This is a genomic window from Microbacterium sp. (assembly GCF_052099035.1).
Lineage (GTDB): Bacteria > Actinomycetota > Actinomycetes > Actinomycetales > Microbacteriaceae > Microbacterium.
In genome coordinates this window covers 57,304-114,065 of the sequence record NZ_JBQDSX010000002.1, presented here as the reverse complement: position 1 = coordinate 114,065, position 56,762 = coordinate 57,304, and the positions used below count along the sequence as shown (strand labels likewise).

The following is a 56,762-nucleotide window of genomic DNA, read 5'->3' as shown; positions in this document are numbered from 1 at the left end:
CCGCGAGGGGATGCCGGGCGAGGGAACAGCGGAAAAACCCTACGAGCTGCGCAGCTGGGCCGATATCGAGAAGATCGTGCAGGCACCGGACGCCCACTACGCACTGATGAACGACCTCGCGCTCGATGGCTCGGAGCGCACGCAGATCGGTTCGGGCGCAACGCCGTTCACCGGTGTGTTCGATGGGCGTGGGCATACGGTCAGCGGGTTCGCGGCCGAGCCCTCGAGCGGATCAGGGCTGTTCCAATCGAACGACGGCACGATTCGCGATCTCGCCGTCGTGGATGCCGATATCACCGCTCTGATCGGAACCGCCGGCATTCTCGCCGACGTCAACAGCGGCACGATCGAACGCAGCTGGACCAGCGGTTCGATCTCTGCACCGTCCCGCGCCGGCGGGCTGGTCGGAGACTCGACCGGAACTGTTCGCGACAGCTATTCGACCGCACGCGTTCAGGTCTCGGGGACCGAATCCGGCGGGCTCATCGGTGTGGCCCTGGCCGGTTCTGTGACCGAGAACGTCTACGCGGCGGGGACGGTCGGCGCAGACACCCGCAACACCGGGGGTGTCGTCGGCTACGGCTACAACGAGACCGTCATCCGCAACGCCATGTCGCTGAACGTCGCCGTCACCGCGCCGAGCTACGCCCACGCGGTGCTCGGGCGCGTGCTCTCCGGTCAGATGGCGACGTTGGAGAACAACTACTCCTCGGAGGAGTCGGTTGTCTCGGCGGAGTCGCTGACAGACGCGCCGGCTGCCGACAATCTCAAGGGAGCACGACTGCCGGTATCGGTTGGCCGGACACCCGAGCACTTCGCCACGACCCTCGGATGGGACCTCGAGGGTATTTGGGACTGGAATGCGGATGCGCAGCGTCCGGTGCTGCGCTCCAATCCCGAGGCGTATGAGAAGCCGACGCCGGACCTGCCCACCAACGCGGACGGATTCTTCGAGATCGGAGCGGCCGAGCAGCTGCGCATGATCGATGATTTCCCCACGGAGCGCTTCGTGCTCACCGATGACATCTCGCTCGAGGGCACGGCGTTCACGCCGCTCGGTGCCCAGGTGCCGTTCTCCGGTGAACTCGCCGGGGCCGGCCACGTGATCTCGGGGCTGCAGTCGGAGTCCGGGGGACTGTTCAACCTCACCGGCGGCCACATCCACGACCTCGGCATCGAGGGCGCCCAGGTCAGCAGCACGGTGGCTCGCGCCGGGATCCTCGCGAACGTCAGCACAGGCATTGTCGAGCGGGTTTACACGACCGGCGAGATCACCGCGCCGAGCCGCGTCGGCGGCATCCTCGGCGACTCCAGCGGTGAACTGCGCGATGCGTACACGACCGCGACCGTCCACGGTACGGCGACGGAGGTCGGCGGAGCAGTCGGTGTGGCACTGGCCGGCTCGGTCAACGAACAGGTTTACGCAACAGGCTCTGTCACCGCTGATACGCGCAACACCGGTGGCGTCTTCGGCTACGCGTACACCGGCACTGTCATCCGGAACAGCGTCTCGCTGGCGCAGACCGTCACGGCCCCGTCGTGGGCGCACCGGTTCCTCGGCCGAGTGCTGGCGGGGAACTCCGCGACGCTCGAGAACAACTGGGCGGCGGAGACGACGACAGCGGCCACGCAGACTGATACCTCGGCTCCGTCGACGACGAACCTCCACGGAGGGACGGCGACGGCCGCTCAGCTCGCAGGGTCCGTCTTCTACCGGGACACCCTGGGCTTCGACTTCGGCGTCTGGCAGTGGAGCAACGCGAACGCCCGTCCGCTGCTCAGCGCAGTCGGCGAGTCCCGCGGGCTCGACGAAAGCGATCAGGAGGGCCCGGAAGACGATGGGCCCGGATTGCCGAGCGGTGACGACGGCGAGTTCCTCGTGGATGACGCGGCGGACTTCGCGGAGATCGGCGCTTATCCGGCGGAGAGCTATCGACTGGTCTCCGATGTCGACCTCTCGGACAGCGATGCGCGTATCAGTACGGCTTTCTCGGGGACGTTCGACGGCGACGGGCACTCGATCACCGGATATCGCTCGGAGACGGGCGGACTGTTCGCCGAGGTCACCGGTACGGTGCGAGCCATCGCGCTCGTCGATGCCGAGGTCGTAACCACGGCATCCGAAGTCGGTCTCCTAGTGGATCGCCTGGCGGTCAGCGGCGAGGTCACCGAGGTGGGCACCAGCGGATCGATCACGGGAGCCGCGACCGCGGGCGGTGTCGTCGGCTATCTCTATGGCACGATCAGCGATTCGTACTCGGATGCCGATGTCACCGTGAATGCGGGACGCCAGGCCGGCGGAGTCGTCGGCATCGCCGGGCGCGGCAGCACCACCGAGCGCGTATACGCGACCGGTGCCGTCGAGTCGGCCGGCAACCAGAACGCTGGCGGTATCGCCGGCTACACCTACGCCACGACGACGGTGGTGCAGTCGGTCGCTCTCAACAGCGCGGTCACCGCATCGTCGCATGCCGGTCGTGTCGCGGGGCGCGAGTACGGCACCGAGCACGCGACGCTCGAGGACAACCTCGCCGTGGATTCCCTCGTCATCACGGGACAGACCGTCACCGACCAGGGGCGCCAGACGCGCAACGGCGAGACGATCTCTGCGGATGCCGCGAGGCAGCAGAGCACGTACGAGGGGATCGGCTGGGACTTCGACAGCATCTGGACATGGGATGCGGACACCTCCCGCCCCGTGCTGATCACCGTCCGATAGCCGTCGCAGACGCAAGGAAAGCAGAAACATGAACACCCAGAAGAACCTGATCAGCACATGTGGTGCGATCCTGCTCGGCACCGCACTGGCCGTCGCCGCACCGGTGATGGCGGCTGCCGCAGAGCATGACGCCACGACCACCGAGGGCACGGCCGACGTGCGGATCGATTTCGGAACCGAGTTCGCCGACAAGACGGCCACCGTTCTCGTTCTGGACGCGGATGCCAACCCGGACGCGCCCACACAGGCGAGCATCGCCTATGTCACCGAAGTGCTCACCGACGCGGATGGGGTCGCCTCGTTCCATGCGGCGCTGCCGGAGGGACTCGACTACTGGCTTGCCAGCACGGTCGACGGCGGCGACCGCTACGTTGCGATGCTGGACGGCAGCGAGGGCGGCTCCGGAGGGGAGGATGGCGATCCCGGAGGCCCCGGAGGCGACGACGGCAACGGTGGGACTGGCGATGCGGGCACCGGCACCGACGGTGGGACGGGCGGGAACGGCTCCGCCTCCCCAGATGGCGGTCAGGGCGATGCCGACACCGACGGCGATCTGGCGACGACCGGTCTTGCTGCGTGGGTGATCCCCTCAGGCCTGCTGGTCGCGGGAAGTCTGATCGCGGCAGGTACGGCACTGGTGCGTCGCCGCCGCGCGCAGGCGTGAGGCCGCCCGGGAAAAGCGCCTCAGCGCCGCTTCGCGAGCCGCGCTTCGAGATTCGCCTTGACAGCCGGCCACTCCGGTTCGATCACCGAGTACTCCACGCTGTCGCGCAGTGCGCCGTTGCGATAGCGGGAAACGGCGCGCATGACGCCGTCCTGCTTGGCACCGAGTCGCTCGATCGCCGTGCGGGACTGGAAGTTCACCCACTGCGTGGTGAGCCCCACGCGGTAGACCCCGAGGGTCTCGAAGGCGTGCGACATCAGCAGCAGTTTCGATTCGGCATTCGTTCCGGTTTCGTGCGCGGACGGCCGGTTCCAGGTGTAGCCGATGTGCAGGCGGGGAACAGTCTCCTCGAGGTCGTAATACGACGTCATCCCGATCACGCGCCCCGTGGCATCGAATGCCGTGAACGGCACCATCTCGCCCGATTCACTCAGCGCGAGACGCCGATCGATCTCAGCCGCTACGCCGTCGGGTGCAGGCACTGACGTGTACCAGGCGGTCTGCCACAGCTTCCCTTCCTGCACGGCCTCGATGAGGCCGCCGCGATGCTCCCGTGCGAGCGGGCGCAGTTCGACGAGGTTGCCGGAGAGCTGGATGGGCGCAGGAGGTGTGAGAAAAGGCACCCGCTCATTCAACCAGCCTCGTCTACGCTGAAAGGATGCCGTTGCTCTCCATCTTCATCTTCGCGCTGACGATCGCCGCGCTGATCGACGTCATCATGCGCGCCGATTCCCAGGTCAAGCGCATGCCGAAGATGGTGTGGATCATTATCGTCATCCTGCTGCCGCTGATCGGCAGCCTGCTCTGGTTCGCCCTCGGGCGAGAGTATGGCGAGGGCGGCGTTTCTCTGCCCCGGATGCCGCGCCGCCAAGCGCGCTCCACGTCGACGGCTACGGTCGTCCCGCAGCGGTCCGCACCGATGGAAGCACGCACGACTGAGCAGCAGATCGCCGACCTTGACCGTGAGATCGAGGAGTGGCGTCTGCGCGAGGAGATCGCCAAGCGCAAGGATGACGACGCGGCCGGTTAGGCGCGGTCGAACGACTCCCGCAGTGCCGGCTCGAGCGTCAGATAGTGGAACTCGAACCCGGCGTTGGTGAGCTTCTCCGGCAGTACCCAACGACTCTTCAGGATCAGCTCGGTCTCGGTGCGGATGCCGATGGCACCGAGTTCCAGCATCCATCGGGGCATTGGCGGGCCGAAGCCGGCGCCCAGCACGCGTCGGACACATGCCATGAACGTCGTATTGTCGACGGGATGCGGGGAGGATGCGTTGACCGGACCGTCGACCTCTGGATGCTGCTCGACGAAGTCGACGATGCGCGCGATATCGTCCAGGTGCACCCAGCTGAACCGCTGTGCGCCCCGCTTCGCACCGGGGTAGTGCGCGGTGCCTGCAGCCTTCCGCGCGCGACTCACCGGCCACGGCCCGTCGTGCTGTGCGCCACCGAGGCCGATCCGTGCGAGGTTCTTGAGCGGTCCGAGGACGCCACCGTGACCGAGAACGATCGCACTGCGCAGTGCGACCCTGCGCGTGTGCGGGAGGTCGTCCTGGAACAGTGCCTTCTCCCACGCCTTGGCCACCTCGACCGAGAAGCCGGTACCGATCTCGCCGCCGGATTCGGTCATCGGGCGGTCTTCGGCGTGCCGGTAGATCGTCGCGGTCGATGAGTTGACCCAGAGGGCCGGCGGGTTCTGCGCTGCGGCGATCGCATGACTGAGGGATGCCGTGGTCTCCAGACGCGAGCGGAAGATCTCGGCGCGGTTCTCAGTGGTGTAGCGACAGTTCACGCTCTTTCCGGCCAAGCCGATGACCAGCTCAGCCCCGTCGACGGCCTGGTCGATGCCAGTCTGATCCGCCCAGGCGAGGTCGGCGCTCGAACGCGAGATCGTGACGACCTCTCGTCCTTCTCCGCGATACTTCTCCTGCAGATGCTTGCCCATGAACCCGGACGAGCCTCCGATGACGACCCTGCCGGTCATGACTGCTCCTTCTCGATGCAGTAGCTGAAGTCTCCGGCGTACTCGTAGATGCGGCCGAGCAGCGGCACATCGATCGTGACGGAGACGCGTTGGCGCTCGACCTCGTCGTCGAAGCGCTCGGTCAGTCGGACGACGGGGGAGAGTAGCCCCGGGATACGCAGGCGCAGGCGCCCCCAACGAATCCCGACCGCGTGACTTCTCATCGAGAGCATGCCATCACGCACCTCGACGTCGAAGCTCGCCGCGACGACGCCCGGTTCTCCCAGCTCGTCGACCAGGCGGTCGTGGGGTGTGACCGAAACCGCATCGCGCATCGTCCAGGGGGCGCCCGGCAGCAGCAACCCGCGTTCGCTCACCGCGCGTCCGGCGACCTGGCGGTTCGTGACCCGGAACGGCACGGCGAGCTGCCAGCCGGCGTAGATCACTCCGCGCTCGTGCAGCGGGCGAAGCAGCGGCCACAGCCAGCGTCGCGGCGTGCCGACCCTACTGAACGTACCCTCGCCGATGCCGATATGACCATCCGGGAGGGCTGAGAAGTACGCGCGCAGTCGCGGGTGGAGGTCGGCGATCCGATCGCCGAGCACCTGTGCGTACGGTGAGCCTAGGAAGTGCCGCACTTCACTGCTCGCGAAGCCTGACCAGCCGCTCATGCCCGGTCTCCTCGAGCTCGGCGATCTCATCCCGGGACTTGAGGAAGTCGGAGAATGACCGGTGGCCGAGCGCCTTCTCGCTGAAGGACGGGTCCATGCGGCGCATGTGCGTCTTCACGGCCGAGCTGTGCAGCCACTCGTCGGCGCCCGCCTTGTCGTGTCCGAGGCGGAGTGCACGCTCCAGCAGCATGGTCGCCTCCTCCTGCTCGGTCGTCGACGTCTCGGGCTCGACGACCTTCGCCGCCTTCTTGGCGCGCGTTTTCGGGGCGGCTTTCGCCTTCGCCGGAGCGTCGGTATCGGTATCCGCTGCCGGTGTCGCCTCTGCCTGCGCCGTCTCAGCCGGGGCAGCCGCAGGCGTCGACTTCTTCGGGGCGGGACGTGCCACACCGGGCAGCGAGTCGTATGCCTCGAACTCGTCGCAGGCCGCCGCGAGCGACTTCGCCGTGGAACCTGCGACGCCGACGCCGATCACATAGCGGCCGAGGCGCTTGCAGCGCTGAGCGAGCGGAACATAGTCGCTGTCACCGGCGACGATCACGACGTGGGTGAGATCGGGAAGGCGGAACATGTCTTCCACAGCATCCACGGCGAGTCGGATGTCTGCACCGTTCTTCGCGTATGCGGCAGCCGGGAACAGCTGCACCAGGTCGACGGCGCGCGCGACGAGCTGTGAACGGTACTCGGCGTTCACCGGCGAGGACCAGTCCGCGTATGCGCGCGTGAGCACGAGAGTGCCGAACGAGGCCGCGTAGTCGATGATCGCGCCGACCTCGATCATCGCGTCCTTCAGACGCTCGACGACACCGGGGTCATTCGGGTTGTCGGCGATGCGCTGACGGTCCTTGCCATAGGCGTTGCGACCGTGCACGCGGTCGTACCAAGAGATGACGATGTTGTCGAAGTCCAGATAGACGGCGACGCGGGTATCTGCGGTCTCAGCCATCGGCGCGCTCCTCACTCGGGTAGCGGACGCCGATCTGCGCCCGGATCTCATCCAGCGTCCCCATGATCGCGACGCTCTCGGCGAGCGGGAGGATGTCCCCCTCGAGGAGCCCCGCGCGTACGAGGCGTTCCGCGGCCAGCGCCTGATACTGCATGCCGCGGCCATCGACCTCGCTGACGTACTCTTCGCGGATGCTGCCATCGGGTGCGACGACGCGGAAGGATGTCGGCACGTACCAGACTCGATCGATCTCGATCCGGGCATCGGTGCCGATGATCGCCGCGACGTTGGGGCCTGCAGCTCGCGACGACGACAGGCTCGTCGAGAGAGCGCCGCCGGCGTGGGTCATGATCGTCGCGACCTCGGCGTCAGCCCCGGTCTCGCCCAGCCGGGCGGTTGCCTGAATCGTCTCCGGCGCACCCAGGATGTCCCAGATGAAGGAGACCGGATAGATGCCAAGGTCCAGCAGCGCACCGCCGCCGAGTTCAAGGGCGTTCAATCGGTGCGTCGGGTCGGAGGGGAGCAGCTGGGTGTGGTCTGCGGACACGGCACGGATCTCGCCGAGCGCGCCCGCTGCGATGATCTCGCGGATGCGCACCATGTGCGGCAGATAACGGGTCCACATGGCCTCCATCGCCAGCAACCCGCGCTCGCTCGCGATCCGTTGCAGGTCCTCAGCCTCGGACTGATTGAGAGTGAATGCCTTCTCGACGAGCACGTGCTTGCCGTTCTCGAGGGCGAGCTTCGCACCGGCATGATGCATCGGGTGCGGCGTGGAGACGTAGATGATGTCGACGTCGGGGTCGGCGACGAGCGCCTCGTACGACGCATGTGCGCGCGGGATGCTGAATTCTGCCGCGAATGCGTCGGCAGAAGCCTGCGAACGCGACCCGACAGCGACGAGATCGAGACCTGCGGTGCGCAGGTCGGAGGCGAAGGAGTGGGCGATCCCACCCGTGGCAAGGATTCCCCAGCGAAGACCAGTCATTCTCTCAGCGTAGAGCAGTTGGGTCAGGCCAGAGCGGACGTGAGGGCCTCCTGCGGCACGAGCGGGAAGACCTGCTCGGCGATTCGTTCCAGTTCCTCATCGAGCGGCGAGGCCTGGATCAGCAGGAGCGTGATCCCGGCATCCGCATATTCGTTGATCCGCTCGGCGACCTGTTCGGCGGTGCCGACGAGATTCGGGCGCAGCCCGCGCGTGCCGACCGAGTACTCGCGTCGGCTGACCTCGAGGGAGAGGTGCGAATTGCGCCGGAACTCCTCGAAGGACGCGTATCCGGGAGAATCCTCGTTCACCGTCGTGATCCGATCGAGCTCGCGCTGCGCCTCCGCTTCGGTGTCACGGACGATGACGTACGCCGGCATCCCGAACTCGGAGATCGGGCGGCCGTGCAGCCGCTCGGAGCGTGCATTCATGTCTGCGACATTGCCGCGGACCTCGTCAAGGGTGCCGCCGTGCATGACGTAGGCATCGGCGAAATCTGCGATGGCCTCGCGACCGGCCTCGCTCTCGCCGCCGGCGAAGACGACCGGGTGCACGGAGGGCTTCGGCTCGACGATCGTTCCTTCGAACTCGTAGTGGTCACCGGCGAAACTGAAGGGGGTCTGTGACCACAGTCCGTTCAACACGTCGACGAATTCCTTGGCCTGCGCGTAGCGGGCGTCGTGGGTGGGGAAGTTGCCACCGAACTGTCGTGCTTCCTCGGCCCACCAGGCCGCCACGACATTGAGCGCGATGCGGCCGGGGGCGACGCTATCGAGGGTGCTCACCGTCTTGGCGAGCACGGCGGGAAGGTGAAATCCCGGGCGGACTGCTGTCATCACGCGCAGCTGATCGGTCACAGCGAGGATCGCAGCCGACAGCGACCACGCCTCCAGGCTCGGTGCATCGGTGCCCTTGCGATCGTTCAGGTACAGCTCGGGAACGAGCGTGGTGTGAAAGCCCAATCGGTCGGCTTTTACGGACACCTCGCGGATGTACTCCCAGGTGGCCGCCATCCGTCCTTCATCGGTGACGTTGCGGAGGAACCCGCCATAGACGGGCGTCCAGTATCCGAGATTGATGGTCATGATGCTCCTGTCAGATGCGCGCGAGTGCGCGATCGAGGTCGGCGATGAGATCGGCGGGATCTTCGAGCCCGGCGCTGAGACGGATCGTGTTCAGCGAAATGCCCGCGGCGGTGCGCTGCGCGGCGTTCAGATGCGAATGGGTCATGGATGCCGGATGCGCCACAAGGCTGCGCGCATCGCCGATGTTCGCGACGAGGCGGAAGATGCTCTGCGATCGCCAGAGCCGTCGCGCTCTGGCGGGAGACCCGCAGATCGAGCGTCTCGATGCCCTGCAGGATCTGCCAGGCGTTGAACGGAGAGAGGGAGGGGCCGAGATCGTGGACGTATTTCGTCTTGACGAGAACGGCGAATGCCTGGCCGATGCCGAATCGCTCCCACAGCACGAGGTCGCCGATCCGCGGATACGGCTGGGTGAACTGCGGCCAGCGGTCAGGCTCTGCGCCGAAATCGAACGTTCCCTGGTCGACGACCACGCCGCCGAGCGAGGTGCCGTGGCCGGCGAGGAACTTCGTCGCCGAGTGCACGACGAAGTCGGCGCCGTGCTCTCCGGGGCGCACGAGATACGGCGTCCCGACCGTGTTGTCGATCACGAGCGGCACCCGCGCCGTGTGCGCGATGTCGGCGACGGTTTCGAAATCGAGCACCTGGGCGATCGGGTTCGCGATCGATTCGGCGAACAGAGCGCGTGTGGAGGGCCGGATGGCCGTGCGCCAGGCATCCGCGTCGTCCTGATCGACGAACGTCACCGTGATGCCGAAGTCGGCGAAGGTGTCCTGGAACAGGTCGACCGTGCCGCCGTAGAGCTGGTTGGCGGCGACGATGTGCCCACCGCGCCCCGCGAGGGCGAGCAGGGTGACGGCGACGGCCGCCTGCCCGGATGCGACGGCGACGGCCGATGTGCCGCCCTCGAGGGCGGCGACCCGCTGCTCGAGGATCAGCTGGGTGGGGCTGGAGCTGCGGCTGTAGAGGTTGCCGAGCTGACGCAGCGCGAAGATGTCTGCGGCATCGGCCAGGGACGCGAATTCGTATGCCGCGGTCTGGTGGATCGGCGGCACTGCGCTGTTCTGCGGAACATTCGCGACATAGCCGCTGTGCACCTGCTGGGTCGAGAACGCGGTCATGCGCGGATTTCCTGACGCACGCGCACGACCGACTCGTGCACGTCTTCGCCGCGCAACCGCTCGAGCCACAGCACGATCGTGGCGGCGACGCTGCGATGCGATGCGTCGTTGAGTGCATCGTGCAGGCCGTCGACCGTCTCGTTCAGGTCGAGGTCGGGCACGGCGTCCAGCAGAGCGGATACTTCGTCGATGGGCGAGACCGGATCTGCCGAGCCGTGGAATGCGAGAACAGGAACGGCGATCGCTGCGAGATCAGCGGCATCCGGCACCGGCTCTGTCGCGATGTCGACCGTGCGGGCCTGTGTCGAACCGAGCACTCCGAGGTGGAGCGGGCACGCCGTGCGCTCGGCGTCAGCCGGCTGCGGGGCGTCGACATCGACCGGAGTTCCGGCAAGGATCGCCGCATCCACCGCGGCTCCCTGCGAGAGCACGCGCAGAGCCGATGCGGCGCCGGTGTCCGAGCCGACCAGCACGCGGGGCGCGTCGGCGTTCTCGAGCCAGGATGCTGCGGTTTCGGCATCCGATTCGAAGACGGCGACGGTGTACCCGTCAGCGCTCAGCCGTCGGCCGAACCGCTCGTACACGGGTGCCAGCTCGCCGCGACCGGTGACGACAGCGAGGGTGCCGCGTGTTCGGGCGGCGGGCCAGACGGCGGCGGGGGAGTGATCTGTGCTCATGCGGTCCATCCTTGATGCTCGTCCGGCGTGGCGAGCGTGATGTGTCGAACTGTTGCAGTGTGTGTCTTCCTGCATCGCAGACCCTGGCACCGCTCTCGGAGACAGCCGTACTTTCACATCCATGACTTCACGACACCGACTCGAATCCCTCGCTGTGCTCGCCGTCGCATCCCTCGCCCTGTCCGCCTGCTCGACGGCGCAGGCATCGGGCGGTGCGGATGCTGGGGAGACCTCGCTCACCTGGGGCTGGCAGCTGCCGACGAGCTGGGATCCCGTCACCTCGACCGCCGGCTGGGACACCCACGCCCTCGCGCTCGTCTACGACGGGCTGACACAGCTGAACACCGAGGGAGAGCCGGTTCCGGGGCTCGCCGAGACATGGGAATACAGCGAAGACGGCGCCGCGATCACGTTCCATCTGCGAGCGGATGCCGTGTTCAGCGACGGCACGCCCGTCACCGCGGAGTCCGTGAAGCTCAATCTTGAACGCGGGCGCGATCAGGAGAACTCCACACTCGCCGGACAACTGCGCATCGTCACCGGCGTGGACGCGGTCGATGAGCACACCGTGACCGTGCACCTGGATCAGGCCGACTATCAAGTGCCCTATCTGTTCGCCGGGAAAACCGGTTTCATCGTGAATCCCGCGGCGTTCGACGACGTGGCGTCCCTCGCTACGCAGCCGGAGGGCGCCGGACCCTTCGCACTGACGGAGTACGTGCCCAATGCGCACGCGACGCTGGAGAAGAACGACGAATACTGGAATGCCGATCACATCTTCATCGACGACCTTTCGGTCGTGCCGGTCGCCGATGACGCGACCGCCGTCGCCGGGATCAGCTCGGGCCAGTGGGATGTCTCCATCGTCCCTGCATCTCAGGCCCAGGCTGCGGACAGTGCAGGGCTCGAGGTCGAGGAGATCAAGGCACTGACCGTGCGCGCTCTCGACGTGAACGGCACCGTTGCACCGTTCGATGACCAGCGCGTACTGCAAGCGATCAGCCATGCCACCGACCGTCAGGCCCTCGTCGATTCCACCTATTTCGGCCATGGCACCCCGAACTGGCAGCCGTTCCCGGACGGCTATGTGGCGCACAACGAAGACCTCGACGACCTGTACGTGTACGACGTGGCAGCTGCAAAGGCTCTGCTTGCCGAGGCAGGCTACCCGGACGGGGTAGACATCACGCTGACTCTCGGCGAAGACGACACGGCGCTCGCGGAGCTGCTGCAGGCGCAATGGGCGGAAGCCGGAATCGATGTGACGCTCAACGTGCAGGCTGTGGGATCTCTCTCGCAGAATTACGTGCAGCGCACATTCCCCTTCGTCCTCGACAGCTACTCAGGTCGTCAGTCGCCGCTTCAGGCGCTCGAGGTGCTCTACGGACCGGAAGGACTGATGAATCTCGGACGTCAGACGCCGGACGAGCTCACTGCAGCCATTGATACCGCGAGGGCGACACCGACTGACGACCCGGAGTACGCGCAGCGGCTGCAGGATGCCGTCGAGGTCGGAGTCCGGCTGCAGCCGAACACATTCCTGTTCAGCTGGCCGCGCATCCTCATCCACGAGGACCGCATCACCGGCATCCAGCACTGGCTCGATGTGCAGCGCTGGGAAGACGTGAAGGTCGAGGGCTGAGCCATGACGACGACCGTGACTGCTGAAGCGCTGACGGCGCCTTCCACACCCGGAACGGCTGTGCATCCGCGCGGCCTCCCGGCGATGGTGCGCACGGCGCTTGCGACCCTCGGCACCGCGGTCACGGTCTTCGTCCTGGCCACCTTCGCCACCTTCGCGCTGGGGACGGCCAGCGGGTCGAACCCGGCGGCGGTCGCGCTGGGAGAGGTCGCAACGCAAGCGGATGTCGACCGACTCAACCATGTGTTCGGCTTGGACCGGCCGCTTCTGGTGCGGTACGTGGACTGGATCTCGCACGCCGTCACCGGCGACCTCGGTACGAGCTGGTTCACGAGCATCCCCGTCTCCGACAGCGTCGCGCAGGCGTTCCCCGTGAGCCTGTCGATCGCATCGGGGGCCATTCTGCTCGCCCTGCTCTTCGGCTTCACCGGTGGAGTCCTTGCCGCAGTCAGCCGCGGTGGCATCATTGATCGCCTCGTGACACTGCTGAGCACGGTTTCGGCGACTATCCCCGCCTTCGTCGCGGCGATCGGGCTCATCCTGCTTTTCGCCTACGCGATCCCGATCTTCCCGGTCGCCGGATATGTGCCGCCGGAGAAGAGCTTCGGGGGGTGGATCCTATGCCTCGTACTTCCATCGATCGCACTCAGTCTCGACGCAGGAGCCGACATCGCCCGTCAGCTGCGCACGTCCTTGGTCGGTGTGCTCGGTGAGAACTACATCATCGGAGCGCGGGTGCATGGCCTCGCTCCTGCCCGGATCGTCTTCCGTCACGCGTTGCCGATCGCCTCGGGTCCAGCCCTCTCGGCCCTGGGCGTGCACGCGCCGCGATTGATCGGTGGAGCTGTGATCACCGAGGTGATCTTCGGGATGCCGGGACTCGGCCAGCTCGCGAACCGCGCGGCGCTCCAGGGTGACATCCCGGTCGTCCAAGGAGTGCTGCTGGTCACGATCCTGATGGTCGTGATCACCGGAATCGTCATCAATCTCATCATCGCCCGAACGGGCGGCACCGGACGGAGCGCCGCATGAATGTCATCGCACGCCTGTGGGCTGCGGGCTGGACCGCGCGTGCGGCTCTGCTCGTCATAGCCGGTGTGGTCGTCATCGCCGTCGCCGGCCCCGCCCTGGCTCCGTACGATCCTCTGGCGCAGGACACCGCGAATGCGCTGCAGGACGCAACGTTCGCGCATCTTCTCGGCACTGACTACCTCGGTCGCGATGTTCTCAGTCGGCTGCTGGCCGGCGCGCCGGCATCGTTGCTGAGCGCATTGGCGGCGGCCCTGATCGGGCTGGTCATCGGCGCGGTTCCGGGTGCGCTCAGCGCGTTCGCTCCGAGGATCGGCGAGTGGCTGTCGCTTCGCGTCGTCGACGCTCTGTTGTCTCTGCCATTCATCCTGTTCGCGATCGTGTTCGCAGCCCTGTTGGGCAACGGACTGGTCCAGGCGACTCTGGCGATCGGCATCCTCATCGCCCCGGGGTTCTTCCGCATCGCCAGAGCGGCGACGCTCCGTGTGCGCGACTCGCAGTATGTCGAGGCGGCATTGTTCCTCGGTGCATCCGCCGGGTGGGTGCTGCGACGGCATGTGTGGCGGCAGGTGGCACCGAACCTCGTCGTCGCATCCGTGTCCGCACTCGGCGGTGCGCTGCTCGCCGTGGCGTCCCTTACGTTCTTGGGGATCGGGGTGCAACCGCCCGCGCCGACGTGGGGTGGCATGCTCGCCAGCGACCTCGGATATCTCAGCCAGCGTCCGTTCGGACCCGTGGGGCCGGCGCTCGCGATCATCATCACCGTCGGTGCTTTGAACCTGATCGCCGATGCGGCGCACGATGCGCTCGGTGCGGATGCCGTTGTCGCACGCGCACCACGGAAGGAGAAAGCTCATGTCTGATGTGCAGACTTCGGTTGCATCCGCTTCTGCATCCGACCTGTCCCGATCAGCGGACTCGGTCCCGATCAGCGGACGGATTCCGGCGAAGGGTCAGCAAATCGGGACACGCTCAGCAGATCGGGGCACCGCGGCGGAGGTCCAGGCCGCGCTCGCGCCGTCATTCGACGAGGGATCACTGGCACGGCCAGCCGTCGCTGCCGCCGAGCAGCTCGTGATCACGGCGAACGACGGCACGGAACTCGTGCACGGAGTCTCTGTGGTGGTGCGCCCAGGCGAAGCCGTCGGCATCGTCGGCGAGTCCGGCAGCGGTAAGACCCTCACCTGCCGTGCGCTGCTCGGCATACTTCCCCCCGGGCTCGCCATCACCGGCGGCAGCGTGCATATCAACGAACACGACCTCACCCACGCGGGAGAGAAGCAATGGCGGTCAGTGCGCGGGACCGAGGTCGCCGCCGTGTTCCAGGACCCCGCGTCGTACCTGCACCCGGCCATCCCGGTCGGTGCGCAGCTCGAGGAGACTCTGCGCGTCACGGCCGCCCTGCCGCGACGAATCGCGAAGGAGCGCGCGCGTGAGCTTCTCGACGAACTCGGGATTCGACGCGTCGACCTCGTGCTGCGCCAACGCGTCGCACAGCTCTCCGGAGGGATGCTGCAGCGCGTCCTCATCGCGATGGCGCTCGCCGCAGACCCCGCTGCCCTCATCGCCGATGAGGCGACGACCGCGCTCGATGTCACCGTGCAGGCCGAACTGCTCGAGCTGCTCGGCCGACTCCGGGTCGAGCGCGATCTCGCGCTGATCCTCGTATCGCATGACCTCGCTGTCGTCGCGCAGGTGTGCGAGCGGGTTCAGGTATTCCGCGACGGCAGAGTCGTCGAGGCCGGAGCGACATCACGTGTGCTGCGCGCTCCGGGGCACCCGTACACGCGTGAACTGCTTTCCGCGCACTCCGCTTATGGACTCGAGAGGTTCCTCGCATGACCACTGAACGGACTCCGGAGTCCGGGTATCAGGGACCGGCACTCGAATTCGACGGGGTTTCGGTCGACTACGGGCAGGTGCGTGTGCTCGATCAGATTTCGCTGACAGTGCGTTCCGGCGAGGTGGTCGGGGTGGTCGGCGAGTCGGGTTCAGGGAAGACCACGCTTGCTCGAACGGTGCTGCGAGCGGTGGCGCCGTCAGCCGGTCACGTGCGCGTGGCAGGACGAGACGTCACTCGATTGCACGGACGTGCGCTGAGGGACTGGCGACGCTCCGGCGCTGCGCAGTACGTTTTCCAGGACCCCCTGCGTTCTCTCGATCCCGGTGTAACAGTGGGCGATTCGATCCGTGAGGGAATGCGGATTGCTCGTGTCCCGACCGCGGATGCCGGCCGGCGACTGGATACGGCCCTGCAGACGGTTGACCTCGACGACGAACTGATCCGGCGGCTCCCGTCGGGATTATCGGGCGGGCAGCGCCAGCGAGCCGCGATTGCGAGGGCGCTCGTGGTCGAGCCTCGTCTGCTCGTGCTCGATGAGCCGGTCAGCGCGCTGGACGCAGCCAGTCGTGACCGTGTGGTGCGCGCTCTCATCGCGCTGCGCGATCAGCGCGGGAGCAGCTTGGCCATGCTCGTGATCTCGCACGACGTCGGTTCGCTCGCTGCCATGAGCGATCGACTCATCGTGCTCAATCAGGGCCACATCGTCGAAGACGGACCAACCAGACGCGTGGTCGCCCAGCCGGAGCATCCATACACGCGTCGCCTCATCGATTCCGTACCTCTCATTCACACACGATCCGCCAACCGCGCCTGACCATTGGAGCTGCCGCTATGCCCATCGAACTTCTCGGAATGATTGCCACGACCGCAGGATCCGAATCCAGAGCCATCTCCGGGCCCCCGGTCGACCCCGTGTACGTGCGGGAGTTCTCGAAGGCTCACGAGGATGCCGGATTCGACCGGGTCCTGATCGGATACAGTGCGAGTTCGCCGGACGGCTTCGCCGTCGCGTCCGCCGCTCTCGAGGCCACCGAGCACCTGAAGGTGCTCATTGCGCACCGTCCGGGCTTCGTCCCGCCGACGATCGTCGGCCGAAAGCTGGCGACCCTTGACCACCTCAGCGGTGGAGGGCGCGTCGCGATTCACCACATCACCGGCGGCAGCGAAGCTGATCAGCGCCGGGACGGTGACTTCAGCGAGAAGGGCGATCGATACCGGCGCACGGGTGAGTTCATCGAGGTGCTGCGCAAGACCCTCACCTCTACGGAGCCCTTCGATCACGACGGGGAGTTCTATCGATTCGAGGGCGCGTATTCGGGTGTCAAGCCCGCCACGGATGCGGGTATCCCGATCTTCTTCGGCGGTCTCTCCGGCGGAGCGGTCGAAGTGGGTGCGAAGCGCGCTGACGTGTACATGCTGTTCGGCGAACCGCTCGCAGACGTCGCGGAGCACATCCGCACCATCCGAGCCGCCGCGGCAAAGGAGGGACGCACGATCGAGTTCAGTCTGTCGACGCGTCCGATCATCGCCGACACCGAAGAGGCAGCGTGGGCGAAGGCTGACGCGATCTACGCACGCACCGAAGAGCTTCTCAAGTCGCAGGAGACCGGCAACACCCTGGCGTTCGCAAGACCGCTGCATGCGGAGCGCACCGCCGTGTCCGCCGACCGTCTGCAAGAACATGCGAAGCGCGGTGATGTGCACGACGAGCGACTCTGGCTCGGCATCACCCGACTCACCGGGCCCTCGGGCAATTCCACTGCTCCTGTTGGCACTCCTGAGCAGGTCGCCGAGGCGCTGCTGAAGTACTACGACCTCGGAGTGACGCGGTTCCTCATCCGGGGCTTCGATCCGCTCGGTGACGTACGCGACTGGGGTAAGGAGCTGGTGCCGTTGCTGCGAGAGGGGGCGCGACGTCGCGATGATGAGCGCGACGTGCGCGTCGCCTGACGCGTCGCGGAGAAGCTCAGGAGCGGGGCAGTCGGAATCTTACGGCACGAGCGTGATCTTGCCCTGCGCCTGGTGCGCCTCGATCAGGCGGTGAGCCTGGGCTGCCTCGCTCAGCGGAAGCTCGGCGCCCAACTCGACCTGGAAGTCACCGCGCGCGATGAGATCGATCGCGACGGCGACGGCCTCTGCACGCCACGCGAGCTCCTGGTCGGTGAGTGGTTCGGGAGAACCACCGCTGAAGGCGCGGATGCCGAAGCTCGCGGCATCCGGTCCGCGCACGATGGTCGCGATGCGGTTGTGATCGGCGACGAGCTCGAGTGAAGTCTCGATCGCTTCATCCGTGCCCGCGCAGTCGAGAGCGACGGTGACTTCGCCGTCGACGGCCGCGCGCACACGATCGGCGAGACCCTCACCGTAGGCGACCGGGATCGCGCCGAGTTCGCGCAGCTGCTCATGACGCGCAGGGCTCCCGGTGGCGACGACCTTCGCGCCCTGTGCGATTGCGAATTGGATCGCGGCCTGCCCGACCGACCCCGATCCGGCATGCACGAGCAGGATGTCGTCCTCACCGACCTCGAGCGATCGCACGCATTGATACGCGGTGCCCACGGGGATCGGGAGGGCGGCGGCTTCAGCAGCGGTCACAGCATCCGGCAGCTCATTGAGGTCCTCGACCGCGACCGCGAGATGCGTCGCATAGGTGCCGACGGTATCGCCGACCGCGACCCGGTCGCCGACGGCGAAGCCGGTGACGCCCTGGCCGAGGGAATCGATCACGCCCGCACCGTCGAAACCGACGCGGCGGGGCTCTGTGATCGGAGCTGAGGGGCGCTTGCCGCTGCGCCGCTTGGCATCCAGCGGGTTGACTCCCGCCGCCTCGATCCGGACCACGACTTCGCCGGGGCCGGCGACCGGGTCGGGGATCTCCATGAGGTGGAGGACGTCGGGAGAGCCGAATTCTGTGTAGACGATCGCGCGAGCCATGCCGCCAGGCTACCCGTCCTTTAGTGCCTTCAGGATGCGCTGCGGCGAGACGGGCTGCGCAGTGCCGAGCCGTTGCGCGAACACGCTGACCCGGAACTCCTCCAGCAGCCAGCGCACCTCCACGAGCCTGGGCGCAGCATCCGCCGGCAGCGGGATCGTGCCGCCGGCATCCGCGAATACCTCGGCGACGCGCTCGTACTCGGTCATCCGGGTACGGTCCTTACCCGGCTCGCTGGCAAGTGTCTTCAGGCGATCGAGCATGCCATCCAAGTACCGAGGCAGGTGCGCAAGGCGTTGCGTACCAGCGGCCGAGATGAACCCCGGATGCAGCAGGGCGCCCAACTGCGTACGGATATCGTTCAACGGTCCGAGCAGCGCGAGCGAGTTCGCCGACTTGATGCCGCGTTCGACCTCGCGCGACTTCGTCAGGATGCGGGCGACCAGCGAGACGGTCTGGAACAGCTCCTCGACGAGCGTGGCATTCACGCCATCCCGCGCCCGCTCGTACTCGGCCCGGGTGCGGATGACGTGCGTGGGCAGCGATGCGCGGACCACAGCGGTGCGGGCATCCTCGATGAGGGCGGCGACCGATGGATACGGCGACGCCGCAAGGGCGAGCTTCTCCGGTGATGTCAAGTGCTGCTGCACGTAGGACGCGGGGGAGGGCACGTTCAGCAGCACCAGCCGCAGCACGCCGTCACGGGTCGCGCGCTCCGCAGCATCCGCGGTCGCTTCGAGGCGCACCGAGACCGTCTTGCCGCGATCGACGATCGCCGGGTAACCGCGCACGACTCCGCCGGCGACCTTCGTATCGAGTACTTCCGGAAGGTCGCCGAACGTCCAGTCCGTCAGATCGTCCTGTTCGAGAGAGGTGCGGACGGATGCCGCGGCCACCGCGTTCACGTCAGCACTCGTACGTGCCTTCACCGGCCGCGAGATCGACCGCGCGACGCTCGCCCGTGCGCGATCCGACAGCTCGCGCTGCAGTTCGGTGAGGTCGCGTGCAGACCCGGCCACGCGACCGCGCTCGTCGACGGCGCGGAAGTTCATGCGCAGGTGCCCGGGCACGCGCTCATCATCGAAATCCGCAGCGGAGACCGGCTGGTTCGCGAGGGGCTGGATGAGTCGCGCAAGTGCCTCCTTCAGCGAGCGCTCCGGTCGCCCGGCATGACCTTCCGGCCCTTGCTCGGCCAGGGCCTCGCCGAACTTGTCGGCCCAGTCGGCGGCAGGGACCACGTGCCGTCGGATCGCCTTCGGCAGAGCGCGCAGCAGCGCTGTGACGAGGTCGGCGCGCAGGCCTGGAACCTGCCAGTCGAATCCGGCATCCTCGATCTGCGCCAGCAGCGCAAGCGGCACGACGACACTCACGCCGTCATCGGGCGCGCCGGGCTCGAACCGGTAGGCGAGTCCGAGGACCTGATCACCCTGCGCCCACCGGGTCGGGAACTCGTTCTGGTCGGCGCGCTGGTCGTCGTCGATGAGGTCGCTCTCGCGCATGACGAGGAGTTTCGGCGTCTGCTGGAGCGCCTCGCGCCACCACTTCTCGAAGGAGCGCACGTCGAACACATCAGCGGGGATGCGCTCGTCGTAGAAGTGGAAGATCTCCTCGTCGCCGGCGAGGATGTCGCGGCGCCGTTCGCGTTCCTCGAGCTTCTCTAGACGCCGACGCAGCTCGCCGTTGCTGCGCCAGAACGCACTGACCCGCTTGTCGATGCACCCCGGATCCCACTCGCCTTCGACGAGCGCGTGCCGCACGAACAGTTCACGCGCGGCCGCACGGTCGATTCGGGCGAATTGGATGCGCCGACGGGGGATGATCTCCACCCCGAATAGCGTCACCTTCTCGTAGGCGACCGCCGCGCCGGCATCCTTCGACCAGTGCGGCTCGGTGACCTGACGCTTGGCGAGGTCGCCGGCGAGCGACTCCGCCCAGGCCGGGTCGATCGCGGCGACAGTGCGGGCGAACGTGCGGGAGGTCTCGACGATCTCGGCGGCCATCACCGCGCGCGGGCTCTGCTTGCGCAGGCCCGACCCGGGGAAGATCGAGAAGCGGATGCCGCGAGCCCCGCGGTACTCGGCGATACGGCGCTTCGGATCCTTCTGGGTCTTCGACTGGCCCTTCGGTGGCGTCTTCGTGTTCCGCTCGTCGAGGATGCCGATCTGGGAGAGGAGTCCGGAAAGGAGCGCGCGGTGGATGGCGTCGGCGTTCGCGTGGCCGTCGCGCGGGGTGTTAGCGGTTTCGTCTCGCTGCGCTCGCTCAACCCGTTTCGTCTCGCGGAGACCCGCACTGAGCGAGCGCGAGCGAGTCGAAGTGTCGCTCAACGTCCCGCGGGGGGAACTGCGTTCGGTCAACGTCCCGCGAGGTGAGCTGCGCTCGCTCAACGTCCCGCGGGGTGTTTTGGGGGTCTTCACGAGGGAGCGGAGCTGGCGATGCACGTCGAACCACTCGCGCACCCGCACGTAGTTCAGGTACTCGGACCGGCACAGGCGCCGGAACGCGCTGGAGCCGAGCTCGCGCTGCTGCTCGCGCAGATGGTTCCAGAGGTTCAGGATCGCGAGGAAGTCGCTGGTCGGGTCGGTGAAACGCGCATGCATGCGGTCGGCAGCATCCCGCACGCCCTGCGGCGCGTCCTGCGACGGGCGCTCACGGACATCCTGAATCGTCATTCCCGCGACGATCGCGAGGACCTCGTCGACCACGCCGGCGTGCTGCGATTCCACGAGCATCCGCGCAAATCGGGGGTCGATCGGCATCCGAGAGATGTCGCGCCCGATCTTCGTGAGTCGGGTGCCATCGACGGCCCCGAGCTCGGTGAGCAGGTCGAACGCAGCCTTGATGCCGCGCGAGTCGGGCGGGGTGAGGAACGGGAAGGCGGTGATGTCGCCGAATCCGAGCGACAGCATCTGCAGCACGACCGATGCGAGCGAGGTGCGCAGGATCTCGGGCTCGGTGAACTCCGCCCTCTTGTCGAAGTCCTCCTCCGAGTACAGGCGGATCGCTATGCCGTCGCTGGTGCGGCCGGCGCGCCCCGAACGCTGATTGGCGGAGGCCTGTGAGATCGCCTCGATCGGCAGCCGTTGCACCTTCGAGCGATTGCTGTAGCGCGAGATGCGTGCGGTGCCCGTGTCGATGACGTACTTGATGCCGGGGACCGTGAGGCTCGTCTCCGCGACGTTCGTGGCGAGCACGATGCGGCGATGGACGCCGGCGACCCGGCTCTTCTCGAACACACGGTGCTGCTCGGCGGCAGACAGACGGCCGTACAGCGGCAGCACCTCGACGGGGGCCTTGCTCGAGGCGTATGCCGCGCGGACGGCATCCGCGGCATCCCGGATCTCGGCCTCGCCGGGCATGAAGACGAGCACGTCTCCCGCGGCCTCGCGGTCGAGTTCGTGCAGCGCCGTGACGATCGCCGACACTTCGTCTTCGGCATCCGCCTCGTCGTCCTCGGCCGGGCCTCGATACCGGATCTCGACCGGGAATGTGCGCCCGGACACCTCGATGACCGGCGCGGGAGTCTCGTCCGCAGAAGCGAGGTGCTTCGCGAAGCTGACCGGGTCGATCGTCGCCGAGGTGATGATGACCTTGAGATCCGGGCGCTCGGGCAGGATGCGGGTGAGGTAGCCGAGCAGGAAGTCGACGTTCAGCGACCGCTCGTGCGCCTCGTCGATGATGATCGTGTCGTAGCGGCGCAGCAGCCGATCCCGATGGATCTCGTTGAGCAGGATGCCGTCGGTCATCAGCGCGATCTTCGTCTCGGCCGAGACCTGATCGGTGAAGCGCACCTTGTAGCCGACGAGTCCGCCGAGCTCGACGTCGAGCTCTTCCGCGATGCGTTCGGCGATGGTGCGCGCAGCGAGGCGCCGGGGCTGGGTGTGCGCGATGTTCGTGCGTCCGAGCTCGAGGCAGATCTTCGGCAGCTGCGTCGTCTTCCCCGAGCCGGTCGCGCCGGCGATCACGACGACCTGATTGTCGCGGATGGCGTCAGCGATCTCGTCCCGCGCGGCGCTGACGGGCAGTTCCGGAGGGTACGTGATGACGAGCTCGGCAGAAGACATAGCCCTCCATCGTATGACGAGCACCGGTCACCACCGGTCGTAAACTGGCCAGATGACGATTCCCCTCATCACTCTCAACGACGGTCACACGATTCCTCAGCTCGGCTGCGGCGTCTTCAAGGTCGACCCGGCCGACACGGAGCGCACGGTGAGCGACGCCCTCGAGGTCGGCTACCGCCACATCGACACGGCCGCGATCTACGGCAATGAAGCGGGCGTCGGAGCGGCGATCGCGAAGAGCGGCATCGCGCGCGACGAGCTCTTCATCACGACGAAGCTCTGGAACGACCGCCATGACGGCGATGAGCCGAATAAGGCGATCGCGGAGAGCCTGGAAAAGCTCGGTCTCGAACAGGTCGACCTCTACCTCGTGCACTGGCCGACGCCCGCGAAGGACAACTACGTCCACGCGTTCGCGAAGCTCGTCGAACTGCGCGAGCAGGGCCTCACCCGCAGCATCGGCGTCTCGAATCACCTGGTGCCGCACCTCGAGCGCATCGTCGCCGAGACGGGCGTCACGCCGGCCGTGAACCAGATCGAACTGCACCCCGCCTACCAGCAGCGCGAGGTCACCACGTGGGCTGCCGACCACGGCATCCGCATCGAAGCCTGGGGTCCGCTCGGCCAGGGCAAGTACGACCTGTTCGGCACCCCTGCAGTCGCAGACGCCGCGACAGCGCACGGCAAGACACCCGCGCAGATCGTCATCGGCTGGCACCTGCAGAAGGGGAACATTGTCTTCCCCAAGTCGGTGCGCATCGAGCGGCTGCGCGAGAACCTCGACGTATTCGACTTCACGCTCACCGACACGGAGCTGTCCGCGATCGATGCGCTGGACCCCCAGGACGGATCGGGTCGCGTGGGAACGCACCCGGAGGAGCTCAACTGAACCATCCGGTTCTGAGACGCTGCATTGCGTTCGATGACGCCCCGTGTCGCTCCGTGCGCCGCGGGGCGTCATCATCGCTAGCGTCACCGTATGACCTCCTATCGCATCGTCGCCGTCTCCGGCTCACTCCACGAGCCCAGCAAGACGACCGCTCTGGTTCGTGCGATCGCGGATGCTGTCGCCGACCGCGCTGACGCCGAGGTGCAGCTGATCGAACTCACCGAGATCGGGCCATCCCTCGCCGGTGCGCTGCGGCGGGAAGACCTTCCGGTGCACGTCGAGGATCAGCTCATCGCGATCGAGCAGGCGGATCTGCTGATCGTCGGCAGCCCCGTCTACCGGGCATCGTTCACCGGGCTGTTCAAGCACCTGTTTGATTTCGTCGGTCAGTACGCGCTCGTCGGCAAGCCCGTGCTGCTCGCAGCCACCGGCGGCGGTGAGCGCCACGCGCTGATCATCGAGCACCAGCTGCGCCCGTTGTTCGCGTTCTTCCAGGCGCTCACGCTGCCGGTGGGCGTGTACGCCAGCAACACGGATTTCGATGGGTATCAGGTGGCGTCCGAGGTCCTCGCCACGCGGATCGCCCTCGCCGCGGATCGCGCTCTGCCCCTGGTGGGCTATGCGGCATCGCGTTCGGCCGACGCCCTCGTCTGACCTCGAGACCCTTGGGGATTCGGCGTAGCGTGAGGGCATGACCAACCGCCTCGCCGGCACGCTCAGCCCGTACCTGCGTGCGCACGCTGACAACCCCGTCGATTGGCAGCCGTGGGGAACGGATGCCTTCACCGAAGCGCAGCGCCGAGACGTGCCGTTGCTCATCTCGATCGGCTATTCCACCTGCCACTGGTGCCATGTGATGGCCCGGGAGTCGTTCTCCTCTCCCGAGATCGCGGCCCTCATCAACGCGAACTTCGTCGCCGTCAAGATCGATCGCGAGGAGCATCCGGATGTCGATGGCGCGTACATGGCGGCAGCCTCCGCGTTCACGCAGAACCTCGGCTGGCCGCTGACGATCTTCGCGACGCCCCAGGGTCGCGCGTTCTACGCCGGCACGTACTGGCCGCCACAGGCGCAGGGGCAGATGCCGGCCTTCCGGGACGTACTCGCCGCGGTGCAAGAAGCTTGGACGCTGCGCCGCGAGCAGGCCGTCGAGTCGGCGGATGCCGTCGCCGATGCCCTCGCGGAGGCTGCCGTCATCGCGCCCACCGACCTGCCCTCAGGCAGCGCGCTGGTCGCGGCGGCCGAGTCCATCGCAGCACGCGAAGACAAGATGTTCGGCGGCTTCGGCGGAGCGCCGAAGTTTCCGGTGGCGACGACCCTCGGCTTCCTGCAGCACACTCTGGTGCGTCGCGAGGCACCGGATGCCGCGGCAGCCGCCGATCGTGCACTCGCCGCCATGGCGGGCTCTGACCTGCGAGACGCCGACGGCGGGTTCTTCCGGTATGCGACCCAGCGCGACTGGACCGTTCCGCACTACGAGCGGATGCTGACCGACAACGCGCAGTTGTTCGATACCGCCGTGCGGGCCGGGGACGAATCGACGGCTCGGGGGATCGCCCGGTTCCTGCTGGGCGTGCTGCGCCTCGACGGAGGCGGATTCGGCGCCGCACAGGACTCCGAGTCGCTCATCGGCGGTCAACGCAGCGAAGGCGGCTTCTACCTCGCTTCCGACCGCTCAGCTCTCGAATCGCCCGCAGTGGACGGCAAGGTGATCACCGCATGGAACGGCCTGGCGATCGCCGCCCTCGCACGGGCAGGGGCGGCCCTCGGCGAACAGCCGTGGATCACAGCAGCCGCTGACGCTGCGAGCTTCGTCATGCGCGTGAACCGCGCACCCGAAGGCCGCCTCGTGCGGTCCTCGCTCGACGGCGTTGCCTCGACCGCGGTGGCGCCGCTCGCCGATCTGGGGCTGTTCGCCGACGGACTGTTCGCGCTCGCCGTCGCCACGGGCGATGTGTCGTGGGCCGAGCAGGCACGCGCGATCCTCGACGAGGTGCTCGCCTTCGGTGCCGAGGCGGATCCTGTGCTGTCGGCGCAGGGTGTGGCATCTGCTCCGGATCACACCGACGGCGACCTGCCTTCCGGGGTGGCTGCCCTCGCCGCTGCCGCGCTTACTGCGTGGCGTCTCGGTGCCGGCGAGAAGTACCGCGCCGCTGCGCAGGAACAGGTCGGCGCGGTTGCGGCATCTGCTCTGCAGCATCCGTTCGGGCACGGGACTCTCCTCGGCGTCGCGGCCGGTCTCGCAGAGCCGCCGCGTCAGGTCGTCGTGGTGACCGATGACCGCGTGGGGGCGCTGGCCGCAGCATCCCGCGCGCTCGATGCCGACGTCATCGCCGTCGTGACGCCCGCTCAGGCACAGGCCTTCGAGGATGCCGGGTTCGAGCTCTTCGCCGGCAAATCCGCCACCGCCGAGCGAGCATACGACTGTCGCGCCTTCGTCTGCCGGCTTCCCGTCTCGGATGCCGCAGAGCTGTCGCGCGAGCGCTGAGGTCAGCGCGGGGTCACACGTCCACGCCATGGGCGCGGAGTACGACGCGCAGCGCGGATGCATCGCGGAACAGGTGCGTCGGCATCCCTAACGCGTCAGCCTCCGGAAGGTTGTTCGCCGAGTCGTCAGTGAAGAGGACGTCGGCGGCAGGCAGCGCGAGCTGGTCGAGCGCATGCTGAAACGCACGCGCGTCGGGTTTCGCGAAGCCGATATCCGCTGAGTTGAAGACATGCTCGAAGTGCGGTGCGAGCCCGAGCGCGTCGATCTCGGCCCGCACGGTGTCCGTGCCGTTGGTGAGGATCGCCGTACGGTGTCCGCTTGCGTGCACGTCGTTCACGAGGGCGAGTATCTCCGGATCGACGATGGAGGGAGTGCGGTCGAATTCAGCCGCCGCCTGCATGCTGCCGACTCGCTCGCCGATCTGGTCGATCCATTCGTGCCGCGTGATCACTCCGGTGATGACCGGGTCGAGCACGTCATCGGCGAACGCGAACCGGGCGATGGTGCCCGCTGAGATGCCGTGACGCCGTTCCACCGCTGCGATGTAGTCGGTCGCGAAGTGCCGGATCACGCCGTCCAGGTCGAAGAGCACTGCTCGGAGCATGAATCAATGATCCCAGGTCGCGCTCACACCCAGGTCGCACTCACACCCAGGTCGGCAGCCAGTTGTGGATGAGCCAGAAATCGTACGGCACGCTCATGCCAATCCAGACCGGATAGAAGAACGCTGAGACCAGCACGACGCCGATGAGGAAGACCATCACGGTGCGCTCACCAGCCTGCCGCCGGTACAGCGGGTCGTCACGGTGCCCGGCGATATCGCGTAGCGCGAGCACGAGGGCGAGCACGAGGAACGGCACCATCACGACCGTGTAGAACTGGAAGATCGTGCGCTCCGGGTAAAGCAGCCACGGCACGTACGTGACGCCGAGGCCGACCAGCGGCAGCCCGTAGGTCCAGGGCATCGGGCGCCGTTCGATGAGTCCGCGCACGAACCGGTACAGCAGATAGATGGACGCGGCGACACCGGCATACCAGATCAGCGGATTCGGGACGGTGGAGATCACCGACATGCAGTGATCGGCTGCGCAGCTCGCATCGTCGCCGACCCACACGGCCGTCGGCCGGATGAGGAACGGCCACTCCCAGGCCGGACTCGCATAGGGATGCCCGGAGTTCAGCCCGACGTGGAACGCGTAGATCGCCTCGTGGTAGTTCCACAGCGCGGCAAACGGGTTCTCCGACGATTGCCGGTCGTAGCCGCCGGCGGTCACCAGCCACCCGGTCCACGAGACGAGGTAGGTCACCGTTGCTGCCGGCACCAGCAACAGGAAAGAGACCACGCCCTGTCTCGCGACAGCATCCATCGGCCAGTACAGGACGCTGGCACGGCGCCGTGCGAGAGCGTCGGTGACGACGAGATAGATGCCGAAACCCGCGAGAGCGTACAGCCCCGACCATTTCACAGCCGTGGCCGCGCCCAGTGCTACGCCTGCGGCGATCACCCACGGACGCCGCCAGATGATGCGCCCCCAGAGCGGTTGCTCCGTCTCGACCGCGGCATATTCCACGAGCGGAATGGATCGTCGGCGATCGAGAAGAATGAAGAAGAAACCGAGCAGGACGAAGAAGGTCAGGATGCCGTCGAGCAGCCCGATCCGGCTCATCACGATGCTCAGCCCATCGATGGCGATCAGGAGTCCTGCGACGCTCGCCGCGACGATCGAGCGGGTGAGTGCCTTCGCGACGAAGTAGACGAGCAGCACGGTCGCGGTGCCGACGAGAGCGACCATCAGCCGCCAGGCCGCGCTGTTGCCGACTCCGAACAGTCCCATTCCGAGCGCGATGATCCACTTGCCGAGAGGGGGATGCACGACGAAGCCCCCGGTATCGCCGAGTGCGCTCGTGTCGCCGGTGAGGAACGCCTCGTTCGCGCCGTCCCCCCAGGTTCCCTCGTATCCCAGGGCCCACAGCGACCAGGCGTCCTTGACGTAATAGGTCTCATCGAACGCGAGGGTGTCCGGGTGGGCGAGGTTCGCCAGCCGCAGCACCGCGGCGAGGGCGGTGATCACGAGCGGGGCGAGCCAGCGGATGACGCGGCTCCACTCCGGATCGCGCAGCATGCTGTCGCGCAGACGCCCCCAGGCCGTCAGGCGCTCCGCGGGAGGCGGGAGCAGAGGCACAGGCGCGGACACGGCATAAGCCTAAGCTGAAGAGGTGATCATCCTCGCGGCGACCCCGATCGGAAACCTCGGCGACGCATCGCGCCGGCTCATCGAGGTGCTCGAGAACGCCGAGATCGTTGCCGCCGAAGACACCCGCACGACGCAGCGCCTACTGCGAGCGCTCGAGATCCAGAATCGCCCGCGATTGATCGCGCTGCACGACCACAACGAGAAGCACAAGGCCGCAGAGCTGGTGGCGCTCGCCGCCGAGCAGGACACCGTCCTCGTCAGCGACGCGGGGATGCCGGCGGTCAGCGACCCCGGATACGGTGTGGTCGCCGCTGCCGTCGAGGCCGGTGTGACCGTCACCGCAATCCCTGGTCCCAGTGCCGTGCTGATGGCTCTTGCGATCTCGGGGCTTCCCACCGATCGCTTCACGTTCGAGGGCTTCCTGCCGCGCAAGCCGGGGGAGCGGCGCACGACTGTGAAGAACCTGGCGGCCGAGCAGCGCACCATGGTGTTCTTCGAGTCGCCGGCACGGCTGGCAGCATCCCTCGCCGACATGGGCGCGGCCTTCGGCGCTGATCGCCGCATCGCGGTGTGCCGCGAGCTGACCAAGTTCTACGAAGAGGTGCGGCGCGGCACAGCATCCGAGCTCGTCGAGTGGGCGGAAGCCGGCGTCAAAGGCGAGATCGTCGTCGTCGTCGAAGGAGCCGCGCAACGGGAGGTATCCGCGGAGGATGCTGTCGACCAGGTGCAGCAGCTCACGGCATCCGGCATGCGCTTGAAAGATGCCTGTGCCGAGGTCGCCGCGGCGACGGGGTTGAGCTCTCGCGATCTCTACCAGCAGGTCCTCGCCGCTCGACGTAACCCGCCGCGCGATCCGGCCTAGAATTGACCGCATGCCCGCAGGCGAATCTTTCTACATCACCACACCCATCTACTACCCCTCCGATGTCCCGCACATCGGCCACGGGTACACGTCGGTGGCGGTCGACACGCTCGCCCGCTGGCACCGCCAGTCCGGGGACGACACCTGGATGCTGACGGGCACGGACGAGCACGGTCAGAAGATGCTGCGCGCCGCGGCGGCGAACGGCGTCACCCCGCAGGAGTGGGTGGACAAGCTCGTCACCGAGAGCTGGTTCCCGCTGCTGGAGACGCTCGACGTCGCCAACGACGACTTCATCCGCACCACGCAGGAGCGGCACGAGAAGAACGTTCAGGTGTTCTTCCAGCGACTCTACGACTCGGGCTACATCTACGCCGGTGAGTACGAGGCGCTGTACTGCGTGGGATGCGAAGAGTTCAAGCCCGAGAGCGAGATCGTCGACGGCACCGGGCCGTTCGAGGGTCTGAAGGTCTGCGCGATCCACTCCAAGCCGCTCGAGCTGCTGCAGGAGAAGAACTACTTCTTCAAACTCAGCGAGTTCCAGGATCGCCTGCTCGAGCTGTACAAGACCCAGCCCGACTTCGTGCGCCCGCACTCCGCCCGCAACGAGGTCGTCTCATTCGTGAGCCAGGGCCTGAAGGATCTCTCCATCTCACGGTCGACCTTCGACTGGGGCATCCCGCTGCCGTGGGACGAATCGCACGTCATCTACGTGTGGGTCGACGCGCTGCTGAACTACGCGACCGCCGTGGGGTTCGGCTCGGACGAAGAGACGTTCGAGCGCCGCTGGCCTGCTTACCACGTCGTCGGCAAGGACATCCTCCGCTTCCACGCCGTGATCTGGCCGGCGCTCCTGATGGCGGCCGGCCTCGACGTCCCCCAGGGAGTCTTCGCGCACGGGTGGCTGCTGGTCGGCGGAGAGAAGATGTCGAAGTCGAAGCTCACCGGCATCGCACCGACCGAGATCACCGACGTGTTCGGCTCCGACGCCTACCGGTACTACTTCCTCTCGGCGATCGCGTTCGGTCAGGACGGCTCGTTCAGCTGGGAAGATCTGTCGGCGCGCTACCAGTCAGAGCTCGCCAACGGGTTCGGTAACCTCGCATCGCGCACCATCGCGATGATCGAGAAGTATTTCGACGGGGTCGTTCCCGAGCCAGCCGACTACACCGAGCAGGACCTCGCGATCCAGAAGATCGTCGCGGATGCCGAAACCGCAGCGGATGCCGCGATGGAGAACTTCCGCATCGATGAGGCGATCGCTTCGATCTGGACCATCGTCGATGCGCTCAACGGCTACATCACCGAGAACGAGCCATGGGCACTCGCCCGCGACGAGGACAAGCGCGGGCGCCTGGGCACTGTGCTGTACACCTGTGCCGAGGGCTTGCGCGCACTGTCCGTGCTGCTCTCACCGGTCATGCCGCAGGCCACGCAGAAGCTGTGGTCGGCGCTCGGCGCCGCCGAGACACTCGGCGGCTTGCAGGACCAGCCGATCCGCGAGGCTGGCACCTGGGGCAAGCTCGCTCCCGGAACCACGGTGGCCGCTCTCGCGCCGCTGTTCCCCCGCGTGGAGTCGCAGGCTTGACACCCGCCGGCCGTTGAGCGAGCGGAGCGAGACGAAACGTGACAGACACATATATCCGTGAGCGGTCCGGTGCGGGCCGCAAGGATCTGCGCTACCCGGCCGCACCCGAGCCGCTGACCGTGCCGGTGTACGACAACCACGCGCACCTGGAGATCCTCGACGGCGATGAGCCGCTGAGCCTCACTGAGCAACTCGATCGCGCAGAGGCCGTCGGCATCCTCGGTGTCGTGCAGGCGTCGGGAGATATCGAGTCGTCGCGCTGGGCGGTGGATGCCGCGGCATCCGACCCTCGTGTCCTCGCCGCCGTCGCAATTCACCCGAACGACGCGCCCGTCTATGCCGAGGCCGGCCAGCTCGACGAGGCGATCGACGTGATCGACGAGCTCGCAGCCCACCCGCGCACGCGCGCGATCGGTGAGACGGGACTGGACTTCTTCCGCACCGGGCCCGAGGGGCACACGGCGCAGTTCGAAGCATTCGAAGCGCACATCGCTCTCGCCAAGAAGCACGACATCGCCATGCAGATCCATGACCGCGACGCGCACGACGAGGTGCTCGAGACCCTGACCCGCGTCGGGGCACCGGATAAGACGGTGTTCCACTGCTTCTCCGGTGGCGACGCGATGGCACGGGTATGCGCGGATGCCGGGTACTACCTGTCCTTCGCCGGCAACGTCACATTCAAGAACGCCCAGAATCTGCGTGACGCATTGCAGGTCGTCCCGCTCGATCGGATTCTTGTGGAAACGGATGCTCCGTTCCTCACACCCGTGCCGCTGCGTGGACGTCCGAACGCGCCGTATCTCATACCGCACACGCTGCGATTCATGGCATCCGAGCTCGATATGCCGGTCGACGAGCTCGCGTCTCATATCGCCGAGAACACGCTGCTGGTCTACGGGCCCTTCGCCTGACCCGGGACGAGCCCTCAGGAATCGGACGGGTCGCTCTCGCGCTTCTCGCTCTGGGACAGATGCGCGGCGGTGCGGATGCGCTCGTTCAGATCGGAGATGAGCGTCGCCGTGACCACGCCGATGATGACGATGCCGCCGATCATGAGGCCGACCGCCAGAAGGCGACCGAGAATGGTGACGGGGGCATACTCGCCGTAGCCGACGGTAGTGATCGTGGTGAAGCCCCACCACAGTGCGTCGCCGAAGTTCACGATGCTCGCACCGGGGGCGTTGCGCTCGAGTACCCACACTCCGTACGAGGACGTGTAGACGAACATGAACGCGAACAGCACGGTCGTGACCACGTAGCGCAGACGCTGCAGAGCCGGGCCGCCGTGGCGGAACACGGGCAGCCGCCAGATGAAGACGAGGATGAGGAACGGTCGCAGGAACGGCAGGAGCAGACTCGCGAGATCGAATGCTCGGGTGCGCACGAAACGGGCGCGTGCTCTGCGTGCCAGCCCGAGCCGGATCAGGTAGTCGATCAGGAACCAGACCCACAGAATCGACAGGACGCCCACACCCGCGGCCAGTTGGGATGAGGTCAGTCCGTCGTCCACCCAGATCCAGGTGAGGACACCCAGGAAGACGATGGATCCCGCGAAAAGCGGCCACGCCGTGCGGTCTTCCCACGCGAGCACACGATCCAGCCCATTCGCTTTCGCGGCACGCTTGCGTTTCATATCTCGATCCTGGCATGGGACCGCGATGGGGGAGAATGGCAGGATGACCGTCACACTGCTCAGCGCGACCGAGATCCGCCGCCTGGCCGCCGAGCTCGACGTCACTCCGACCAAGAAGCTCGGCCAGAACTTCGTCGTCGACGCGAACACCGTGCGCAAGATCGTGCACGTGGGACACGTCGAGGCGGGGGAACGGGTCGTCGAGGTCGGGCCGGGGCTGGGCTCCCTAACACTCGCGATTCTCGAGACCGGAGCATCCGTCACCGCCGTCGAGATCGATCACCGCCTGGCCGCCCGCCTCGCGCAGACGGCGGCCGAGCATGGGGTCGCAGAGGGTGCGCTCACCGTCGTCGACGCGGATGCGCTGCGCGTGACCGAGCTCCCGGGCGACCCGACCGTGCTCGTGGCCAACCTGCCGTACAACGTCTCCGTGCCCGTGCTGCTGCACTTCATGGAGACCTTCCCGCACCTGCAGCGCGGTGTCGTCATGGTGCAGGCCGAAGTCGGTGAGCGACTCGCCGCCCCTCCCGGAAGCAAGGTATACGGCGCCCCGAGCGTCAAGGCAGCCTGGTACGGATCCTGGCGACTGGCCGGAAACGTCTCTCGCCAGGTCTTCTGGCCGGTGCCCAACATCGACAGCGTGCTCGTCGCCTTCGAACGCGATGCACAGCCGCGCGGCAGCGAGGAACTGCGGCAGCGAACATTTCGAATCGTGGATGCTGCGTTCCAGCAGCGTCGCAAGATGCTCCGGCAGGCGCTCGCGAATGTCCTCGGTGGGACCGCTGCGGAGGCATCCGCTCTGCTCGAGCGCGCAGGCGTCGCGCCCACCGCGCGCGGAGAGCAACTGTCGATCGAGGACTTCGTGCGGATCGCCGAGGCGCTGGACGGCTAATCTGGTGATGTGACTGAAACGCCGCGCTTCCGTACCGATGTCCCCGAGATCCACCGCCCGTATGTGGCCAAGGCGGATCGCTACGAGCAGTTCGAGTACCGCCAGGTCGGTACGTCGGGGCTGTATCTTCCTCCGATCTCGCTCGGGCTGTGGTGGAACTTCGGCGACAACATCCCGCTCGACAACCAGCGCACACTGCTGCGTCACGCGTTCGACCGCGGCATCACGCACTTCGACCTGGCCAACAACTACGGCCCTCCCTACGGCTCTGCCGAGAAGAACTTCGGCCGTATCTTCGCCGAGGACTTCCTGCCGTACCGCGACGAGCTGATCATCTCGTCGAAGGCCGGGTGGGACATGTGGCCGGGGCCCTACGGCAACTTCGGCAGCCGCAAGTACCTCCTGGCCAGCGCCGAGCAGTCGTTGACCAGCATGAACCTCGACTACGTCGACATCTTCTACTCCCACCGCGTCGATCCGGTCACACCCGTCGAAGAGACGGTGGGGGCGCTGGACACCCTGGTGCGCCAGGGCAAGGCGCTCTATGTCGGCATCTCGTCGTACAGCGCTGAGCGCACGGCCGCAGCCGTCGCCGCGGCGCGCGAGCTCGGTACGCCGCTGGTCATCCACCAGCCCTCGTACTCGATCCTCAACCGCTGGACCGAGCCAGAGCTCAACGACACGCTGCGTGCGGAGGGCCTCGGAGCGATCGCGTTCACCCCGCTTGCGCAGGGACTGCTCACGGACAAGTACCTCGAAGACGGCACGGCCGAGCGCGCGCAGAAGCGCCGCTCGATCTCTGACAAGCCGCTCTCCGTGGAGGGGCTGGCCATTCTTCGGGGGCTCAACGACATCGCGAAGGACCGCGGGCAGACGCTTGCGCAGATGGCTCTGCAGTGGACGCTGCGCGATCCAGTGGTCGTGTCCGCTCTGATCGGCGCATCCCGGCCGGAACAGCTCGACGAGAACATCGCCGCCGTCAACGGCCCGGCATTCTCGGATGACGACCTCGCCCGCATCGACGCGCTGTCGGACGGAATCGACGTTGACCTGTGGGCAGTCTCGTCCACGCTGTGACCCGCTGATCGATCTGAGCTGACCATGAGCCTCGCGGCGTTCCCCGAATCGGTGCACGTGCGTGCCCCGGGGAAGATCAACGTCTACCTCGGCGTCGGCGGACGCCATGATGACGGTTACCACGCCCTGGCGACGGTTTTCCAGGCCGTCTCGCTCTACGAAGACGTCATCGCCACGGAGAGCGACGATTTCACGCTGAGCGTGTCCGGTGTCGACGACGCGGATTCCGTGCCCGTCGATGACCGGAATCTCGCGATGCGCGCCGCCAAGATGTTGGCGGCGGCGACAGGTTTCGTCGGCGGCGTGCACCTCGAGCTCCGCAAGAGCGTCCCGGTTGCCGGCGGGATGGGCGGTGGATCAGCGGATGCCGCGGCCGCTCTGGTCGCGTGCGACGTACTGTGGGGTACGGCGCTCCCACCGCAGCGGCTCCACGAACTCGCCGCACGGTTGGGGGCCGACGTCCCGTTCGCCCTGCACGGAGGGACAGCAGTGGGGACGGGGCGCGGTGATCAGCTGAACCCGGCATTGGCGCGCGGCCGGTTCGACTGGGTGCTCGTCACGAGCGATGAGGGACTCTCGACGCCGGAGATCTACGCGCGCCTCGATGAACATCGCGCCGAGACCGGATCCCTCGCCGATGACCCGCCGCTGTCGCTGGATGTGCCGATCCCCGTGCTGCAGGCGCTGCGCTCGGGGGATCCGCGCTCGCTCGCGGCATCGATGTTCAACGATCTGGAAGCGGCGGCCCTCCTGGCACGACCGGCCCTCGATGAGATCATCAAGGCGGGGCTGGATGCCGGTGCGCTCAGCGGCATCGTTTCAGGATCGGGTCCGACGATCGCTTTTCTCTGCGAAACACCCGCCAGTGCGGAGTATGTGCAGGCTGCCCTGCGGGATGCCGGCAGGCAGGCTCTGCACGTGCACGGCCCCGTCGCAGGTGCCCGAATCATCGCGTGAGTTCCCACACTCCTGCCTGAGAGACATAATGGACAGGTAGATGTGACCGTGCACACGCAAAGGAGGCGTTGCGATGGCAGCCTCCGGCGATCGTGCTCGAATGCCGAGCATCCGCGACGTCGCACGCCTTGCGGGAGTCTCGCACCAAACCGTCTCCCGAGTTCTGAACGACCACCCCAGCATCCGGCCGACGACGAAGAAACGCGTGCAGGACGCGATCGGGGTCCTCGACTACAAACCGAACCTCGCAGCTCGCGCGCTCGTCACCAGCCGCATGCGCACGATTGGCGTGCTGTCGGCGACAACGGGTGAGTTCGGTCCCACGTCATCGATCGCGAGCATCGAGGATGCCGCGCGCGAGCAGGGGTACTCGGTCACCACGCTGAATCTCCCGGAGACGACACCGGAGGCGATCGGGGAGGCCATCCGCCAGCTCGGTCGCGAACAGGTCAGCGGCATCGTGGCGTTCGCGCCGCAGGTACGGGTCTTCAACGTGCTACGAGGAATGGCCGTCGGCGTCCCGCTGGTGAGTCTGCAGGCAGCATCCGGTTCTGACGGATTCACGCTCTCGGCGGATCAGGTCGCCGGCGCGCGCGTGATCACCGAGCACCTGATCGATCTGGGGCACTCCGACATCCTGCACCTGGCCGGCCCGCAGGACTGGATCGAGGCAGAGTCACGCATGCGCGGTTATCTCGACGCGCTGCGCGAGGCAGATCTGCCGACATTCCCGCCAATCCGGGGAGATTGGACCGCTGATTTCGGTCATTTCGCGGGCCGTGAACTCGCGCGTCGCCGCGACTTCACCGCCGTCTTCGCTGCGAACGACCTCATGGCGATCGGCCTGCTGCATGGTTTTCGCGACGCCGGGATCGACGTCCCCCGTGACGTCAGCGTGGTGGGGTTCGACGACATCCCGGTCGCCGCTCATGTCTGGCCGCCGTTGACCACGGTTCATCAGGATTTTCCGGAGCTCGGGCGACGTGCGGTCGGTCTCCTTCTCGCCGAGATCCGTGGCGAGCAGCCGCCGGAATTCGGCCCGGCGGTGCCGCAGTTGCGCGTGCGATCTTCGAGCGCGTCGCTGTAGCGGCGCACCGTTTGGTCTCGGATTCGCAACGCCCCAGATGTCCTACTTGACACCGGGGCATGTTCGGCGCAAGATTATGACTTATGTGAACGGTCACATTGAGAGTGACTGTCGAGTATCAAGGAAGATTGCGTGAGCAGCACAACGACGTTGCCGACCGTGACAGGTCCGATCTTGGAGATGCGCAGCATCACCAAGGAGTTTCCCGGAGTGAAGGCGCTCTCCGATGTGTCCATCGCCGTTCGCCCTGGAGAGATCCACGCGATCTGCGGCGAGAACGGCGCCGGCAAGTCGACGCTGATGAAAGTCCTCTCCGGCGTCTACCCCTACGGCTCGTACGAGGGCGACATCCTGCTGTACGGGCAGGAGCAGCGGTTCAAGGACATCGTCGCCAGCGAGCAGGCCGGCATCGCGATCATCCACCAGGAGCTCGCGCTGATCCCCGAGCTGACGATCACCGAGAACATCTTCCTCGGCAATGAGATCCGCCGTGGTGGCGTCATCGACTGGCGTGCGTCCAAGACCCGTGCCACCGAGCTCCTCGCCAGGGTCGGTCTTCGCGAAGACCCCGACATCGCCGTCAAGCACCTGGGCGTCGGCAAGCAGCAGCTCATCGAGATTGCGAAGGCGCTGAACAAGGACGTCAAGCTCCTCATCCTCGACGAGCCCACTGCGGCTCTGAACGAGACCGACTCGCAGCACCTGCTCGATCTGATCCTCGGCCTCAAGGCCAAGGGCATCGCATCGATCATGATCAGCCACAAGCTCAACGAGATCGAGCAGATCGCTGACGAGATCACGATCATCCGCGACGGGCGCACCGTCGAGACCCTCGACATCACCAAGGGTGAGATCAACGAGGACCGCATCATCCACGGGATGGTCGGCCGATCGCTGGAGAGCCGCTACCCGGACCGCACCCCTGAGCTCGGAGAGGTCTTCTTCGAGGTCAAGGACTGGTGGGTACAGCATCCGACGGTCACGGAGCGCATGGTCGTCAAGGGCTCCGGCCTCACTGTCCGCCGCGGCGAAGTGGTCGGCATCGCCGGCCTCATGGGCGCCGGACGCACCGAGTTCGCCCGCAGCATCTTCGGCCGCTCCTACGGCACGTTCCTCGGCGGCCAGATGTTCAAGGACGGCGAAGAGATCGAGCTGCGCGACGTCTCCAGCGCGATCCGCCACGGTCTCGCCTACGTCAGCGAGGATCGCAAGAGCCTGGGCCTGAACCTCCTCGACACCATCAAGCGCTCGATCGTCTCGGCGAAGCTGTCGAAGATCGCGCACAACGGCGTCGTGGACAGCCGCGAGGAGTTCGCCGTCGCCGAGCGCTACCGCAAGGCGCTGCGCATCAAGACGCCGAACGTCGAGACGGGCGTGTCGACTCTCTCGGGCGGCAACCAGCAGAAGGTCGTGCTCGCCAAGTGGATGTACACCGACCCCGACCTGCTGATCCTCGATGAGCCAACGCGCGGCATCGACGTCGGCGCCAAGTACGAGATCTACTCGATCATCAATGAGCTCGCAGCCTCCGGCAAGGGCGTCATCGTGATCTCCAGCGAGCTGCCCGAGCTGATGGGCATCTCCGACCGCATTTACACCATTTTTGAGGGACGCGTCACCGATTGCATCGACGCGGACCAGGCCACTCCGGAGGCGCTCATGCGCAGCATGACCTCCACGAACCAGAAGGCGAGCGCATGAGCACCAGCACCACGTCGACCCAGAAGCGCGGTTTCCACTTCGCCGACATCAAGAAGATGTTCGGCGGGGGAGGCACGTCATCGCTGCGTCAGTTCGGCATCCTCGGCAGCCTGATCGTCATCGTGATCTTCTTCGAGATCACCACTCTGATGCGCAACGGAGCCAACGGCGCGACGCTGACCTCCGGCAACCTCATCAACGTCATCAACCAGTACTCGTTCATCCTGATCCTCGCGATCGGCATGGTGATGGTGATCATCATGGGCCACATCGACCTTTCGGTCGGCTCCGTTGCGGCGTTCGTCGGCATCATCGTGGCCAAGTCCATGACCGATTGGAACCTCCCTTGGCCGCTGGCGATCGTCTTCGGACTGGTCGTTGGAGCACTGGTGGGTGCCTGGCAAGGCTTCTGGGTCGCCTACGTCGGGGTTCCGGCGTTCATCGTGACGCTGGCCGGCATGCTCTTCTTCCGCGGCGCGCAGCAGTGGATCGGTGACGCGCAGACGATTCCGGTGCCCAAGGGCTTCCAGATCATCGGCACCGGGTATCTACCAGAGGTGTCGCTCCCGCTGAACTTCAACGTTCTGACGATGGTCCTCGCGCTGCTCGCGGTCGCCTGGCTCGTCTTCTGGGAAATTCGCACCCGTCGCATCCAGCGCAAGATGGGGTCCGAGATGGCACCCCTGTGGGTGAGCGTCACGAAGGTCGTACTACTGGCTATCGTCGTTCTCGCGGCCGGTTGGATGTTCGCCAATGGCCGTCCCGGCACGAGCTTCCCGGTCCCCGGCCTCATTCTGCTCGCGCTCGTGATCATCTACTCGTTCATCACGAACAACACCGTCTTCGGCCGGCACATCTACGCGGTCGGCGGCAACCGTCAGGCTGCACGCCTCTCGGGTGTGAAGGATCGCTGGGTCGACTTCTTCGTGATGACGAACATGTCGATGCTCGCAGCCCTCGCCGGAATGATCTTCGTGGCACGCTCGCAGGCCTCCGGCCCGAACGACGGCACCGGCTGGGAGCTGGACGCCATCGCCTCGGTCTTCATCGGCGGCGCGGCCGTCGCCGGTGGTATCGGCACCGTGATCGGTTCGATCATCGGTGGTCTGGTCATGGCGTTCCTCAACAACGGTCTGGCTCTGCTCGGTCAGGGTGCCGACATCGTGTCGATGGTCAAGGGCCTCGTTCTGCTGGTCGCCGTCGGCATCGACGTCTGGAACAAGCAGCAGGGTCGCCCCTCGCTGATCGGCTTCCTGACGCGAAAGCGCAACAAGCCGGATGCTCCGAACCTGACGGACTTCCCGAAATCCAAGTAATCCGCCACAAATCCCATATATCGCACCACAATCCAGAGAAAGAGATCCCATGAAGAGAATGGCATTGACGGCGACAGCGCTGGTCGCCGCGTCAGCACTCGCCCTCACCGGCTGCGCAGGAGGCGAGCGTGGCGGAGACTCCGGCACGGACGCCGCCGAAGAGTCGGCCGGGTTCCCCGCCGACTCGACGATCGGTATCGCGCTGCCCGACAAGACCAGTGAGAACTGGGTCCTGGCCGGACAGCTGTTCACCGACGGCCTGAAGGACGCGGGCTTCAAGCCCGACGTCCAGTACGCGCCCGCCAGCAACACGGTCGCCGAGCAGCAGAACCAGATCCAGGCCATGGTCACCAACGGCGCCAAGGTCATCGTCATCGGTGCGAAGGACGGCAAGCAGCTGGCCACGCAGGTGCAGGCGGCAAAGGACGCCGGCGCTTACGTGATCGCTTACGACCGTCTCATCGAGAACACCGAGGCCGTCGACTACTACGTCGCGTTCGACAACTTCAAGGTCGGCCAGCTGCAGGGCCAGGCTCTGCTCGACGGTCTCGCCGAGCGTGCAGGGCACGACGCCCCGTACAACATCGAGCTGTTCTCCGGCTCGCCGGACGATGCCAACTCGGGCGTGTTCTTCAACGGCGCGATGGACGTGCTCCAGCCGGCCATCGACGACGGCACGCTGGTCGTCGTGTCGGGTCAGACCGAGATCGCGCAGACCGCGACCGAGGGTTGGCTTCCGGAGAACGCCCAGAACCGCATGGACACGCTGCTCACCGGCTCGTACAGCGGTGACACCGTCATCGACGGCGTCCTCTCCCCGAACGACACGCTCGCCCGCGCCGTCATCACCTCGGTGCAGCAGGCCGGAAAGCCTGTCCCGGTCGTCACCGGTCAGGACTCCGAGGTCGAGTCGGTCAAGTCGATCATGGAGGGCGTCCAGTACTCCACCATCAACAAGGACACCGCGCTCCTCGTGGAGCAGACGATCAAGATGATCGAGCAGCTCCAGAAGGGCGAAGAGGTCGACGTCAACGACACCGAGCAGTACGACAACGGATCGAAGATCGTCCCGTCGTACCTGCTGGACCCGGTCATCGTCACCCAGGAGAACGCTGCTGACGCGTACAAGAACGTTCCGAGCCTGCTCGAGATCGTTCAGTCCTACCAGTAACACCCGCTCTGCGGTCAGCGAGCCGTCCGGACCTTCGGGTTCGGGCGGCTCGCCCTGTTTCGCCGACTACCCTGGAGGGGACATGGCACATCTTCTCGGGGCCGAGGGCCTCCACCTGGAATACCCGACCAAGGTCGTCTTCGACTCCATCACCCTCGGTATCGAAGAGGGGGACCGGATCGGCATCGTCGGACGCAACGGCGACGGCAAGAGCTCACTGCTCGCGATGCTCGCCGGTCGTAAAGAGCCGGATGCTGGGCGCGTCACCATGCGCGCCGGGACGACGATCGGCGTGCTGGACCAGGCAGACACCCTCGATGATTCCCTGACGATCGCGCAGTCGGTCGTCGGGGATGTTCCCGAGTACGAATGGGCCGGTGACGCGCGCGTGCGCGATGTCATCGCGGGGCTCCTCACCGATCTGCCGTGGGATGCTCCGGTCGAAGGCCTCAGCGGCGGACAGCGCCGTCGTGTCGCCCTCGCTACCCTTCTCGTGCAGGACTGGGACATCGTCGCGCTCGACGAGCCGACCAACCACCTCGATGTCGAGGCGATCACCTGGCTCGCCGCGCACTTGAAGAAGCGGTGGGCAGCGAACTCTGGCGCCTTCCTCGTCGTGACGCACGATCGGTGGTTCCTCGACGAGGTGTGCACCGAGACCTGGGAGGTGCACGACCAGATCGTCGAACCGTTCGAGGGCGGGTACGCGGCTTACATCCTGCAGCGCGTCGAGCGCGATCGGATGGCGGCGGCCACCGAGGCGAAGCGGCAGAACCTCGCACGCAAGGAGCTCGCCTGGCTGCGCCGCGGCGCCCCCGCGCGCACCGCCAAGCCGAAGTTCCGCATCGATGCGGCGAACGAACTCATCGCCGATGTCCCCGAGATCCGCGACAAGACGTCGCTGCAGTCGCTGGCCACATCGCGGCTCGGGAAGGACGTCGTCGACCTGCTCGACGCGGGCGTGACCTACGAGGGCGGGGTCGAGGTTCTGAAAGACGTCGAGTGGCGCATCGCGCCCGGCGAGCGCACCGGCATCCTCGGCGTGAACGGCGCTGGAAAGTCGACCCTGCTCGGGCTGGTCGCAGGAACCATTGAACCGACCAGCGGCCGCGTCAAGCGCGGCTCGACGGTTCAGGTGCGGACTCTGACGCAGCGGATCGATGAGCTGGAGAAGCACTGGAACGACCCGGTGCGCGTGGTCATCTCGCGTCTGCGCACGGAGTACACGTTCGGTGCCGGCTCCAAGGCCCAGTCGCTCACGCCGAGTCAGCTGCTCGAACGCCTCGGGTTCTCGTCCGCGCAGCTGTCGACACCGGTGAAGGATCTCTCCGGTGGTCAGCAGCGCCGGCTGCAGTTGCTGCTCGTGCTGCTCGACCAGCCGAACGTGCTCATCCTCGACGAGCCGACCAACGACATGGACACCGACATGCTCGCCGCGATCGAGGATCTCCTCGACTCCTGGCCGGGCACGCTGCTGGTCGTCTCGCATGACCGGTACTTCCTCGAGCGCGTCACCGATCAGCAGTACGCCGTCATGGGCGGGCGCCTGCGGCACCTGCCCGGGGGAGTGGACGAGTACCTGCGTCTGCGCGCGGCCGAGCAGAACGGCGCATCCCCTCGGCAGGCTCAGGGATCGAAAGCCGCGGCATCCGCTCTCTCCGGAGCAGACCTGCGCACGGCGCAGAAAGAAGTGTCTGCTCTGGAACGGAAGATCCAGAAGCTCTCTGGGCAGATCGATCGGGCCAAGCACGCCCTCGTCGATCACGACCAGGCCGACTACGAGGGCCTCGGCGAGAAGATGAAGACCATCGCGGCCTGGGAGGCCGAGATCGAAGAGAGTGAACTGCGCTGGCTGGAGCTCAGCGAGCAGCTCGACTGACTTCGTGACGCGTCCGTGACACAGTGACGCTGTGTGACGGATCGATTCCGTTCGCGCGCACCACGTTGCATAGCGTTGGATCATCCCACCCGGAAGGTTCTCCTCATGTCTCGTCGTCTTGTCTCCGCACTCGCTGCACTCGCTGCGGTTCCTCTCGTGATCGGCCTCGCTGGCTGCGCCGCGGACTCGGGTGGATCGGCTGAGTCGGGAGAGACCAACGAGACCGTGAAGATCGGCGTCGTCGGCAAGTCCGATGAGCAGTGGCCGGCCTTCGTCGAGGCTGCCGCCGCAGAGGGCATCACCGTCGAGCTCGTCGACTTCGGCTCGTACGAGCAGCCGAACCCGGCACTGACCGAGGGAGAGATCGACCTCAACCAGTTCCAGCACATCGTCTACCTCGCGCAGTACAACGATGCATCGGGCGAGGACCTCACCCCGATCGGATCCACCGCGATCTACCCGCTCGGGCTGTACTCGCAGAAGTACGACGATGTCGCCAGCATCCCCAAGGGCGAGACCGTCGCCGTGCCCGATGACGCCTCGAACCAGGCCCGCGCACTCCTGGTGCTGCAGTCGGCTGGACTCATCGAGCTCACCAGCGGCGGAACGATCTTCTCCGACCTCTCCGACGTCGACGAGTCGGCATCGAAGGTCAAGGTCACCGCGCTCGAAGCGGCCCTGATCCCGACCTCGCTGCCCGATGTCGCCGCGGCGATCATCAACAACGACTTCGTCACCCAGGCCGGCCTCTCGTTCGCAGACGCCATCGCACAGGACGACCCGAGCGATCCGAACGCCCTGCCGTACGTCAACATCTTCGCTGCGCGCGCCGACGACGCAGAAAATGAGACGTACCTGAAGCTCGTGGAGATCTTCCAGACCGACCCGGACGTCCAGGCAGGCCTGCTGGCCTCGTCCGGCGACACGGCGGTCGCTCTGCAGACGCCGGTCCCTGACCTGGTCGAATCGCTCAAGACCGTCCAGAAGGACGTCGCCGCGAACAGCTGATCACGCGACATGAAAGAATCGGGCGGCACCTTCGTGCCGCCCGATTCGCGTCTTCACCCAGAGAACTACCGGAGCATCCATGCCGATCGTCACCCTCGAAAACGTCTCCAAGACGTATCCGGCACCCCGCCGCGACGCAGAGCCGACCATCGCCGTCGACGACGTGTCGTTGCAGGTCGAGAAGGGTGACGTCTTCGGCATCATCGGATACTCGGGTGCGGGCAAATCGACGCTCGTCCGCCTGATCAACGCTCTCGAGCCCGCCACCGGCGGGACGATCATGGTCGATGACACCGACATCACGGCACTCGCTGAGCGCGACCTGCGTCGTGTCCGCGGCGGAATCGGCATGATCTTCCAGCAGTTCAACCTGTTCGCGTCGAAGTCCGTCCGCGCGAATGTCGCGTATCCGTTGAAGCTCGCCGGCTGGTCCAAGCCCGACATCGAGCAGCGGGTCACCGAGCTGCTCTCTTTCGTCGGGCTCAGTGACAAGGCGAAGGCCTACCCGGAGCAGCTTTCGGGAGGGCAGAAGCAACGGGTCGGCATTGCGAGAGCTCTGGCCACCCGCCCGGCTATCCTCCTCGCCGATGAGGCCACCAGCGCACTCGACCCGCAGACCACGCACGAGGTGCTCGCCCTCTTGAAGCGCGTGAACGAGGAGCAGGGTGTCACGATCGTGATCATCACGCACGAGATGGATGTCATCCAGACCATCGCCACGAAAGTCGCCGTGATGGACTCGGGGCGAGTGATCGAGCAGGGTGATGTCTTCGAGGTCTTCTCGAACCCGCAGCATCCCGCCTCGCAGCGCTTCGTCGGCACTGTCATCAAGGGCCTCCCGTCGCCCGCGGAGCGTGCGATACTCCAGGAACGCCACCGCGGACGCATCGTCACCTTCTCATTCCGAGACGGCGACTCCTCGCAGGCACAGGTGTTCCTCGACCTTGCGGCAGCCGGGCTCGAGTTCGAGTTGATCTACGGCGGAATCAACGACATCCGCGGTCGCGCCTTCGGACACCTCACGCTCGCGATCCGCGGCGCGGATGCCGTGATCGACAGCACGCTGGAGAAGATCCGAGCCCATGCCACCGTGACTGATATCTCGGCAGGGGAGGTGCGCTGATGGACCGCCTCTTCGAACTGCAGGGCGACTTCTGGCAGGCCGCCGCCGAGACGCTGTACATGACGTCGTTCGCACTCGTGCTCGGCGGCATCCTCGGCCTGATCATCGGTGTCGCCACCTATGCGACGCGCTCCGGCGGCGTGCTGCCGAACGGACCGGTGTACGTGGTGGTCAACCTGATCATCAACTTCTTCCGGCCGATTCCGTTCGTGATCTTCCTCGCCGTGCTGCAGCCGTTCACACGCCTGGTCATCGGGACCGGGATCGGTGTGACCGCTGGCGCCTTCGCGATCGGCATCGCCGCATCCTTCGCGATCGGTCGCATCGTCGAGCAGCATCTGGTGACGGTCCCGCCCGGTGTGGTCGAGGCGGCCCGTGCGATGGGCGCGGGCCCCTGGCGCATCCTGCTCACGGTCGTCATTCCCGAGGCGCTCGGGCCCCTGATCCTCGGCTACACGTTCATCGTCGTCGCCGTCATCGACATGACGGCCATGGCCGGTGCCATCGGCGGAGGCGGACTGGGCGCCTTCGCGCTCATCTACGGATTCCGCCAGTTCGAGCCGGTGGTGATGTGGGCCGCGATCGTGTTGATCGTCGTGTTCGTGCACCTCGTCCAGATGCTCGGGACGTGGCTCGCGCGCAGGGTGATGCGCCGCTGACGCCGAGCAGCGAGCGCTCAGGGGCGAATGGTGACGCCGGTGCCCTCCGGGAGTCCGGCGAGCGTCGTGATGGCCGCTTCGTCCAGGCGGAGGCAGCCGTTCGAGATGGATCCGCTGTGCTCATCGTGGTAATGGAACGCCGTGATGGCGACGTCCTGCCCGCCGAACCCGTCGAGAGTGGGCGACTGCAGCGACAGGTAGACGACGGGGAATCCGCGGGTGTAGTCGAAGGACGTCACCTCTGACAGGTGGATGAAGGTGCGTCCGATCGGTGTGGGAGTCTGGTCGGTGCCCCACCCGAAGTCCGTTGCGATGCGCTCCACCACGCCGGCGCGGATGATGTCGATCGTGCGGGCGGAAAGGCTCACCTCGACCGTCGTATCCGTCAGCGCGAGTTCCACATCGGCGGTGCGCAGCCAGCCCGTCAGCTGCGCGGGGTCGCCTGTCGAGGGAGTGCTCTGGCGTCCGGTCAGGAGCACCCGCACCCAGTCGTCCTGTTTTTCGATGACCGCGACCGTCGTGCCGCCGTATCGGTATTCCCTCCGCAGCGACGCGACCGGCTCCCCGAGCGGGTCGGCCCAGACCGGCACGATGTCGGTGGTGGCCCGGGCCGTGTACCCCGCGAAGGGCGCCTGTGGGGTGGGATCGACCGGCAACTGCGGCAGCACCGCGAACACGTTCGCCTCGGGGAGGGCTGCGGCATCGTAGACGCCCGCGTTCGCCGGGAAGCCGGTCGGTGTCGGTGTCGGTGTCGGCGTTGGCGTGCTCAGCGGAGAGCTGGCGGTCGCGCGCGCGGCGATGGGCTCAGCGTCCGGACGCAGCCACGTCATCACGATCGTCGCGGCGATCACGACGACGAGCACTCCGATGACGCCGATCAGCACCCACGCACGCATGCCGAGGCGCCGCGGGGGATGCTCCTGGGTGCTCACGTCGCCTCGGCGGGATCGCCGTCACGGGGAGCGTACTGCAGCGCGCGCCCCGTGGTGAACTCCCGCGGAGCGCCGGAGAGCGGATCGACGAACCGCAGCTCGCGTGCGAGCAGCTGCAGGGGCCGCTCATGGTCGTCCGGCGTCTCGTCGGTGAGGATCGGGTAGAGGTTGTCGTGCAGGATGCCCAGGCCAATGCTCGCGAGATGCACCCGCAACTGGTGCATCTTGCCGGTGTGCGGATGGAGCAGGGTGTGGATGACGTGCTCGTCGGCATCGATCAGCTCGATCAGCGTCTCTGAGTTCGGTTCGCGCTCGGTATCGACCTCCACGCAGACCTGTGCGCGCAGTTTCTCGATGTGCAATCGCACCGTGCGAGGCAGATCATCGGCCCAGTCAGCGGGGCGAGCGGACACCGCCTCGTACACCTTCTCGATCTGCCTGCGCTGGAACAGCGTCTGGTACGCGCCCCGCGTCTGCGGGCGAGCGGAGAACATCAGCAGGCCCGCCGTGGCGCGGTCGAGTCGGTGGATCGGTGCCAGATCGGCGTTGTCGAGCAGCCGGCGCAGACGCACCAGTGCCGAGTTCTGCACATATTTCCCGGCGGGGGTGCTCGGGAGGAAATGCGGTTTGTCGATCACGACCAGATCCTGGTCCTGGTGCAGGATCTCGATCTCGAACGGGATCTCGAGCTCGACCGGCGGTTCGCGGTAGTACCAGATAAACTCCTCGGCATCGAGGGGAGTGTCCCGGGCGAGCGCCGAACCGTCGGCGGCGACGATCTCGCCGCGATCGAAGCGCTCGAGCAGCCATTCCGGGTCGAGGTGGAAGAACCGCTCGACCATGTACGCGCTCGCAGTGGGCCAGGGGCCGGTACTCGGCAGGTGCAGACGCGTGGCGCCGACGCCATCGCGGACCGGGAGCGGGGACCGCATCGCCATCAGAAGTGCCCCATCATGAGTCGAAGCTCAGGCTGAGCTTGCGCAGCAGCACGGCCATGCGGTCACGGTCCGGGCGGGAGAGCGCCTGCAACAGGTCGGCTTCGACGTCGACGAGGCGGGTGATCGCGGCATCCACTCGGATCTGCCCGTCCTCGGTGAGCGTGACCAGCACGCTGCGACCGTCGCCGGGATCGGCCTCGCGACGCACGAATCGGCGTCCGACGAGTCGGTCGATGCGGTTGGTCATCGTGCCGCTGGAGACGAGCGTCTGCTGGAGGAGCTGTTTGGGGCTCAGCTGGAACGGGACGCCAGCTCGTCGCAGCGCTGAGAGCACATCCCATTCCCAATGCTCGAGATCGCTGCGCCGGAACACCTCGCGCCGCGCGCGGTCGAGGTGCTTGGAGAGCCGATCCATTCTGGAGAGCACCTCGAGCGGAGAGAAATCGAGATCCGGGCGCTGCGCGTTCCACGCGCCGACGATCCGGTCGACCTCATCTGCTTCACTCATCTCTCCATTATCGACCCACGGCGCAGCGTCTCCCGCGAGCGTGGCAGACTTATCTGGGGCATCCTCCGGGGCGCACCGGTCCGCCGTAGTGTAATGGCAGCACGACAGCCTTTGGAGCTGTTAAGTCCAGGTTCGAGTCCTGGCGGCGGAGCATGACCGAGAACAGACTCGCCATCATCGTCCTGGCAGCAGGACAGGGCACCCGCATGAAGTCCCGACTCCCCAAGGTGCTGCACCCGATCGCCGGACGACCTCTCGTCGGGCACGTGCTGACGACGGCATCCGGTCTCGGCGCTGAGCACATCGAGGTCGTCGTCCGTCATGAGCGCGAGCGTGTCATCGAGGTGCTCAGTCAGCAGTACCCGAGTGCTGTGATCGTCGACCAGGATGACGTTCCCGGTACGGGACGTGCCGTGCAGGTCGCGGTCGATGCTCTCCCCGCGGACTTCGACGGCGATGTACTGGTGCTCTCGGGCGACGTTCCCCTGCTCGAAGCCGACACGCTGCAGTCGCTCCTCGATGCGCACCGCGGGGCCGCCGCCGCCGCAACGGTTCTCAGCGCGCTGCTGGACGACCCGACCGGATACGGCCGCGTCATCCGTGACGAGAGCGGCACCGTCGCGCGCATCGTGGAGCAGAAGGATGCCACCGCCGAGGAAGCCGCCGTCACCGAGATCAATTCGGGCGTCTACGTCTTCCGCACCACGGCGCTTCGGACGTTCCTGACCCGGATCGACCAGAACAACGCGCAGGGCGAGCTGTATCTCACCGATGTGATCGGGCTGCTCCGAGGTGCGCACGAGACGGTCGCGGCTGAGATCGCCGCGGACACTGCTGCGACATTCGGCGTGAACGATCGCGTCCAGCTCGCCGAGGCGGGACGCGTGCTCAACGACCGCATCGTGCGTCGCTGGCAGCGCGCGGGCGTCACGATCGTCGACCCGGCAACGACCTGGATCGATGACGACGCGAAGCTCGCCCCGGATGTCACTCTGCTGCCGAACACGTACATCGCCGGTGCGACAGTCGTCGAGTCGGGCGCGACGATCGGCCCCGACACGTCGCTGGTCGACTGCGAAGTGGGCGAGGATGCCGTCATCCGCCGTGCGGATGCGACGCTCGCGGTCATCGGCGCCGGAGCGAGCGTCGGACCGTTCGCGTACATCCGCCCGGGCACGGTCCTCGGCGCGAACGGGAAGATCGGAACCTTCGTCGAGACGAAGAATTCGCAGATCGGCATCGGCAGCAAAGTCCCGCACCTGTCCTATATCGGCGACACGACGATCGGCGAGCGCGTCAACCTGGGAGCCGGAGCGATCACGGCGAACTACGACGACATCGTCAAGCACCGCACCGAGATCGGTGATGAGGTGCACACCGGTTCGCATAACGTCTTCGTCGCTCCCGTTAGGATTGGAGACGGTGCGAAGACCGGAGCAGGCGCGGTGGTCCGCAAGGATGTCCCCGCGGGAGCCCTGGCCTTGAGCGTCGCCCCTCAGCGCAATGTCGAGGGGTGGGTCGAGAAAAATCGGGCAGGTTCCGGTGCAGCGCAGGCAGCTGCCAGGGCCGGCGAAGCCGCAACAAGCGAAACTGCAGAGTAAGGCAGGTCATGGGGCACAAGAAGAAGACCGTTGAACTGGACAGGGACAACGGCGTTGCCCCCGGCATCATCGCCAAGACGAAGAAGCGTCTCGTCGTCGCCGGCGGTCGCTCGCACCCCGAGCTGACCCAGGCTGTCGCCGAGGCGCTCGGTACGCAGGCAGCCCCCGTGGAGCATCGCACCTTCGCCTCCGGCGAGATCTACGCCCGCTACGAGGTCTCGATCCGCGGTACGGACCTGTTCATCGTGCAGACCTTCGGCGAACCGGTCAACGAGTGGCTCATGGAGACGCTCATCATGATCGACGCGGCCAAGCGCGCATCGGCGAAGCGCATCACCGTCGTCGCCCCGTACTTCCCGTATTCGCGTCAGGACAAGAAGGGACGCGGGCGCGAGCCGATCAGTGCGCGTCTGATCGCCGACCTACTCAAGACCGCGGGCGCCGACCGCATCATGAGCGTCGACCTGCACGCAGCCCAGATCCAGGGCTTCTTCGACGGCCCTGTCGACCACCTCTTTGCCAAGCCGGTGCTGCTCGAGCATTTCCGCGAGAACCTGACGGCCGAAGACCACGAGACCCTCACGATCGTCTCCCCGGACATGGGCCGCGTGCGCGTCGCCGATACCTGGTCCGACAGCCTGGATGCTCCGCTTGCGATCATCCACAAGCGCCGCGACCCGAAGGTCGCCAACCAGGTCAGCGTGCACGAGATCGTCGGCGCCGTCGAGGGACGTACATGCCTGCTCGTGGACGACATGATCGACACCGGTGGCACGATCGTGAAGGCTGCTCAGGCTCTCAAGGCCAGCGGCGCTCGTCGGGTCATCGTCGCGGCCACGCATGCGATTTTCAGCGACCCGGCCAGCGAACGTCTGCAGGATGCTGCGATCGATGAGGTCGTCATCACTGACACGATCCCGCTCACCGAGTCACGACGGTGGGACACTCTCACGATTCTGCCGATCGCGCCGCTGCTGGCCCGCGCCATCCACGAGGTTTTCGAAGACGGCTCGGTCACCAGCATGTTCGGTGGCGACGCCTAGCTCGTGAAGTCGTGATCTCCTTCGCCGCTCTGCGTCAGCGGGTGCTCGCGGTCCTCGGCGCCATCTCGATGTACCGGCTGGTGCTGTACAGCCTCGCAGCCCTCGCCCTCGTCGCACTGGTCCTGTCCGTGTTCGGGCTGGTGGCGCCTGCGCCGCTGGAACTCGTCGTGGCGTTCGTCGTGCTGCTGGTGGTGATCTCCGCCGTCGATGCGGCAGCGCAACGCCTGCTGCATCTGCCCTGGCGCGTGGAGTCGTCTGCCGTGACAGCTCTGATCCTGCTGTTCGTCATGCGCCCGGGACTGGATGTTCCGGCACTGATCGGCCTCGCGCTGGCTGGTGGGCTGGCAAGTATTTCGAAGTACATCATCGTATGGCGCGGACGGCATATCTTTAATCCCGCCGCGTTCGGCGCGGCTGTCGTCTCGATCGTCGGGGCGTTCGGCGCATTCGAATGGCTGGGCACCTCGGCATCCTGGTGGGTGGGGACACCCACGATGGCGATCCCGGTGGCGGTGTTCGGGCTGTTCGTGCTCTCGCGTATCGAGCGGGTGCGCGTGGTGCTGGTGTTCCTGCTCATCGCTGTCGGCGCCGCGGTCGTGCGCCAGGTCGTGGAGGCGCAGCAGCTCGGCGTCGATCTCGAGGTCCCTGCGGCGCTGTCCTTCGCGGTCCTGCACTCGCCGTACTTGTTCCTCGGCATATTCATGGTCGCTGAGCCCCTGACCAGTCCGCCGCGGCGCTGGCAGCAGTTCTGGGTGGCCGCTCTCGTGGGCGTCCTTGCCGGGTGGCCGATCGTCATCGGCGGTCTGTTCACACTCGGACAGGAGCGGGCGCTGCTGATCGGCAACCTGCTCGCGCTGACCTTCGCACTGCGCGGGTCCGTGCGATTGACGCTGGAGAGACGCGAGTTCATCACGCCGACGGCGCAGGAACTGACGTTCCGGGCCAGAGGGAAGCTGCGCTTCCTCCCGGGGCAGTATCTCGAGCTCGACGTCCCGCATCGGCACCCCGATGCACGCGGCACGCGACGCGAGTTCAGCATCGTCTCCGCGCCGGCAGACCTGCCGACACTGCGGATCGCCTACAAGAACGGCGATCAGAAACATCCGTCGTCGTACAAGCGTGCTCTGGCGGTCGCTGAACCGGGCACGACCCTTGCCGTGACCGGTACTTGGGGAGATTTCCTCCTGCCCAAGGGCGAGACTCCGGTGCTCATGCTTGCGGCAGGTATCGGCGTGACTCCGTTCGTCTCGCAGCTGCGTCAGCTGCAGGCCGACGGAGTGCGGCGTGACATCGTGCTCGTGTACGTGGCATCCGAGGCGTCGGAGTTGGCGTTCCGGGAGGAACTGGAAGCGACCGGAGTGCCGACCGTCGTCTTCAGCCGTGATGAGCCGACGGGACTCCCAGCGCACTGGACCTGGGCGCGAGGCGTCCGTCTGGATGCTGCCGGACTCGAACGGGCCGTGCCCGATATCGCGTCACGGCATACGTTCATCTCCGGTCCACCGCGACTGATCGCCGATCTCTCACCCGCTCTGCAGAAGGCGCACTCGGTGACCACGGACGCCTTTGCCGGGTACTGATTCCGGCTACGCGGAGGAAGACCCCGAAGCGGATGCCGCAGACGCGGGGAACCCGACAGTGAAGGTGGTGTCTCCCGGTTCCGATTCCACCTCGATCACTCCGTGGTGGCCTTCCACGATCGCCTTGGCGATCGCCAGGCCCAGCCCGGTGCCACCTGTCTGGCGAGCACGGGAGCTGTCACCGCGTGCGAAGCGGGCGAAGAGCTCTTCGCGCACCGCGGGATCGATCCCCGGGCCGTTGTCATGCACGCGAATCACCGCGGCATCGCCCTCCCGCGCAACGCTCAGCGTGATCTCGGTGCCAGCCGGAGTATGCGTGCGTGCGTTCGCGAGCAGATTCGCCACCACCTGATGCAGGCGGCCGGCGTCGCCGACCATCACGACGGGCTCGTCGGGCACCTCGATGTTCCAGATGTGGTCGGGCGCGGTCGGCCGAGCATCGGAGAGGCCCTCCAGGGCCAGCTGGGTGAGGTCGACGGATCCGTAGACGAGCTCCTGGCCCTCATCCAGGCGAGCGAGCAGCAGCAGGTCTTCGACGAGCCTGGTCATGCGCAGTGACTGGGCCTGGATGCGCTCGAGCGCGGTCTCGGTGCTGTCGGCATCCGGCCCCTGATCCTGTCGCGGTCCCTGAGCCTGTCGCGGTCCCTGAGCCTGTCGAAGGGTCCGCAGCGAAAGCTCGGAATAGCCGCGGATGGATGCCAGCGGAGTGCGCAGTTCGTGGCTGGCATCCGCGACGAATTTGCGCATCCGCTCCTCATTGCGCTGCCGCGCGGCGAGGGAGTCGTTGACGTGGTCGAGCAGCTTGTTCAGCGAGGCTCCGACCAACCCGGTCTCCGTGCGCGGGTCGGCTTCGGACGCGGGCACGCGCTCCGTGATCTCGACCTCACCACGATCGAGCGGCTGGTTGGCGACACGGGTCGCTGTGCCGGCCACTGCACGCAGGGGCCGGAGGCTGAATCGGATCGTCACTGCTGTCGTCAGCGCGAGCAGGATGAGACCACCGAGGGTCGCCAGGGTGATCACGGTCAGAAGCTGCGCCATCGTGCTCTGGATGGCATCCCGGGGCAGGCCCGTGACGACGGTGATCTTGCCGGAGAACTGGGTCACCGATGTCTCGGTCACCGCCAGCTGATACGACCCTCTGTGGGAACCCTCCAGCGCGATGGCCCCGGTTGCACGACCGCTCAGCGCCTCGTCGATGGCGACGAGCTGCTCGTCGGTCAGATCCTGGACTTTTCCGGAGCTGTCGACCAGCACACCGCTGGCTCCGCTGTCGGGATCCGCGATGGCCAGCAGGAGGCCGGTCGCGGGTGGTGCGACATTCTCCATGGCTGCTTGGGCGGTCAGGGGGACGTTCTTCACCGCTGCCGGAACCGACGCCTGTGTGACGAGGCTGGTCGTGCGGATCGACATCGACCTGACCTGTTCCGCGAGCTGGCCCTCCAGCGCCGTGCCGAGCGTTGCGCTGGTGATGATGGCGACGATGATGAGGATGAGTGACACGAACCCGATCACGGCGGCCATGAGCCGCGTCTGCAGCGTCCACGGCCGGGATGGTTCGGGTGTGGTCACTGCGGAGCCTTGATCATGTACCCGACGCCGCGGACGGTGTGCAGCAGGGGAGTGCGACCCGCATCGATCTTCTTGCGCAGATACGAGATATAGAGCTCGACGACGGATGATTTGCCGCCGAAGTCGTAGCTCCAGACGCGATCGAGGATCTGTGCCTTCGAGAGCACCCGTCGCTCATTGCGCATGAGGTAGCGCAGCAGCTCGAACTCCGTTGCGGTCAACTCGATCTCGTCGCCGGCGCGTTCGACCTCGTGACTGTCCTCGTTCAAGGTCAGGTCGCCGACGCGCAGGATCGACTGTCCCTCGTCGGATGCGGCGAGTCCCGTGCGGCGGATGATCGCGCGCAGCCGCGCGATGACCTCTTCGAGGCTGAACGGCTTGGTGACGTAGTCGTCGCCGCCGGCCGTGAGGCCGGCGACGCGATCGCCCACGGCATCCTTCGCGGTGAGGAACAGCACCGGCACGAGATTGCCGGATTCGCGCAGGCGGCGCAGCACGCTCATGCCGTCGAGGTCGGGCATCATGATGTCGAGCACGAGGGCATCGGGCTCGAACTCTCGAGCGACCTGCAGTGCCTCCAACCCCGAGGATGCTGTGCGCACCTCCCAACCCTCCATGCGCAGAGCCATCGCCAGGAGGTCCGTGAGCATCTGCTCGTCATCCACGGCGAGGATGCGCAGCGGCGAGCCATCAGGGCGGTGCAGTTCGGGCAGGTCAGCGGTCATGTCACCATTCTGAGGAATCAGCTATGGGATTTCTATGGAAAGGACTATGTCTGACCTGTGAATCGCAGTGCGCTCAGTGCGTGTCGACGGCCTCGATCTCGGTGCGGTCTCCGGACCACAGCGTGTGGAAGGTGCCGTCCTTGTCGACGCGCTTGTAGGTGTGGGCGCCGAAGAAATCGCGCTGCCCCTGCACGAGGGCTGCGGGCAGGCGGTCGGCGCGGATGCCGTCGTAGTAAGACAGCGACGAGGAGAACGCCGGTGCGGGGATGCCCGCGGTCGCGGCGGCGATGACCACGCGACGCCATGATGCCTGTCCGCGGCCGAGTGCTTCGGCGAAATACGGGGCGGACATCAGCAGCGGCAGCTCTGCGCTCTCGTTGTAAGCGTCGGCGATGCGGTTGAGGAACTGGGCGCGGATGATGCATCCTCCGCGCCAGATCTTCGATACGGCTCCGAGGTCGATGTTCCACCCGTATTCGGCGGCCCCGGCACGGATCTCGTCGAATCCCTGCGAGTAGGCGACGATCTTCGAGGCGTAGAGGGCGAGGCGGACGTCCTCGATGAACGCGTCGACATCGTCGACCGTGAACGTCTCCGAAGGGCCGGGGAGGTGCGTGGCGACAGCGCGCTGCTCGGGGTGGGAGGACAGGGACCGGGCGAAGGTGGCCTCGGCGATGCCGGAGACGGGGACGCCGAGGGCGAGGGCGGTCTGCACGGTCCAGGCGCCGGTGCCCTTGGCTCCTGCCTGGTCGAGGATGACATCGACCAGCGGCTTGCCGGTTTCGGCGTCGGTCTGACGGAGCACCTCGGCGGTGATCTCGATCAGATAGGACTCGAGCTCGCCGGCGTTCCATTCGGCGAAGATGTCTGCGATCTCGGCCGGGCTCTTGCCCGTTCCGCGGCGGATGAGGTCGTACGCCTCGGCGATGAGCTGCATGTCGGCGTACTCGATGCCGTTGTGGACCATCTTCACGAAGTGGCCGGCGCCGTCGTGCCCGATGTGCGTGACGCAGGGCTCGCCCTCGGCGACTGCGGCGATGGACTTGAGGATCGGTCCGAGAGTGACCCAGGACTCGTCGGAACCGCCGGGCATGATCGAGGGTCCGAGGAGCGCGCCTTCTTCACCGCCGGAGATCCCGGCGCCGACGAAGTTGATGCCCGTCTCGCGGACGGCCTTCTCGCGGCGGATCGTGTCGGGGAAGTAGGCATTGCCGCCATCGACGATGATGTCGCCGGGCTCGAAGACCTCGACAAGCGAGTCGATCACGGCATCTGTGGGACCGCCGGCTTTGACCATGATGATCGCCGTCCGCGGCTTCTGCAGGCTGTCGGCGAACTCCTGATACGAGAACGCGGGAACGAACTCGGCCTCAGGGTGCGTCGCGATCAGCTCGTCCGTCTTGGAACGGCTGCGATTGAACACCGCTACCGAGTTCCCCTCGCGAGAAGCGAGGTTGCGGGCCAGATTCGACCCCATGACGGCGAGTCCAACGACTCCGATATTCGCAGATGCTTCGGGCACAGATTGCTCCTCGATCGTGAAGTGGGATGACTTCAGATTATCGCGGTCACGAGGAGACGTTGCATTCGTGACATCCAGTGCACGAACGTGGGTTGCGGGTCAGTCCTTGCGGTAGCTGGTGCGCCCCATGGAGAACAGCGCACCGATGGTGCAGACGGTGGCGCCCAGGGTCATCGCCCCGATCAGCCACAGGATCACGTGTGAGAGGAAAGTGCCGTCGATCATGCCGGACTCCAGTTTCTGATGCGGGTGTGTGCGTGCGGTGAAGCACCGAGTTTCAGCCTACCGCCTGATCAGGTACCATAGAGGAGTTCCTCGGCGAGGGATGCTTCGCGTGCGCGGCATCCGTAATCGACGCGGCGAATCAAGCCTCGTGGCTTTTTCGCACGTCTGCGTCCGGGAAGCCGACCACAAGACCACCACGCGGCGAGCAGTTCGCCGTGTGCCCCGAAGGAGAACCAATGTCTGAGGACACCAAGGTCCACGCCGAGGTCCGCGCAGAATTCGGCAAGGGCTTCGCCCGCCGCCTGCGCGCTGCCGGCAAGATCCCCGCCGTCATCTACGGCCACGGCACCGAGCCGGTGCACGTCGCGCTTCCTGGCCACCAGGTCTCGCTCATCATCCGCCGTGCGAACGCGCTGCTCGAGCTCGACATCGAGGGCAAGAGCCAGCTCGCTCTCGTCAAGGACGTGCAGCGGGATCCGGTGCGTCAGATCATCGAGCACATCGACCTCCTCGTCGTGAAGAAGGGCGAGAAGGTCCAGGTCGAGGTCCCGATCTTCACCAGCGGCGAGTCGTTCTCCGGCACCGTCGTCTCCGTCGAGGTCACCACGATCAAGCTCGAGGTCGAGGCGACTCACATCCCGCAGCACCTCGAGGTTTCCGTCGAGGGCCTGGAAGAGGGCGCGCACATCACCGCCGGCGAGGTCAACCTGCCCAAGGGCGCATCGCTGATCGATGACCCTGAGCTGCTGCTCGTCACCGTTTACGTTCCGGCCGCTGAGGTTGAGCCTGCCGCGGACGAAGCCGCTGCCGCTGAGGGCGAGGCCGCACCGGCCGCCGAAGAGGCTGCTGCAGAGTAATTCAGCTGCTCACTGCAGAGGGGACGCGAGATGATCGCGTCCCCTCTGTCGTATCCTGGCCAGTCGTATCCTGGCGATGTCGAGAGAAGAGAGACGCATGGCTGACACCTGGCTGATCGTCGGACTGGGCAACCCCGGTCCTCGGTATGAGACGACCCGTCACAACGTTGGTCAGCTGGTCGTCGACGAACTCGCAGCCCGTCGAAGTGAGACGTTTCGCGAACACAAGGCCGGGGCGCGCGCGATCGAGACATGGCTGGAGCCGGGTGCGGACAAGATCGTCCTCGCCAAGCCGAACTCGTTCATGAACGTTTCAGGGACGCCGGTCGCCGCGCTGGCGCGGTTCTACTCGGTCCCCCCGGAGCGCACCGTCATCATTCATGACGAGCTGGACATC

The 56,762-nt window shown here is 66.5% G+C and carries 51 protein-coding genes, 1 tRNA gene and 1 pseudogene (2 of these 53 only partly in view); 32 read left to right on the top strand and 21 right to left on the bottom strand.

The genetic code is table 11. The features are described 5' to 3' along the window. Positions 1-2,719, top strand: partial view of a metallophosphoesterase gene (locus ACTIAO_RS01755; RefSeq protein ID WP_441904610.1) — the final stretch only. The gene continues 3,026 nt to the left of window position 1, outside the view; the window shows 2,719 of its 5,745 coding nt (coding positions 3,027-5,745); its start codon lies beyond the left edge, outside the window; its stop codon occupies positions 2,717-2,719. A 28-nt stretch (positions 2,720-2,747) separates the two neighbouring features. Next, positions 2,748-3,383, top strand: a complete 636-nt coding sequence (locus tag ACTIAO_RS01750) for a hypothetical protein (protein WP_441904609.1) — start codon at positions 2,748-2,750, stop codon at positions 3,381-3,383. Positions 3,384-3,403: 20 nt separating this feature from the next. On the opposite strand, the gene ACTIAO_RS01745 is transcribed toward ACTIAO_RS01750, so the two are convergent. Continuing rightward, entirely contained in the window at positions 3,404-4,006 is a 603-nt protein-coding gene (locus tag ACTIAO_RS01745; RefSeq protein ID WP_441904608.1) for a GNAT family N-acetyltransferase, read from the bottom strand. A 35-nt stretch (positions 4,007-4,041) separates the two neighbouring features. On the opposite strand from ACTIAO_RS01745, the gene ACTIAO_RS01740 reads away from it, so the two are divergent. Further along, a complete protein-coding gene (locus tag ACTIAO_RS01740) occupies positions 4,042-4,413 on the top strand; it encodes a PLDc N-terminal domain-containing protein (RefSeq protein ID WP_441904607.1) in 372 nt (123 codons plus the stop codon). Here ACTIAO_RS01740 and ACTIAO_RS01735 read toward each other — a convergent pair. From ACTIAO_RS01735 to ACTIAO_RS01700, 8 genes and pseudogenes are all read right to left on the bottom strand, one after another. Further along, positions 4,410-5,366, bottom strand: a complete 957-nt coding sequence (locus tag ACTIAO_RS01735) for an epimerase (protein WP_441904606.1) — start codon at positions 5,364-5,366, stop codon at positions 4,410-4,412. The two genes, ACTIAO_RS01740 and ACTIAO_RS01735, sit on opposite strands and share 4 nt — an antisense overlap. Continuing rightward, positions 5,363-6,016, bottom strand: coding sequence for a DUF4166 domain-containing protein (locus ACTIAO_RS01730; protein WP_441904605.1), 654 nt, complete (start codon positions 6,014-6,016; stop codon positions 5,363-5,365). The genes ACTIAO_RS01735 and ACTIAO_RS01730 overlap by 4 nt, the downstream gene beginning before the upstream one ends. Beyond that, complete coding sequence (locus tag ACTIAO_RS01725) at positions 5,985-6,959, bottom strand: NYN domain-containing protein (protein WP_441904604.1); 975 nt, start codon at positions 6,957-6,959, stop codon at positions 5,985-5,987. The genes ACTIAO_RS01730 and ACTIAO_RS01725 overlap by 32 nt, the downstream gene beginning before the upstream one ends. After that, entirely contained in the window at positions 6,952-7,947 is a 996-nt protein-coding gene (locus tag ACTIAO_RS01720) for a Gfo/Idh/MocA family protein (RefSeq protein WP_441904603.1), read from the bottom strand. Before ACTIAO_RS01720 ends, ACTIAO_RS01725 begins: the two co-directional genes overlap by 8 nt. 23 nt (positions 7,948-7,970) lie before the next feature. Next, positions 7,971-9,029 (bottom strand): LLM class flavin-dependent oxidoreductase, encoded by a 1,059-nt coding sequence (locus tag ACTIAO_RS01715; protein WP_441904602.1) that lies wholly within the window; start codon positions 9,027-9,029, stop codon positions 7,971-7,973. Between the two features lie 10 nt (positions 9,030-9,039). After that, the gene (locus ACTIAO_RS01710) at positions 9,040-9,213 is read right to left on the bottom strand and encodes a PLP-dependent transferase (protein ID WP_441904634.1); all 174 of its coding nucleotides are present in this window, start codon (positions 9,211-9,213) and stop codon (positions 9,040-9,042) included. Between the two features lie 114 nt (positions 9,214-9,327). Further along, positions 9,328-10,150, bottom strand: a pseudogene (locus ACTIAO_RS01705) (aminotransferase class I/II-fold pyridoxal phosphate-dependent enzyme); the annotation flags it as partial. Then, positions 10,147-10,827, bottom strand: a complete 681-nt coding sequence (locus ACTIAO_RS01700) for an alpha/beta hydrolase (protein WP_441904601.1) — start codon at positions 10,825-10,827, stop codon at positions 10,147-10,149. The pseudogene ACTIAO_RS01705 and the gene ACTIAO_RS01700, both read right to left, overlap by 4 nt. A gap of 121 nt (positions 10,828-10,948) precedes the next feature. Between ACTIAO_RS01700 and ACTIAO_RS01695 the strand changes: the two genes are divergently transcribed. The 6 genes from ACTIAO_RS01695 to ACTIAO_RS01670 are packed head-to-tail and all read left to right on the top strand — an operon-like array spanning position 10,949 to position 17,291. Then, positions 10,949-12,469, top strand: a complete 1,521-nt coding sequence (locus ACTIAO_RS01695) for an ABC transporter substrate-binding protein (RefSeq protein ID WP_441904600.1) — start codon at positions 10,949-10,951, stop codon at positions 12,467-12,469. 3 nt (positions 12,470-12,472) lie between these two features. Continuing rightward, on the top strand, positions 12,473-13,501 hold the full coding sequence (locus ACTIAO_RS01690) for an ABC transporter permease (protein ID WP_441904599.1): 1,029 nt from the start codon (positions 12,473-12,475) through the stop codon (positions 13,499-13,501). After that, positions 13,498-14,361 carry an ABC transporter permease gene (locus tag ACTIAO_RS01685; protein ID WP_441904598.1) on the top strand — a complete coding sequence of 288 codons (864 nt, stop codon included), beginning with the start codon at positions 13,498-13,500 and terminating at the stop codon, positions 14,359-14,361. The genes ACTIAO_RS01690 and ACTIAO_RS01685 overlap by 4 nt, the downstream gene beginning before the upstream one ends. After that, entirely contained in the window at positions 14,354-15,340 is a 987-nt protein-coding gene (locus ACTIAO_RS01680; RefSeq protein WP_441904597.1) for an ATP-binding cassette domain-containing protein, read from the top strand. The genes ACTIAO_RS01685 and ACTIAO_RS01680 overlap by 8 nt, the downstream gene beginning before the upstream one ends. Next, complete coding sequence (locus tag ACTIAO_RS01675; protein ID WP_441904596.1) at positions 15,337-16,155, top strand: ABC transporter ATP-binding protein; 819 nt, start codon at positions 15,337-15,339, stop codon at positions 16,153-16,155. The genes ACTIAO_RS01680 and ACTIAO_RS01675 overlap by 4 nt, the downstream gene beginning before the upstream one ends. A gap of 17 nt (positions 16,156-16,172) precedes the next feature. Then, positions 16,173-17,291: an LLM class flavin-dependent oxidoreductase gene (locus tag ACTIAO_RS01670; protein WP_441904595.1), complete on the top strand. Its 1,119-nt coding sequence runs from the start codon at positions 16,173-16,175 to the stop codon at positions 17,289-17,291. Between the two features lie 39 nt (positions 17,292-17,330). Here ACTIAO_RS01670 and ACTIAO_RS01665 read toward each other — a convergent pair whose 3' ends face one another. Both ACTIAO_RS01665 and hrpA read right to left on the bottom strand, forming a co-directional pair. Further along, a complete protein-coding gene (locus ACTIAO_RS01665) occupies positions 17,331-18,275 on the bottom strand; it encodes a quinone oxidoreductase family protein (RefSeq protein ID WP_441904594.1) in 945 nt (314 codons plus the stop codon). A 9-nt stretch (positions 18,276-18,284) separates the two neighbouring features. Next, complete coding sequence (gene hrpA, locus ACTIAO_RS01660; RefSeq protein ID WP_441904593.1) at positions 18,285-22,334, bottom strand: ATP-dependent RNA helicase HrpA; 4,050 nt, start codon at positions 22,332-22,334, stop codon at positions 18,285-18,287. 52 nt (positions 22,335-22,386) lie between these two features. Here hrpA and ACTIAO_RS01655 point away from each other — a divergent pair, with 52 nt between their 5' ends. The 3 genes from ACTIAO_RS01655 to ACTIAO_RS01645 all read left to right on the top strand — a co-directional run bounded on the left by ACTIAO_RS01655 (position 22,387) and on the right by ACTIAO_RS01645 (position 25,711). Further along, positions 22,387-23,223: an aldo/keto reductase gene (locus ACTIAO_RS01655; protein WP_441904592.1), complete on the top strand. Its 837-nt coding sequence runs from the start codon at positions 22,387-22,389 to the stop codon at positions 23,221-23,223. A 90-nt stretch (positions 23,224-23,313) separates the two neighbouring features. Beyond that, a complete protein-coding gene (gene msuE / locus ACTIAO_RS01650; RefSeq protein ID WP_441904591.1) occupies positions 23,314-23,877 on the top strand; it encodes an FMN reductase in 564 nt (187 codons plus the stop codon). A gap of 37 nt (positions 23,878-23,914) precedes the next feature. Continuing rightward, complete coding sequence (locus ACTIAO_RS01645; RefSeq protein ID WP_441904590.1) at positions 23,915-25,711, top strand: thioredoxin domain-containing protein; 1,797 nt, start codon at positions 23,915-23,917, stop codon at positions 25,709-25,711. A 13-nt stretch (positions 25,712-25,724) separates the two neighbouring features. Here the strand turns inward: ACTIAO_RS01645 and ACTIAO_RS01640 are convergent, their stop codons facing one another. Together ACTIAO_RS01640 and ACTIAO_RS01635 are read right to left on the bottom strand one after the other, a co-directional pair. Beyond that, positions 25,725-26,315 (bottom strand): HAD-IA family hydrolase, encoded by a 591-nt coding sequence (locus ACTIAO_RS01640; RefSeq protein ID WP_441904589.1) that lies wholly within the window; start codon positions 26,313-26,315, stop codon positions 25,725-25,727. 40 nt (positions 26,316-26,355) lie between these two features. Further along, entirely contained in the window at positions 26,356-27,906 is a 1,551-nt protein-coding gene (locus ACTIAO_RS01635) for a dolichyl-phosphate-mannose--protein mannosyltransferase (protein ID WP_441904588.1), read from the bottom strand. A gap of 22 nt (positions 27,907-27,928) precedes the next feature. On the opposite strand from ACTIAO_RS01635, the gene rsmI reads away from it, so the two are divergent. Genes rsmI through ACTIAO_RS01620 form a run of 3 tightly spaced genes read left to right on the top strand, consistent with a single transcriptional unit; the run spans position 27,929 to position 31,270 of the window. Further along, on the top strand, positions 27,929-28,768 hold the full coding sequence (gene rsmI / locus ACTIAO_RS01630; protein WP_441904587.1) for a 16S rRNA (cytidine(1402)-2'-O)-methyltransferase: 840 nt from the start codon (positions 27,929-27,931) through the stop codon (positions 28,766-28,768). Positions 28,769-28,778: 10 nt separating this feature from the next. Beyond that, positions 28,779-30,356 carry a methionine--tRNA ligase gene (metG, locus tag ACTIAO_RS01625; protein WP_441904586.1) on the top strand — a complete coding sequence of 526 codons (1,578 nt, stop codon included), beginning with the start codon at positions 28,779-28,781 and terminating at the stop codon, positions 30,354-30,356. A 38-nt stretch (positions 30,357-30,394) separates the two neighbouring features. Then, on the top strand, positions 30,395-31,270 hold the full coding sequence (locus ACTIAO_RS01620; protein WP_441904585.1) for a TatD family hydrolase: 876 nt from the start codon (positions 30,395-30,397) through the stop codon (positions 31,268-31,270). A gap of 14 nt (positions 31,271-31,284) precedes the next feature. On the opposite strand, the gene ACTIAO_RS01615 is transcribed toward ACTIAO_RS01620, so the two are convergent. After that, positions 31,285-31,992, bottom strand: coding sequence for a potassium channel family protein (locus ACTIAO_RS01615; RefSeq protein WP_441904584.1), 708 nt, complete (start codon positions 31,990-31,992; stop codon positions 31,285-31,287). Positions 31,993-32,035: 43 nt separating this feature from the next. On the opposite strand from ACTIAO_RS01615, the gene rsmA reads away from it, so the two are divergent. The 11 genes from rsmA (at position 32,036) to ACTIAO_RS01560 (ending at position 44,862) form a co-directional block, all read left to right on the top strand. Then, the gene (gene rsmA, locus ACTIAO_RS01610) at positions 32,036-32,884 is read left to right on the top strand and encodes a 16S rRNA (adenine(1518)-N(6)/adenine(1519)-N(6))-dimethyltransferase RsmA (RefSeq protein WP_441904583.1); all 849 of its coding nucleotides are present in this window, start codon (positions 32,036-32,038) and stop codon (positions 32,882-32,884) included. Between the two features lie 9 nt (positions 32,885-32,893). Further along, entirely contained in the window at positions 32,894-33,961 is a 1,068-nt protein-coding gene (gene mgrA / locus ACTIAO_RS01605; protein ID WP_441904582.1) for an L-glyceraldehyde 3-phosphate reductase, read from the top strand. 24 nt (positions 33,962-33,985) lie between these two features. After that, entirely contained in the window at positions 33,986-34,918 is a 933-nt protein-coding gene (locus tag ACTIAO_RS01600) for a 4-(cytidine 5'-diphospho)-2-C-methyl-D-erythritol kinase (protein ID WP_441904581.1), read from the top strand. A gap of 73 nt (positions 34,919-34,991) precedes the next feature. After that, a complete protein-coding gene (locus tag ACTIAO_RS01595) occupies positions 34,992-36,005 on the top strand; it encodes a LacI family DNA-binding transcriptional regulator (protein ID WP_441904580.1) in 1,014 nt (337 codons plus the stop codon). Positions 36,006-36,185: 180 nt separating this feature from the next. Then, positions 36,186-37,706, top strand: a complete 1,521-nt coding sequence (gene mmsA / locus ACTIAO_RS01590) for a multiple monosaccharide ABC transporter ATP-binding protein (RefSeq protein ID WP_441904633.1) — start codon at positions 36,186-36,188, stop codon at positions 37,704-37,706. Next, on the top strand, positions 37,703-39,022 hold the full coding sequence (mmsB, locus tag ACTIAO_RS01585; RefSeq protein ID WP_441904579.1) for a multiple monosaccharide ABC transporter permease: 1,320 nt from the start codon (positions 37,703-37,705) through the stop codon (positions 39,020-39,022). The genes mmsA and mmsB overlap by 4 nt, the downstream gene beginning before the upstream one ends. A 49-nt stretch (positions 39,023-39,071) precedes the next feature. Beyond that, positions 39,072-40,193, top strand: coding sequence for a substrate-binding domain-containing protein (locus ACTIAO_RS01580; protein WP_441904578.1), 1,122 nt, complete (start codon positions 39,072-39,074; stop codon positions 40,191-40,193). A gap of 82 nt (positions 40,194-40,275) precedes the next feature. Further along, positions 40,276-42,072: an ABC-F family ATP-binding cassette domain-containing protein gene (locus tag ACTIAO_RS01575; protein ID WP_441904577.1), complete on the top strand. Its 1,797-nt coding sequence runs from the start codon at positions 40,276-40,278 to the stop codon at positions 42,070-42,072. A gap of 105 nt (positions 42,073-42,177) precedes the next feature. After that, the gene (locus ACTIAO_RS01570; protein ID WP_441904576.1) at positions 42,178-43,080 is read left to right on the top strand and encodes a MetQ/NlpA family ABC transporter substrate-binding protein; all 903 of its coding nucleotides are present in this window, start codon (positions 42,178-42,180) and stop codon (positions 43,078-43,080) included. 79 nt (positions 43,081-43,159) lie between these two features. Beyond that, complete coding sequence (locus tag ACTIAO_RS01565; protein WP_441904575.1) at positions 43,160-44,203, top strand: methionine ABC transporter ATP-binding protein; 1,044 nt, start codon at positions 43,160-43,162, stop codon at positions 44,201-44,203. Further along, positions 44,203-44,862, top strand: a complete 660-nt coding sequence (locus ACTIAO_RS01560) for a methionine ABC transporter permease (RefSeq protein WP_441904574.1) — start codon at positions 44,203-44,205, stop codon at positions 44,860-44,862. The genes ACTIAO_RS01565 and ACTIAO_RS01560 overlap by 1 nt, the downstream gene beginning before the upstream one ends. A 17-nt stretch (positions 44,863-44,879) precedes the next feature. Here the strand turns inward: ACTIAO_RS01560 and ACTIAO_RS01555 are convergent, their stop codons facing one another. Genes ACTIAO_RS01555 through ACTIAO_RS01545 form a run of 3 tightly spaced genes read right to left on the bottom strand, consistent with a single transcriptional unit; the run spans position 44,880 to position 47,240 of the window. Continuing rightward, on the bottom strand, positions 44,880-45,794 hold the full coding sequence (locus tag ACTIAO_RS01555) for a L,D-transpeptidase (RefSeq protein ID WP_441904573.1): 915 nt from the start codon (positions 45,792-45,794) through the stop codon (positions 44,880-44,882). Next, complete coding sequence (locus ACTIAO_RS01550) at positions 45,791-46,726, bottom strand: pseudouridine synthase (protein ID WP_441904632.1); 936 nt, start codon at positions 46,724-46,726, stop codon at positions 45,791-45,793. The genes ACTIAO_RS01555 and ACTIAO_RS01550 overlap by 4 nt, the downstream gene beginning before the upstream one ends. A gap of 19 nt (positions 46,727-46,745) precedes the next feature. After that, complete coding sequence (locus tag ACTIAO_RS01545) at positions 46,746-47,240, bottom strand: MarR family winged helix-turn-helix transcriptional regulator (RefSeq protein ID WP_441904572.1); 495 nt, start codon at positions 47,238-47,240, stop codon at positions 46,746-46,748. A gap of 79 nt (positions 47,241-47,319) precedes the next feature. Here ACTIAO_RS01545 and ACTIAO_RS01540 point away from each other — a divergent pair. From ACTIAO_RS01540 to ACTIAO_RS01525, 4 genes are all read left to right on the top strand, one after another. Continuing rightward, positions 47,320-47,391, top strand: a tRNA-Gln gene (locus ACTIAO_RS01540). A gap of 1 nt (position 47,392) precedes the next feature. After that, positions 47,393-48,841 (top strand): bifunctional UDP-N-acetylglucosamine diphosphorylase/glucosamine-1-phosphate N-acetyltransferase GlmU, encoded by a 1,449-nt coding sequence (glmU, locus tag ACTIAO_RS01535; protein ID WP_441904571.1) that lies wholly within the window; start codon positions 47,393-47,395, stop codon positions 48,839-48,841. An 8-nt stretch (positions 48,842-48,849) separates the two neighbouring features. Continuing rightward, a complete protein-coding gene (locus ACTIAO_RS01530) occupies positions 48,850-49,884 on the top strand; it encodes a ribose-phosphate diphosphokinase (protein WP_441904570.1) in 1,035 nt (344 codons plus the stop codon). 68 nt (positions 49,885-49,952) lie between these two features. After that, entirely contained in the window at positions 49,953-51,464 is a 1,512-nt protein-coding gene (locus ACTIAO_RS01525) for an FAD-dependent oxidoreductase (protein ID WP_441904631.1), read from the top strand. Between the two features lie 6 nt (positions 51,465-51,470). On the opposite strand, the gene ACTIAO_RS01520 is transcribed toward ACTIAO_RS01525, so the two are convergent. From ACTIAO_RS01520 to ACTIAO_RS01505, 4 genes are all read right to left on the bottom strand, one after another. Continuing rightward, positions 51,471-52,988, bottom strand: coding sequence for a sensor histidine kinase (locus tag ACTIAO_RS01520; protein ID WP_441904630.1), 1,518 nt, complete (start codon positions 52,986-52,988; stop codon positions 51,471-51,473). Positions 52,989-53,032: 44 nt separating this feature from the next. Further along, positions 53,033-53,761 carry a response regulator transcription factor gene (locus ACTIAO_RS01515; protein WP_441904569.1) on the bottom strand — a complete coding sequence of 243 codons (729 nt, stop codon included), beginning with the start codon at positions 53,759-53,761 and terminating at the stop codon, positions 53,033-53,035. 73 nt (positions 53,762-53,834) lie between these two features. Then, entirely contained in the window at positions 53,835-55,283 is a 1,449-nt protein-coding gene (gene gndA, locus ACTIAO_RS01510) for an NADP-dependent phosphogluconate dehydrogenase (protein WP_441904568.1), read from the bottom strand. A 99-nt stretch (positions 55,284-55,382) separates the two neighbouring features. Further along, on the bottom strand, positions 55,383-55,508 hold the full coding sequence (locus tag ACTIAO_RS01505; RefSeq protein ID WP_441904567.1) for a hypothetical protein: 126 nt from the start codon (positions 55,506-55,508) through the stop codon (positions 55,383-55,385). Between the two features lie 236 nt (positions 55,509-55,744). On the opposite strand from ACTIAO_RS01505, the gene ACTIAO_RS01500 reads away from it, so the two are divergent. Continuing rightward, on the top strand, positions 55,745-56,365 hold the full coding sequence (locus ACTIAO_RS01500; protein ID WP_441904566.1) for a 50S ribosomal protein L25/general stress protein Ctc: 621 nt from the start codon (positions 55,745-55,747) through the stop codon (positions 56,363-56,365). Positions 56,366-56,462: 97 nt separating this feature from the next. Next, positions 56,463-56,762, top strand: partial view of an aminoacyl-tRNA hydrolase gene (pth, locus tag ACTIAO_RS01495; RefSeq protein WP_441904565.1) — the 5' portion only. The gene runs 282 nt beyond the window's last position; only the first 300 of its 582 coding nucleotides appear in the window; its start codon is at positions 56,463-56,465; the stop codon falls past the right edge of the window.

Bases quoted from the DNA above. Each gene is read 5' to 3' on its own strand.
- ACTIAO_RS01750 (WP_441904609.1), top strand. From the start codon at position 2,748: ATGAACACCCAGAAGAACCTGATCAGCACATGTGGTGCGATCCTGCTC.
- ACTIAO_RS01740 (WP_441904607.1), top strand. From the start codon at position 4,042: ATGCCGTTGCTCTCCATCTTCATCTTCGCGCTGACGATCGCCGCGCTG.
- ACTIAO_RS01735 (WP_441904606.1), bottom strand. From the start codon at position 5,366: ATGACCGGCAGGGTCGTCATCGGAGGCTCGTCCGGGTTCATGGGCAAG.
- ACTIAO_RS01730 (WP_441904605.1), bottom strand. From the start codon at position 6,016: ATGAGCGGCTGGTCAGGCTTCGCGAGCAGTGAAGTGCGGCACTTCCTA.
- ACTIAO_RS01725 (WP_441904604.1), bottom strand. From the start codon at position 6,959: ATGGCTGAGACCGCAGATACCCGCGTCGCCGTCTATCTGGACTTCGAC.
- ACTIAO_RS01720 (WP_441904603.1), bottom strand. From the start codon at position 7,947: ATGACTGGTCTTCGCTGGGGAATCCTTGCCACGGGTGGGATCGCCCAC.
- ACTIAO_RS01715 (WP_441904602.1), bottom strand. From the start codon at position 9,029: ATGACCATCAATCTCGGATACTGGACGCCCGTCTATGGCGGGTTCCTC.
- ACTIAO_RS01700 (WP_441904601.1), bottom strand. From the start codon at position 10,827: ATGAGCACAGATCACTCCCCCGCCGCCGTCTGGCCCGCCGCCCGAACA.
- ACTIAO_RS01695 (WP_441904600.1), top strand. From the start codon at position 10,949: ATGACTTCACGACACCGACTCGAATCCCTCGCTGTGCTCGCCGTCGCA.
- ACTIAO_RS01690 (WP_441904599.1), top strand. From the start codon at position 12,473: ATGACGACGACCGTGACTGCTGAAGCGCTGACGGCGCCTTCCACACCC.
- ACTIAO_RS01685 (WP_441904598.1), top strand. From the start codon at position 13,498: ATGAATGTCATCGCACGCCTGTGGGCTGCGGGCTGGACCGCGCGTGCG.
- ACTIAO_RS01680 (WP_441904597.1), top strand. From the start codon at position 14,354: ATGTCTGATGTGCAGACTTCGGTTGCATCCGCTTCTGCATCCGACCTG.
- ACTIAO_RS01675 (WP_441904596.1), top strand. From the start codon at position 15,337: ATGACCACTGAACGGACTCCGGAGTCCGGGTATCAGGGACCGGCACTC.
- ACTIAO_RS01670 (WP_441904595.1), top strand. From the start codon at position 16,173: ATGCCCATCGAACTTCTCGGAATGATTGCCACGACCGCAGGATCCGAA.
- ACTIAO_RS01665 (WP_441904594.1), bottom strand. From the start codon at position 18,275: ATGGCTCGCGCGATCGTCTACACAGAATTCGGCTCTCCCGACGTCCTC.
- hrpA (WP_441904593.1), bottom strand. From the start codon at position 22,334: ATGTCTTCTGCCGAGCTCGTCATCACGTACCCTCCGGAACTGCCCGTC.
- ACTIAO_RS01655 (WP_441904592.1), top strand. From the start codon at position 22,387: ATGACGATTCCCCTCATCACTCTCAACGACGGTCACACGATTCCTCAG.
- msuE (WP_441904591.1), top strand. From the start codon at position 23,314: ATGACCTCCTATCGCATCGTCGCCGTCTCCGGCTCACTCCACGAGCCC.
- ACTIAO_RS01645 (WP_441904590.1), top strand. From the start codon at position 23,915: ATGACCAACCGCCTCGCCGGCACGCTCAGCCCGTACCTGCGTGCGCAC.
- ACTIAO_RS01640 (WP_441904589.1), bottom strand. From the start codon at position 26,315: ATGCTCCGAGCAGTGCTCTTCGACCTGGACGGCGTGATCCGGCACTTC.
- metG (WP_441904586.1), top strand. From the start codon at position 28,779: ATGCCCGCAGGCGAATCTTTCTACATCACCACACCCATCTACTACCCC.
- ACTIAO_RS01615 (WP_441904584.1), bottom strand. From the start codon at position 31,992: ATGAAACGCAAGCGTGCCGCGAAAGCGAATGGGCTGGATCGTGTGCTC.
- rsmA (WP_441904583.1), top strand. From the start codon at position 32,036: ATGACCGTCACACTGCTCAGCGCGACCGAGATCCGCCGCCTGGCCGCC.
- ACTIAO_RS01600 (WP_441904581.1), top strand. From the start codon at position 33,986: ATGAGCCTCGCGGCGTTCCCCGAATCGGTGCACGTGCGTGCCCCGGGG.
- ACTIAO_RS01595 (WP_441904580.1), top strand. From the start codon at position 34,992: ATGGCAGCCTCCGGCGATCGTGCTCGAATGCCGAGCATCCGCGACGTC.
- mmsA (WP_441904633.1), top strand. From the start codon at position 36,186: ATGCGCAGCATCACCAAGGAGTTTCCCGGAGTGAAGGCGCTCTCCGAT.
- mmsB (WP_441904579.1), top strand. From the start codon at position 37,703: ATGAGCACCAGCACCACGTCGACCCAGAAGCGCGGTTTCCACTTCGCC.
- ACTIAO_RS01580 (WP_441904578.1), top strand. From the start codon at position 39,072: ATGAAGAGAATGGCATTGACGGCGACAGCGCTGGTCGCCGCGTCAGCA.
- ACTIAO_RS01575 (WP_441904577.1), top strand. From the start codon at position 40,276: ATGGCACATCTTCTCGGGGCCGAGGGCCTCCACCTGGAATACCCGACC.
- ACTIAO_RS01570 (WP_441904576.1), top strand. From the start codon at position 42,178: ATGTCTCGTCGTCTTGTCTCCGCACTCGCTGCACTCGCTGCGGTTCCT.
- ACTIAO_RS01565 (WP_441904575.1), top strand. From the start codon at position 43,160: ATGCCGATCGTCACCCTCGAAAACGTCTCCAAGACGTATCCGGCACCC.
- ACTIAO_RS01560 (WP_441904574.1), top strand. From the start codon at position 44,203: ATGGACCGCCTCTTCGAACTGCAGGGCGACTTCTGGCAGGCCGCCGCC.
- ACTIAO_RS01550 (WP_441904632.1), bottom strand. From the start codon at position 46,726: ATGCGGTCCCCGCTCCCGGTCCGCGATGGCGTCGGCGCCACGCGTCTG.
- ACTIAO_RS01545 (WP_441904572.1), bottom strand. From the start codon at position 47,240: ATGAGTGAAGCAGATGAGGTCGACCGGATCGTCGGCGCGTGGAACGCG.
- glmU (WP_441904571.1), top strand. From the start codon at position 47,393: ATGACCGAGAACAGACTCGCCATCATCGTCCTGGCAGCAGGACAGGGC.
- ACTIAO_RS01530 (WP_441904570.1), top strand. From the start codon at position 48,850: ATGGGGCACAAGAAGAAGACCGTTGAACTGGACAGGGACAACGGCGTT.
- ACTIAO_RS01525 (WP_441904631.1), top strand. From the start codon at position 49,953: ATGTACCGGCTGGTGCTGTACAGCCTCGCAGCCCTCGCCCTCGTCGCA.
- ACTIAO_RS01520 (WP_441904630.1), bottom strand. From the start codon at position 52,988: ATGGCCGCCGTGATCGGGTTCGTGTCACTCATCCTCATCATCGTCGCC.
- ACTIAO_RS01515 (WP_441904569.1), bottom strand. From the start codon at position 53,761: ATGACCGCTGACCTGCCCGAACTGCACCGCCCTGATGGCTCGCCGCTG.
- ACTIAO_RS01505 (WP_441904567.1), bottom strand. From the start codon at position 55,508: ATGATCGACGGCACTTTCCTCTCACACGTGATCCTGTGGCTGATCGGG.
- ACTIAO_RS01500 (WP_441904566.1), top strand. From the start codon at position 55,745: ATGTCTGAGGACACCAAGGTCCACGCCGAGGTCCGCGCAGAATTCGGC.